The sequence below is a fragment of the Alicyclobacillus herbarius DSM 13609 genome (assembly GCF_000430585.1).
Classification (GTDB): Bacteria; Bacillota; Bacilli; order Alicyclobacillales; family Alicyclobacillaceae; genus Alicyclobacillus_G; species Alicyclobacillus_G herbarius.
Map to the genome: position 1 here is coordinate 115,344 of NZ_AUMH01000005.1, position 54,574 is coordinate 169,917.

The 54,574-nt window shown below is 55.5% G+C and carries 49 protein-coding genes and 2 pseudogenes (1 of these 51 running past the window's edge); 36 read left to right on the forward strand and 15 right to left on the reverse strand.

Features of this window, described 5'->3' with window-relative positions:
* The 16 genes and pseudogenes from H522_RS0104940 to H522_RS0105030 form a co-directional block, all read left to right on the forward strand.
* Positions 1-705 carry the 3' portion of an MFS transporter gene (locus H522_RS0104940; RefSeq protein WP_026961455.1) on the forward strand. 621 nt of this gene lie to the left of the window's left edge, so the window shows 705 of its 1,326 coding nt (coding positions 622-1,326); its start codon lies beyond the left edge, outside the window; the stop codon is at positions 703-705.
* Positions 706-707: 2 nt separating this feature from the next.
* The gene (locus H522_RS17705; RefSeq protein WP_081411884.1) at positions 708-2,939 is read left to right on the forward strand and encodes a dihydroxy-acid dehydratase domain-containing protein; all 2,232 of its coding nucleotides are present in this window, start codon (positions 708-710) and stop codon (positions 2,937-2,939) included.
* The gene (gene dgoD, locus H522_RS0104950; protein WP_026961456.1) at positions 2,872-4,020 is read left to right on the forward strand and encodes a galactonate dehydratase; all 1,149 of its coding nucleotides are present in this window, start codon (positions 2,872-2,874) and stop codon (positions 4,018-4,020) included. The genes H522_RS17705 and dgoD overlap by 68 nt, the downstream gene beginning before the upstream one ends.
* Before the next feature lie 19 nt (positions 4,021-4,039).
* On the forward strand, positions 4,040-4,906 hold the full coding sequence (locus H522_RS0104955; protein ID WP_162143478.1) for an MBL fold metallo-hydrolase: 867 nt from the start codon (positions 4,040-4,042) through the stop codon (positions 4,904-4,906).
* 44 nt (positions 4,907-4,950) lie between these two features.
* Positions 4,951-5,589, forward strand: a complete 639-nt coding sequence (locus H522_RS0104960; protein ID WP_026961458.1) for a bifunctional 4-hydroxy-2-oxoglutarate aldolase/2-dehydro-3-deoxy-phosphogluconate aldolase — start codon at positions 4,951-4,953, stop codon at positions 5,587-5,589.
* A 505-nt stretch (positions 5,590-6,094) separates the two neighbouring features.
* The gene (locus tag H522_RS20945; RefSeq protein WP_211230650.1) at positions 6,095-6,469 is read left to right on the forward strand and encodes a cyclase family protein; all 375 of its coding nucleotides are present in this window, start codon (positions 6,095-6,097) and stop codon (positions 6,467-6,469) included.
* An 84-nt stretch (positions 6,470-6,553) separates the two neighbouring features.
* The gene (locus H522_RS17710; protein WP_035452663.1) at positions 6,554-7,879 is read left to right on the forward strand and encodes an MFS transporter; all 1,326 of its coding nucleotides are present in this window, start codon (positions 6,554-6,556) and stop codon (positions 7,877-7,879) included.
* A gap of 30 nt (positions 7,880-7,909) precedes the next feature.
* Entirely contained in the window at positions 7,910-8,920 is a 1,011-nt protein-coding gene (gene allD / locus H522_RS0104980; RefSeq protein WP_026961460.1) for an ureidoglycolate dehydrogenase, read from the forward strand.
* Positions 8,921-9,195: 275 nt separating this feature from the next.
* Positions 9,196-10,560: pseudogene (locus tag H522_RS22045) on the forward strand (ABC transporter substrate-binding protein).
* A 149-nt stretch (positions 10,561-10,709) separates the two neighbouring features.
* On the forward strand, positions 10,710-11,666 hold the full coding sequence (locus tag H522_RS0105000) for a carbohydrate ABC transporter permease (RefSeq protein ID WP_081411886.1): 957 nt from the start codon (positions 10,710-10,712) through the stop codon (positions 11,664-11,666).
* Position 11,667: 1 nt separating this feature from the next.
* On the forward strand, positions 11,668-12,528 hold the full coding sequence (locus H522_RS0105005; RefSeq protein ID WP_026961464.1) for a carbohydrate ABC transporter permease: 861 nt from the start codon (positions 11,668-11,670) through the stop codon (positions 12,526-12,528).
* 304 nt (positions 12,529-12,832) lie between these two features.
* Complete coding sequence (locus H522_RS0105010) at positions 12,833-14,119, forward strand: alpha-L-fucosidase (protein WP_026961465.1); 1,287 nt, start codon at positions 12,833-12,835, stop codon at positions 14,117-14,119.
* Between the two features lie 211 nt (positions 14,120-14,330).
* Entirely contained in the window at positions 14,331-15,614 is a 1,284-nt protein-coding gene (locus H522_RS17715; protein WP_051343915.1) for an ABC transporter substrate-binding protein, read from the forward strand.
* 108 nt (positions 15,615-15,722) lie between these two features.
* On the forward strand, positions 15,723-16,652 hold the full coding sequence (locus tag H522_RS17720; protein WP_035452667.1) for a carbohydrate ABC transporter permease: 930 nt from the start codon (positions 15,723-15,725) through the stop codon (positions 16,650-16,652).
* Positions 16,639-17,487, forward strand: coding sequence for a carbohydrate ABC transporter permease (locus H522_RS0105025; protein ID WP_026961466.1), 849 nt, complete (start codon positions 16,639-16,641; stop codon positions 17,485-17,487). Before H522_RS17720 ends, H522_RS0105025 begins: the two co-directional genes overlap by 14 nt.
* 46 nt (positions 17,488-17,533) lie before the next feature.
* Complete coding sequence (locus H522_RS0105030; protein ID WP_026961467.1) at positions 17,534-19,525, forward strand: alpha-amylase family protein; 1,992 nt, start codon at positions 17,534-17,536, stop codon at positions 19,523-19,525.
* A 67-nt stretch (positions 19,526-19,592) separates the two neighbouring features.
* On the opposite strand, the gene H522_RS0105035 is transcribed toward H522_RS0105030, so the two are convergent.
* Complete coding sequence (locus tag H522_RS0105035) at positions 19,593-20,588, reverse strand: LacI family DNA-binding transcriptional regulator (RefSeq protein WP_035452670.1); 996 nt, start codon at positions 20,586-20,588, stop codon at positions 19,593-19,595.
* A 101-nt stretch (positions 20,589-20,689) separates the two neighbouring features.
* Here H522_RS0105035 and H522_RS0105040 point away from each other — a divergent pair, with 101 nt between their 5' ends.
* The 8 genes from H522_RS0105040 (at position 20,690) to H522_RS0105080 (ending at position 27,271) form a co-directional block, all read left to right on the forward strand.
* The gene (locus H522_RS0105040; protein ID WP_026961469.1) at positions 20,690-21,481 is read left to right on the forward strand and encodes an SDR family NAD(P)-dependent oxidoreductase; all 792 of its coding nucleotides are present in this window, start codon (positions 20,690-20,692) and stop codon (positions 21,479-21,481) included.
* Positions 21,478-22,320 (forward strand): amidohydrolase family protein, encoded by an 843-nt coding sequence (locus H522_RS0105045; RefSeq protein WP_026961470.1) that lies wholly within the window; start codon positions 21,478-21,480, stop codon positions 22,318-22,320. The genes H522_RS0105040 and H522_RS0105045 overlap by 4 nt, the downstream gene beginning before the upstream one ends.
* A 187-nt stretch (positions 22,321-22,507) precedes the next feature.
* Positions 22,508-22,894, forward strand: a complete 387-nt coding sequence (rbsD, locus tag H522_RS0105055) for a D-ribose pyranase (protein ID WP_026961472.1) — start codon at positions 22,508-22,510, stop codon at positions 22,892-22,894.
* Positions 22,895-22,927: 33 nt separating this feature from the next.
* Entirely contained in the window at positions 22,928-23,938 is a 1,011-nt protein-coding gene (locus H522_RS0105060; protein ID WP_026961473.1) for a zinc-binding alcohol dehydrogenase family protein, read from the forward strand.
* A gap of 57 nt (positions 23,939-23,995) precedes the next feature.
* Positions 23,996-24,778 (forward strand): SDR family NAD(P)-dependent oxidoreductase, encoded by a 783-nt coding sequence (locus tag H522_RS0105065; protein WP_035452674.1) that lies wholly within the window; start codon positions 23,996-23,998, stop codon positions 24,776-24,778.
* 45 nt (positions 24,779-24,823) lie between these two features.
* On the forward strand, positions 24,824-25,981 hold the full coding sequence (locus H522_RS0105070; RefSeq protein WP_026961475.1) for a UxaA family hydrolase: 1,158 nt from the start codon (positions 24,824-24,826) through the stop codon (positions 25,979-25,981).
* Positions 25,982-26,018: 37 nt separating this feature from the next.
* Positions 26,019-26,348, forward strand: coding sequence for a UxaA family hydrolase (locus H522_RS0105075; protein WP_035452677.1), 330 nt, complete (start codon positions 26,019-26,021; stop codon positions 26,346-26,348).
* A complete protein-coding gene (locus tag H522_RS0105080) occupies positions 26,336-27,271 on the forward strand; it encodes a UxaA family hydrolase (RefSeq protein WP_026961477.1) in 936 nt (311 codons plus the stop codon). Before H522_RS0105075 ends, H522_RS0105080 begins: the two co-directional genes overlap by 13 nt.
* Positions 27,272-27,705: 434 nt before the next feature.
* Here the strand turns inward: H522_RS0105080 and H522_RS0105085 are convergent, their stop codons facing one another.
* Positions 27,706-28,662: an aldo/keto reductase family protein gene (locus H522_RS0105085; protein WP_026961478.1), complete on the reverse strand. Its 957-nt coding sequence runs from the start codon at positions 28,660-28,662 to the stop codon at positions 27,706-27,708.
* Positions 28,663-29,079: 417 nt separating this feature from the next.
* On the opposite strand from H522_RS0105085, the gene H522_RS17725 reads away from it, so the two are divergent.
* Positions 29,080-30,294 carry an ArnT family glycosyltransferase gene (locus H522_RS17725; RefSeq protein ID WP_162143481.1) on the forward strand — a complete coding sequence of 405 codons (1,215 nt, stop codon included), beginning with the start codon at positions 29,080-29,082 and terminating at the stop codon, positions 30,292-30,294.
* A gap of 139 nt (positions 30,295-30,433) precedes the next feature.
* Here the strand turns inward: H522_RS17725 and H522_RS0105095 are convergent, their stop codons facing one another.
* Complete coding sequence (locus H522_RS0105095; RefSeq protein WP_026961479.1) at positions 30,434-31,354, reverse strand: ketopantoate reductase family protein; 921 nt, start codon at positions 31,352-31,354, stop codon at positions 30,434-30,436.
* A gap of 179 nt (positions 31,355-31,533) precedes the next feature.
* A complete protein-coding gene (locus tag H522_RS17730) occupies positions 31,534-31,932 on the reverse strand; it encodes a hypothetical protein (RefSeq protein ID WP_026961480.1) in 399 nt (132 codons plus the stop codon).
* Positions 31,933-32,280: 348 nt separating this feature from the next.
* On the opposite strand from H522_RS17730, the pseudogene H522_RS17735 reads away from it, so the two are divergent.
* The 4 genes and pseudogenes from H522_RS17735 to H522_RS22280 all read left to right on the forward strand — a co-directional run bounded on the left by H522_RS17735 (position 32,281) and on the right by H522_RS22280 (position 37,239).
* Positions 32,281-33,478 (forward strand): annotated as a pseudogene (locus tag H522_RS17735) (YhgE/Pip domain-containing protein).
* Between the two features lie 367 nt (positions 33,479-33,845).
* Positions 33,846-34,214, forward strand: coding sequence for a hypothetical protein (locus tag H522_RS0105115; protein WP_026961482.1), 369 nt, complete (start codon positions 33,846-33,848; stop codon positions 34,212-34,214).
* Positions 34,215-34,482: 268 nt separating this feature from the next.
* Positions 34,483-35,190: a TetR/AcrR family transcriptional regulator gene (locus H522_RS17740; protein WP_051343917.1), complete on the forward strand. Its 708-nt coding sequence runs from the start codon at positions 34,483-34,485 to the stop codon at positions 35,188-35,190.
* Positions 35,191-35,589: 399 nt separating this feature from the next.
* Positions 35,590-37,239, forward strand: coding sequence for a S53 family peptidase (locus H522_RS22280; RefSeq protein WP_051343918.1), 1,650 nt, complete (start codon positions 35,590-35,592; stop codon positions 37,237-37,239).
* A gap of 166 nt (positions 37,240-37,405) precedes the next feature.
* Here H522_RS22280 and H522_RS0105130 read toward each other — a convergent pair whose 3' ends face one another.
* The 8 genes from H522_RS0105130 to H522_RS0105170 all read right to left on the reverse strand — a co-directional run bounded on the left by H522_RS0105130 (position 37,406) and on the right by H522_RS0105170 (position 46,515).
* Positions 37,406-38,203, reverse strand: coding sequence for an ABC transporter permease (locus H522_RS0105130; protein ID WP_051343919.1), 798 nt, complete (start codon positions 38,201-38,203; stop codon positions 37,406-37,408).
* On the reverse strand, positions 38,187-38,906 hold the full coding sequence (locus tag H522_RS17750) for an ABC transporter permease (protein WP_155836206.1): 720 nt from the start codon (positions 38,904-38,906) through the stop codon (positions 38,187-38,189). Before H522_RS17750 ends, H522_RS0105130 begins: the two co-directional genes overlap by 17 nt.
* On the reverse strand, positions 38,809-39,546 hold the full coding sequence (locus H522_RS17755; RefSeq protein WP_051343921.1) for an ATP-binding cassette domain-containing protein: 738 nt from the start codon (positions 39,544-39,546) through the stop codon (positions 38,809-38,811). The genes H522_RS17750 and H522_RS17755 overlap by 98 nt, the downstream gene beginning before the upstream one ends.
* 195 nt (positions 39,547-39,741) lie before the next feature.
* The gene (locus H522_RS0105145) at positions 39,742-41,316 is read right to left on the reverse strand and encodes a SagB family peptide dehydrogenase (protein WP_026961484.1); all 1,575 of its coding nucleotides are present in this window, start codon (positions 41,314-41,316) and stop codon (positions 39,742-39,744) included.
* Positions 41,317-41,337: 21 nt separating this feature from the next.
* Entirely contained in the window at positions 41,338-43,269 is a 1,932-nt protein-coding gene (locus H522_RS0105150) for a TOMM precursor leader peptide-binding protein (protein ID WP_026961485.1), read from the reverse strand.
* Positions 43,224-45,218 (reverse strand): putative thiazole-containing bacteriocin maturation protein, encoded by a 1,995-nt coding sequence (locus H522_RS17760; RefSeq protein WP_051343922.1) that lies wholly within the window; start codon positions 45,216-45,218, stop codon positions 43,224-43,226. Before H522_RS17760 ends, H522_RS0105150 begins: the two co-directional genes overlap by 46 nt.
* A 480-nt stretch (positions 45,219-45,698) precedes the next feature.
* Positions 45,699-46,097 (reverse strand): DUF7376 domain-containing protein, encoded by a 399-nt coding sequence (locus tag H522_RS0105165; protein WP_026961487.1) that lies wholly within the window; start codon positions 46,095-46,097, stop codon positions 45,699-45,701.
* Between the two features lie 79 nt (positions 46,098-46,176).
* Positions 46,177-46,515, reverse strand: coding sequence for a L,D-transpeptidase (locus H522_RS0105170; protein WP_026961488.1), 339 nt, complete (start codon positions 46,513-46,515; stop codon positions 46,177-46,179).
* Here H522_RS0105170 and H522_RS22475 point away from each other — a divergent pair.
* Positions 46,496-46,666: a glycosyl hydrolase family 95 catalytic domain-containing protein gene (locus H522_RS22475; protein ID WP_425386999.1), complete on the forward strand. Its 171-nt coding sequence runs from the start codon at positions 46,496-46,498 to the stop codon at positions 46,664-46,666. The genes H522_RS0105170 and H522_RS22475 overlap by 20 nt on opposite strands.
* Positions 46,629-46,760 (forward strand): hypothetical protein, encoded by a 132-nt coding sequence (locus H522_RS22285; protein WP_281173073.1) that lies wholly within the window; start codon positions 46,629-46,631, stop codon positions 46,758-46,760. Before H522_RS22475 ends, H522_RS22285 begins: the two co-directional genes overlap by 38 nt.
* A gap of 69 nt (positions 46,761-46,829) precedes the next feature.
* Here the strand turns inward: H522_RS22285 and H522_RS0105175 are convergent, their stop codons facing one another.
* Entirely contained in the window at positions 46,830-47,858 is a 1,029-nt protein-coding gene (locus tag H522_RS0105175; RefSeq protein WP_026961489.1) for a Gfo/Idh/MocA family protein, read from the reverse strand.
* A gap of 178 nt (positions 47,859-48,036) precedes the next feature.
* Here H522_RS0105175 and H522_RS0105180 point away from each other — a divergent pair, with 178 nt between their 5' ends.
* Entirely contained in the window at positions 48,037-48,369 is a 333-nt protein-coding gene (locus tag H522_RS0105180; RefSeq protein WP_026961490.1) for a hypothetical protein, read from the forward strand.
* Positions 48,370-48,463: 94 nt separating this feature from the next.
* On the opposite strand, the gene rarD is transcribed toward H522_RS0105180, so the two are convergent.
* Together rarD and H522_RS0105190 are read right to left on the reverse strand one after the other, a co-directional pair.
* Positions 48,464-49,396 carry an EamA family transporter RarD gene (rarD, locus tag H522_RS0105185; RefSeq protein WP_026961491.1) on the reverse strand — a complete coding sequence of 311 codons (933 nt, stop codon included), beginning with the start codon at positions 49,394-49,396 and terminating at the stop codon, positions 48,464-48,466.
* A gap of 157 nt (positions 49,397-49,553) precedes the next feature.
* Positions 49,554-50,390 carry an AraC family transcriptional regulator gene (locus H522_RS0105190; RefSeq protein WP_051343923.1) on the reverse strand — a complete coding sequence of 279 codons (837 nt, stop codon included), beginning with the start codon at positions 50,388-50,390 and terminating at the stop codon, positions 49,554-49,556.
* 135 nt (positions 50,391-50,525) lie between these two features.
* On the opposite strand from H522_RS0105190, the gene H522_RS17765 reads away from it, so the two are divergent.
* From H522_RS17765 to H522_RS0105210, 4 genes are all read left to right on the forward strand, one after another.
* Positions 50,526-51,317 carry a sugar phosphate isomerase/epimerase family protein gene (locus tag H522_RS17765; RefSeq protein ID WP_051343924.1) on the forward strand — a complete coding sequence of 264 codons (792 nt, stop codon included), beginning with the start codon at positions 50,526-50,528 and terminating at the stop codon, positions 51,315-51,317.
* Positions 51,318-51,336: 19 nt separating this feature from the next.
* Positions 51,337-52,305 (forward strand): Gfo/Idh/MocA family protein, encoded by a 969-nt coding sequence (locus H522_RS0105200; protein WP_026961493.1) that lies wholly within the window; start codon positions 51,337-51,339, stop codon positions 52,303-52,305.
* Between the two features lie 136 nt (positions 52,306-52,441).
* On the forward strand, positions 52,442-53,377 hold the full coding sequence (locus H522_RS0105205) for a carbohydrate ABC transporter permease (RefSeq protein ID WP_051343928.1): 936 nt from the start codon (positions 52,442-52,444) through the stop codon (positions 53,375-53,377).
* Between the two features lie 11 nt (positions 53,378-53,388).
* Positions 53,389-54,234: a carbohydrate ABC transporter permease gene (locus H522_RS0105210; protein WP_051343925.1), complete on the forward strand. Its 846-nt coding sequence runs from the start codon at positions 53,389-53,391 to the stop codon at positions 54,232-54,234.
* The last annotated feature ends 340 nt before the right edge of the window (positions 54,235-54,574 follow it).

Below are 54,574 nucleotides of genomic sequence, written 5' to 3' on the forward strand. Positions count from 1 at the left end.
AGCCAGGAAGAACTGGATTACATCCGCGCAAAGGAGAACTTGAGTGAGGGACAGAGCCGACAGAAACTGGGATGGGCCGACCTGGCGGAGCTGTTTCGGCACCGTTCGCTCTGGGGGATTTACATCGGCCAGTTTGCGGTCACTACAACGCTCTGGTTTTTTCTCACCTGGTTCCCGACCTATTTGGTCAACGGCAAGCACATGACGATTCTGCACGTCGGCTTCTACTCGATGATTCCCTACATCGCCGCACTGCTCGGTGTGCTGTGCGGGGGCGCCGTGTCCGACTGGCTGCTGCGGCGCGGCGTATCGGTGGGCACGGCACGAAAATCCCCGATTGTCGTAGGGTTGCTGCTGGCTTCTGTGATTGTCGCGGCCAATTACACGACGTCCGTGCCGCTAGTCCTTGCCATCCTGTCGATCGCGTTTTTTGCCCAGGGTTTGTCTGCGATTTCCTGGACCATGGTCGGTGAACTGGCACCCGCGCGGCTGATGGGCCTGTGCGGCGGCGTGTTCAATTTCGCCGGCAACCTCTCCGGCATCGTCACCCCCATCATCATCGGGGTCATCGTCGGATCAACCAACAACTTTAACGGAGCGCTCCTGTTTGTCGGGGCGGTGGTGATCATCGGCGCGCTGTCCTATCTGTTCCTGGTAGGCAAGGTGGAGCGCGTGGTCATTCGGGACTCAATTCGGGAGGGATAAGCATGGAACGTTTGCGCATCAACAACCCAATCAACCCGTATCAATGGAACGTGCAGGGCAAGGCCAACGAACCGATTACGGTGGCGGGTCTCTTGGACAAGGCGAGGCTCATCTTGGGGCCGGAAGCGGCCGATACCCCAGTCACCTGGACGCTCGATGAGATCTACACGCGCCTCGAAGAGAATGCGCCGCGCATCGCCATCATCGGCGGGTCCTGGGATCACCCGGCCCACGTGATGGACCTCTGGACTGTTGCCCGATCCGCTCTCTCTTTGTGGGCTCACGGCGCGGTGCCGTTCTATGCGGCCATTCCGGTATTGTGCGATGGCACCGCTCAGAACACGATGGGGATGAGTTATTCCCTGCAGAGCCGGCAGGCGATTGCGAGTATGGTGATTAACCACCTGGAGGCGCAGTCGTACCACGGGGCGTTCGTGATTCAGAGCTGTGACAAACAGCCGTTTGGCGTGTTGTGCGGCCTGGCGCAGTTGGACGTAGTTCGCCGTCGGCGTGGTGAGGCGCCGGTCATGGCGACGTTTGCGCCGGTGCACGTGCTCAAGGGTGGCACCATCCCCGAGAAACTGCGCGCGGAATTGGAGGGCGTGGCGGCCCGCGCCGAGGCAATGGGGCTGCCGGACGTTGCTTACGATCTGCGCGACGCGATGGCGTACATCCTCCAGTGTTCCTCCAACACCGCGTTCCAAGGGGTGTTGACGCGCGCCGTCAAGGAAGGGGTTATCACCCACGCACAGCACAAGCTGTACGAACAGGTGCTGGCGGTGAACACCTGCGACAGTGCGGGCGGCATCTGCGCCTTCCACGGCACGGGCAACAGCTCCCGGGATGCGATGGCTGGTCTGGGTCTCGTCCACCCGACGGTGGAGCTGCTGACGGTGCCCCCCACGCGGGCGCAGATTGACGAGTGTGTCGGGGCGCTACTCGCGGTCATCAACCGGCCTGAGTTCAGCGTGTCCGAACTGGTGCGCGCCAACATCCGCAACGCCATACGCGTTCACAGTGCGGCGGGCGGATCAACCAATTTGATGATGCACATCGTCGCTGCCATGATTTACGCGGGCCAGCCCTACAGCCTGTATGACGTGGAGCGGGTCTGTCAGGAGTACCCCATCCCCGACTTGTTCGACTACAGCCTGACGGAAGGGCGGGATATCTACGCCCTCGCCTTGCAGTGTGGCGCCGGCTATTCACGGGGGATGGAGACGCTGATTTACGAACTGGTGCAAAATGGCGTGCCGATGGACCTCGACGCGCTCACCATCACCGGTACTACCTGGCGCCAGCGGTTGGAGGATAAAAAGGGCTTGGCCGCAGACAACGTCAAAGACAATCCCATCATCCTTTCCTCGCCGCGGCGCCCGTTCAGCGGGGTGGACATTCTGCGCAGCAACTTCTTTGAAAGCGCGGTGGTCAAAATCAGTGGCATGGCGACGGAACAGTTGGACGAGTTTGACGACAAGCTGGCGGTGGTGGTCTACTTCCAGGACGAGGATGAGGCCAACCAACACCTGCTCAATCCGGAATTGACCGAGCACTGGCGAAAGGAACGGGTGGTCGACGAGGACGTGTTGCGAGCCTTGTACCGGCTGAACGGCGGGCAGGGTGAGGCGCCAACGGACTATGACGATCTCTTCCGAAAAATGGTGGAGGAGCGCCTGCTCAAGGTGGCGGTGGTCATCGCCGGGCAGGGGCCGGAGGCGTACGGAATGCCAGAGATGTTTACACCGATGCAGCACATCAACGCCAATCGGGCGCTGCAGAAGTTATCGGTACTGCTGAGCGATGGCCGTTATTCGGGCGTGACGTACGGTGCGGCGATTGGGCACGTGACTCCGGAGGCGATTCGCGGCGGCGGGATTCTCTACCTGCGCACGGGCGACGTGGTGCAGTTGGGCTTTCGCCGGCGGCGGATTGACCTCCTGGACAGCCAGGCCCTGCGCGAAGGCCGCGTGCAGGTGGCAGCTGGCGATTGGCAAGCGGATCGCCAAACGCTGGTGGAGGAGCGCAAGGCGCGCATGCTCACTCGGCGTCGGCGAGTTTCGGCGGCCAACCGTTTGACCCACTGCACCGATGCGGCGCACGGGGTGGTGCCGCTGGAGGTGTGGGAAGAGGCGGTGGCGAATTCTTCCCAAGACGGGGGTGACGCAGATGAAAATCGCGCGCATCGAACTGTTTCCGGTGCCGCCCAGGTGGCTGTTTCTCAAGGTGACCAGTGAGGACGGCTTCGTTGGCTGGGGGGAGCCGATTGTCGAGGGGCGCGCGGAGACGGTGGCCGCGGCGGTGCGGGAGCTGGCCGACTACGTGATTGGCCAGGACGCCGACCGGATTGAAGACACCTGGCAGGTGCTGTATCGGGGCGGCTTTTACCGCGGGGGTCCCATTCTGATGAGTGCCATCGCCGGAATTGACCAGGCGTTGTGGGACCTAAAAGGCAAGCGGTACCAACTCCCGGTTTACGAGTTTTTGGGCGGTCGCGTCCGCGATAAGGTCCGCGTGTACGCCTGGATTGGCGGCGACAGACCGAGCGACGTGGGCGAACAGGCCTGGATGAAACGGGAGCAGGGCTTCACGGCCATCAAGATGAACGCCACGGAGGAACTGCACTACATCGATTCGCATGTCAAGGTAGACGCGGTGCTGGAGCGTGTACAGGCGGTGCGGGATGCGGTGGGGCGCGATTTTGGCATCGCGGTCGACTTTCACGGCCGCGTGCATAAGGCGATGGCCAAGGTTTTGGCCCGCGAGCTGTCCGCCTTTGACCTGATGTTCATTGAAGAACCGGTGTTGCCGGAGCATAACGAGGCACTGCGCGAAATCGCCCGACACACGACGACGCCGATAGCCACTGGCGAGCGGATGTTTTCCCGCTGGGACTTTAAGCGCCTTTTGCAAGACGGGTACGTCGACGTGATTCAGCCCGACCTGTCCCACGCGGGTGGCATCTCCGAGGTGCGAAAGATTGCCGCCATGGCGGAGGCGTATGATGTGGCCGTGGCGCCGCACTGTCCGCTCGGCCCGATTGCCCTCGCAGCCAGCCTGCAGGTGGACGCCGCGACGCCGAACGTGTTCATCCAAGAGCAGAGCCTGGGTATCCACTACAACCAGGGAAACGATTTGCTGGATTACCTGAGCGACGCGACGGTGTTCCGGTATGAAGACGGGTTTGTTTCATTGCCGAAAGGGCCCGGGTTAGGCATCGAAATTGACGAAGAGCGGGTGCGTCAGGCGGCGGCCGAGGGGCACCGGTGGAAGAACCCGGTGTGGCGAAACGAAGACGGCACCGTGGCTGAGTGGTGATGGGAAGGAAGGGATGAATGTGGCGTACGTATATAGGTTCGGATCGGCCCTGGCCTCGGACATCCGGGAGACGCGCGTTCCAGAGGGTGCGGTCGCCATCTGGAGCCTGGGCCAGGCGGGCGTCGTTCTCAAGGTGGCCGGTGAGACCGACGGGATGGGGGATGCCATCGTCGTCGATCCGTACCTGTCCCGGTCGATTGAGCAGAATTCACCGGACACCGAGTTTGTCCGCGAGTTTCCACCGCCCCTCCACCCAGAAGACCTAGCTGGGGTGGCGGCTGTGTTGGTCACGCATGAGCACGACGATCACCTGGATCTAGCTACCCTGCGGCCCCTGGCCGAGGCGTCACCGGAGACGAAAATCGGGGTTCCAGTGCCGCATGTAGGGCTTCTGACCACAGGTGGGATTGACTCAAACGCCGTGGTGCCGATGCGGGTTGAAACAGACGTCCAGCTGGGCTCGTTTCACGTGCGGCCGGTGGCGGCGGCGCACACGGAATATCGGACGGATGCAGAGGGCAACCACCACTACCTGGGCTACCTGGTGGAGGCGGGCGGTTTACGAGTCTTTCACAGCGGGGATACGCTAGTGACGGAGGCGCTGGTGGAGACCGTCCGGGCAGAGCGGCCGCACATTGTGCTGTTGCCCATCAATGGGCGCGATTACGAGCGGACGCGGCGCGGCATTGTCGGGAACATGAACGCCCGCGAGGCGCTCGACTTCGCGGACGCCGTCGGAGCGGATCTCATAATCCCGATTCACTTTGATATGTTTCCCAACAACCGTGACAACCCGGCGTACTTTGTCGACTACTGGTTCCAGCACCGCCGGCACGTGAAGTTTCACATGCTCGCGGTCGGCGAACGGTTTTTGTACTGGCCGTAAATGCGTGTCCGGACCACCTCTGTAAGCGAAGGAGGAGCGCAGAGATGGATGCACATATGCAGGACTGGCTCCAGGAGACGGGCGTCATCGCCATCGCCCGCGGCGTCGCCGAGGGAGATATTCTTCCCTTGGCCGACGCCCTGTACCAGGGCGGCGTGCGGCTGATGGAGGTCACCCTGAACACGCCGGGGGCGCTTGAAATGATACGCACGCTAAAGGGGGTGTATGGTGAAGAAATGGGCATCGGTGCGGGTACGGTGATGTCGGTAGAGGAGGCTCGCGCCGCAAAGCTCGCGGGCGCGCGGTACCTGGTTACACCACATGTCGACGTGGACCTGATTCGCTACGGCGTTGACCAGGGCCTGCCCGTGTTCGCCGGCGCCTTGACTCCGACCGAGATTGCCACCGCCCATCAGGCGGGCGCCAGCCTGATAAAGGTGTTTCCCAGTGCGTCCGTGGGTTCCGGATACTTCCGCGACTTGCGCGGACCGTTTCCCGACATCCCGCTGTTGGCCGTGGGCGGGGTGAACCTCGACAATGCCGCTGAGTTTCTCGCAGCGGGCGCGGTGGGCTGGGGGCTCGGCAGTTCCCTGGTCGACAAGCGTCGGTTGGCGACGCGGGATTTTGCGGCGATTCAGGCCATCGCGCGCAGGTTTGTGGAGGTGTATCAGGCATATGCTTAGCGACGTTGTCCGAAAAGGGGTCAGAACTTCCGCCCCTTTCCGGACACGCATTTGGAAAGAGAGGTGGTGATTTGATGTAATCGCATTCATCTTTCCCAGGTGGCGGAACGCAGATACGAGCCATGGGACGCCGCACCCCGCTGAGAGGAGGAAGCCTCACGTCAGATGTCCGGCTTGAAAGCGCTTTATAGAATCATCGGCATGCTTCGGTGGCTGGATTCTTCATTCAGCACTTTGGCTGGACATGGGGCTACATTATGCTTGCTTTCACGTGCGCCTTGACCTTCGTCCCGATGTTCTTTCTTAAGGAAACGGCCGGGAGACAAGTCGCGCAGCAGACTTCGTGAGTTGGAGGGGAGGGACGCGTAGTGGACCCGATAAACACGTTGTTGGGCTGCTTGAAGCATCAGTTTCAGATTGTGGACCTGACACACACGCTCCAAGAGGGCATTCCATGTTGGCCCACGCAAGCTCGTTTTGGGCGCACACTGTACGAGTCGTATGCGTGGGGGGATGTAGTATTCTCTTACTTCACTTTCGCTGGGACAAATGGTGGGATACGCAGCCGAGAGGTGCAGGGTTTACTCGGGAATGGCCAGGGTTGTCTCAGGACGCTGCCGCGTATGTCGTGGAAAAAGGCGTGAAGCTGGTAGGCTGCGACACGATGGCGATTGACGTCTATGGAAGTGAAGACAACCCTGCACACCACACACTGCTTGGGCATGGCGTTTTGATTGTGGAAAACCTGCATAACCTAGCTGTCCTCCCTCCGTTTTCGATTTTTTTGGCACTACCATTGCCTTTTAAAGACGGGTCTGGGTCGCCAGTCCGCGCCATCGCCTTGATGCCCGTACCCCCGGATGGGCTAGTTCGTTCCTAAGCCGCATAGCTTCGGGCTGCCAAGCCTTTACACCGTGAAGCATACGGTGCAACCGCCTTGCAAGTCAAACTGGGGAGGTCACATATGGGTTCGGTTCCTGTACGGAGTTCGGGGAAGACGAATGCACGTTGGGTGATTGCGTTTTTGATGTGGGCAGCGATTGCCATCAACTACATCGACCGAAGCAATCTATCGGCTGCGGCACCGGTCTTATCCCAGCAGTTGCATATCAATTCGGTCGATATGGGCATTGTGATGTCATCATTCTTTTGGACCTACGCCTTTTTTCAGATACCGTCCGGATGGTTTGCGGATAAGATTGGCCATCGCATCAGTTTGGCATTCGCCGTTGGCTGGTGGTCGGTCATGACCGCCCTGACCGCGGCAGCCAGGAGTTTCGGCGCTTTAGTCGGGATTCGGCTCCTTCTCGGTTTGGGGGAGGCGGGGGCCTATCCGAGCAACGCGGGCGTGACCGCGAAATGGTTTCCAGACAAGGAGCGAGCTCGTGTTTCGGGCATTTTTGATAGCGGATCCAAGGTGGGTACGGCAGTTGCGATGCCGCTCATCGTGCTCTTGATGTCTCACTTTGGTTGGCAGGTTCCATTCATCGTATCTGGACTATTGGGACTGGTGTGGGTAGCCGTCTGGGTCTGGTATTATCGCGATCCGGAAAAACACCGTTACGCGAATGCGGAAGAGATTCGATACATCCGTGAGGGCCAGGTCAAAAAGGAAGGGCTCTCGGCCCAGGTCCCGATGAAGTGGTATGAGTTGTTCCGGTATCGAAACATTTGGGCGATGTGCGTTGGCTTCTTTACACTCAATTATGCCATCTACTTTTTCATCACGTGGTTCCCGGACTACCTGGTTAATGAACGTGGAATGAAGATGATGACGATGGGGTTTGTCGCGATGATTCCTCCGTTGGCCGGGTTGGTCGCGGAGCTCGTCGCCGGCTGGACGATGGACTTTCTCTACACGAAGGGCTTATCGCTGACGGTCGTGCGAAAGGTTCACCTGGTCGGCGGCATGATTATTGCAACATCCATCGCGCTGGCTGGTCTCGTGAACTCTGCGGTGTGGGCGGTTGCTCTTTTGGCCATTTCGTACGCCGGATTGGAGTTTGCCGCTTGTGCGATTTGGTCGCTTCCAGGCGACGTCGCGCCGGCGAATATGACATCCACGGTCGGCGGCATCCAAAACTGTGCGTCCAACATTGCGGGCATTCTCGGACCGATTGTCACGGGGGCGATTGTGGCGGCGGCGCACTCCTTTGTCCCGGCCCTGTTGGTCTCGGGCGCGATGACCTTGATTGGTGCTCTTACATACCTGTTTGGCCTGGGCAAAGTTGAACCGATTCAACCTGTGATTTCGAATCCTACGCAGCCGTATGGTGTATCCGCTGACTAAGGTGAGTAGCGAGAGGGGATGGTGCTGGCCATGGTAGACGTCATCGTTCAGGAACCAGATTTGAAGGATATGGTGGTGCGCAAACTCACCTCTGCTGGATTGCCGCGGGAACACGCACTCGTTGTGGCGGATGTTCTGGTTCACGCGGATTTAAGAGGGGTTCATTCCCATGGTGTATTGCGTACAGAACACTACGTCAAGCGCATTCGGCAAGGCGGCGTCAATCCTGAGCCTGATTTTACGTTCCGTCCGACCGGGACTGTGGCGGGCGTTTTTGACGGCGATGATGGGATGGGGCACGTGGTCATGAAAGAGGCGATGAACTCCGCCATCGCGTTGGCGAAAGAATATGGCATCGGTGTGGTCGGTGTCGTGAACAGCAGCCACAGTGGGGCATTGTCGTACTTTGTCCAGCAGGCGGTAGGTGCGAACATGATTGGCCTGGCGATGACGCAAACCGACAAGGCGGTCGTACCGTTTGGCGGTGCCACCCCGTATTTCGGAACCAATCCAATCGCCTACGGGTTTCCAGCCGCGCGACACAGACCCGTTATTCTCGACATGGCGACAAGCAGTGTGGCGTTTGGCAAGGTCCTCCACGCGCGGGAAGTGGGGGCAGCCATCCCTCCAGATTGGGGAGTCGACGAGCTGGGCCGCCCGTGTACAGACCCGCACCGGGTTGTCGCTCTACTCCCCTTTGCAGGCCCAAAGGGTTACGGCTTAGCCATGGTCGTCGATATTCTGTGTGGGATTCTTACTGGTTCCGCGTTTGGTCCTCATATCCAGCCCATGTACCAGGACTACGACAAGATGCGCAAACTCGGTCACTTCGTCTGTGCGATGGACCCAGGACTATTTATGGAGCGATCCGATTTTCTCATGCGGATCGACCAAATGATTGACGAGCTGCACGAGGTCGCACCGGCTGCCGGGTTCGACCGCGTTCTCGTACCTGGGGAACCGGAGCAAATTCTCCATGATGAACGGATCAAACAGGGGATTCCTGTGCCGGAGTCTTTGTACCGGTATCTGTCGACTTGAATGGGACTCTCGATTCACCCATGGTCTATATAATATTGAAAATTATTTCATAAACAGATTTGATCACATTGAATAATAAGAGCTGTATCATACAATTGAAGGATTAGTCGTAATGTTGCTAAAGAAGGGGGGTATCTGGACATGGTGCACCATTCAGCCGCTCATTTTTCTTGAGAAATTTGAAACCGCTTATATTCAAGTTTTTGAGTGAATGGCACCCAACATACCAGAATTATAAGCGGGGCGATGAAATGAAAAATATCCAGAAGAGAGCCATGGCATCCGTCGGCACAATCGGCGTGCTTGCAAGCACAGTAACAGGATGTGGAAATGCTTCTTCCGCGAGCAAGATTACCACCATCACCTGGCTGGTCCGCAGTACTCCTGCTGAGCAACAATGGGAACACAAAGTGATCGCCTATTTCGAAAAACGCCATCCAAACATTCGCGTTCAATTGACCGTCATCCCTCAATCCGAGATCGATCAAAAAATGCAAACGATGTTCGCGGCTGGAGACCCTCCGGATGTCTTTGCCCCGAATTGGGCGAACGCCGGGTTTCGTACGTATCAGAGAGACCTATTGGACCTGACACCGTATATCAAGAAAACTCCTGGCATGTTGCAAGGTTGGAACCCGAAGTCGTTACAGCCATATACCGTAAATGGTCATATATATGCCATCTCATTGAATATTCTTGGTTCTTTCTTGTTCTATAACAAGGATCTCTTTAAACAGGCCGGAATCCCCAATCTCCCAACCAATTGGAATGATAAATCGTGGACCTGGGCGAAGATGGTCCAAGACGCCAAGAAGTTAACCAGGGGGAGTGCGGGGAACAAGCAGTATGGATTGATTGACTCGTTCGATGTGAATGGGGACGCCTGGCTGTGGGGAGGAGACCTGTTCACGAAAGAGTCCTATCAATCCGGTATCCCCCAGCCGACCCTAACGGATCCGGCGATAAAGAAGTCGATGCAGGCACACTATAACTTGGTCTTCAAGGACAAGGTCTCACCGACAGCCAGCCAATCGAGCGCGATGTCCGCCCTCTGACGGTTCTCCCTTGCGCGGCTGGAAAATGACGTCTCACCGACAGCCAGCCAATCGAGCGCGATGTCCGCTCTGGGTGATCCGTTCCTGACCGGGAAAGTGGCCATGATTATGAACGGCGGTTGGGGGCTTTGGACCTATCTACCAGCCCAATTCCACTGGAGTGCCGCGGCGCTGCCGTATACGGTGTCCGACCGTCGTGACGTGCTATACGTAGACTGCATGGGGATAGCCAAAGACAGTAAACACAAACAAGCCGCCTGGGAGCTGCTGAAGACGATCGTCGATCCAAAGACCGGCCTGAAGTGGTACATGGAGACGTCCAATGCGACTCCGCCGCAGCAACAATTATTACAGCAATGGTATCAACAGATGTCCAAAAGGACAGGCATCCCTGTAGCACAGTTGAAGCAGTTGCAAGAGGGAGCCGTCGCGCACGGAAGCGAGTCGGCGAATCACATGATTGTTCATTACAACGCCATCACCAACCTCCTCGCCCAGGCCGGGAATGCGGTGTATTCCGGTCAGTTGAGCATTCCGCAAGCCATCAAGCAGATTGGCAACGGTTTAAAGCCGTTTGAACAGTAAGCGGTTTCACATCAAGGATCGTAGCACTGTACGGTCATTTCTGTAATAGCAAATACAGCGTTCAGCCGGGAATACAAACAGCGAAGCGCCACTAAATGACACGATGACAAATGGTCTGCCGGTATTCAGCGCCGAGGGGAGGAAATCGTATGAGCATGAAGGCTGTAAATACTTCACTCACAAAACTACCGGTCTTGGAAAAGAGACAGCGGAGCATTGCGGAACGCAAGGAAGAGAGGATGTTCTGGCTATTCATTTCGCCGTGGGTCATCGGCTTTCTTGCGTTTTCGGGAGGTCCGATTGTCGCATCCCTGGCCCTCAGTTTTACGAAATACGATGTAACGTCCTCGCCCGTGTTTGTTGGCTTGAAAAACTTTATCGATATCTTTCAGGACCCCATCTTCTATAAGTCCCTTGAAGTGACCATTTTGTACACGGTTCTGTCGGTACCGTTTGACATTATCTTGGCTCTACTACTGGCCGTCCTGCTCAACCAGAAGGTGAAAGGACAATCCGTTTTCCGCACCATCTTCTACGCGCCGTCCATCATCGCTGGCGTGGCGATTTCTTTCCTGTGGTCCTGGCTGCTCAACCCGGTCTTCGGTGTGGTGAATTATCTCTTGTCTTTCATCGGGATCCACGGGATCCTGTGGTTTTCGGGAATTCACACTGTCGTCCCTTCATTCGTGTTGATGACCATGACTTCCATCGGCGGGACCATGATCATCTTCTTGGCAAGCTTGCAGAGTCTGCCCACAGACCTTTACGAAGCTGCGGCGCTTGATGGGGCGAGCAAGTTTAAGCAGTTTTTGCGCATCACTGTGCCGTTGATTTCGCCGGTCATCCTGTTCAATGTCATCATTGGTATCATCAATTCCTTCCAAGTATTTACACAGGCGTACGTGATTACGCAAGGCGGACCGAACTACAACTCGTATTTCTATGTGTACTACTTATTCGATACGGCGTTCAATCAGTTCCGTATGGGATACGCTTCGGCCCAGGCCTGGATTTTGTTCATCATCGTCGCCGCGCTGACGTTTTTGTCCTTGCATGTGTCGAAGAAGTATGTCTATTACGAGGACCCTGTCCAGGGAGGGAACTAGGATGCCGAAAACAGCTGCCAGATTTGCGCCCGGGAATTTAAGCTTATCGGGCAAGGTGCTCGTTTACATGCTTCTCATCATCGGCTCTTGCTTCTTCTTGTTCCCGGTGGCCTGGATGGTATCGACCGCTTTGAAAGATCAGGGAGCCGTCAGCCTCATGCCGCCACAGTGGATCCCGCACCCCTTCCGATGGAGGAACTTCGTCGATATCTTCACAGTCGAGCCGGTCGGACGATATCTTTTGAACACCGTGGTGTACTCGGTTCTGTGTGTAATCGGCTCCACATTTTCGTGCGCAGTGGTCGCGTTTGGCTTTGCCCGGCTGCGGGCGCGTGGGAAGAATATCATCTTCGCCTTGGTACTGGCGACAATGATGGTGCCGCCGCAGGTCACGATGATACCGCAGTATCTGGAATTCGTGGGACTGGGCTGGATAGATACGTATCTACCGCTGATTGTGCCTGCCTTTTTCGCGGCTAGTGCGTTTAATATCTTCCTGCTGCGGCAGTTTTACCTCGGAATCCCGCGTGATTTGGACGAGGCGGTGAAAGTGGACGGAGGTGGCTATTTCACCATCTTCTTTCGCATCATTTTACCGTTGTCAATACCGTCTATGGCTACGGTCGGGATCTTGGAGTTTATGTACCGCTGGAACGACCTGATGGGGCCGCTGATCTATTTGAACACAACCAACAAGTTTCCCATTGCCCTTGGGTTGGCGAATTTCTCTTCGGCGTTTGGATCCACCCCATGGAACCTGTTGATGGCCGCGTCGGTTGTATCTATCGTCCCCTTGTTGATATTGTTCTTCTTGGCACAGAAATACTTCATCAAGGGCATTGTGATCAACGCGTCGAAGTAGACGGTAAATCCGAATAACCTCAACAAGTAAATATCGAGTAAAATAAACGTATTGAGTAAGGTGCCTCGTGACAAACTTTAGGTCACAAGTCCGTCTTGGGGCTGTCCCAAACCCCATTCACAAGATAGGGAGGGGATAGCCCTCGTTGTTTTTGGTTGTTGTTTCGCATTCAGTGCGATTGGGTAACGCGGGAGAACAGGAGGTAAAGCCTCCTGTTTTTTTATCCACCAAATAGTCTATACAATCTTGCAAATCATCTCGGGAGCGGATATGATAACGTTAACAACACTTCGGGAGGGGTCATATGTACAATTGGCCGCCGAATTATGGGAATCCGGAATGGTTTGTTCAGGATCGATTTGGCTTGTTCATTCATTGGGGGCTTTACTCGCTAGCTGCTCGTCACGAATGGGTCATGAGCCGCGAAAAGATTTCACCTGAGGCGTACATGAAGTATTTCTATCACTTTAATCCGGACTTGTTTGACCCGAAGCTTTGGGCGAAGACGGCCAAGGAAGCGGGAATGAAGTACATGGTGGTTACAACCAAACACCATGAAGGGTTTGCTCTTTGGGACTCGAAAGTAACCGATTACAAGGTAACAAATACGCCGTATGGGCAAGATGTCATTCGAGTGCTTGTGGACGCGTTTCGCGAGCAAGGATTGAAAATTGGATTCTATCATTCGCTGATCGACTGGCACCACCCTGACTTTCCGGTGGATGGTTTTCACCCCCTGCGTGAAGATGAGAGCCGAAGTGATCAATCGACGAATCGTCGTATCGAGCATTATGCGCAGTTTCTCAAGGCACAAGTGAAAGAGTTGCTGTCCAATTACGGCAAGATTGATTACATGTGGTTTGACTTTTCCTATCCAGACCGAAACTGGGGCTGGTCAAAAGGAAAGGGAAGAGAGGATTGGCAGTCCGAAGAGCTTGAGAAAATGGTGCTTGAGCTTCAACCCGATATCATCTTGAATGACAGGCTTGACCTTCATCGAGGGGTTGTGACCCCCGAACAAGTTCAACCTCAGGGGACGGTGGTTCGGGACGGTCAGCCAGTGATTTGGGAGGCTTGTCAAACCCTTAACGGGAGCTGGGGGTATGACCGGGACAATCTAGACTGGAAATCTCCCGAATTGGTCGTAAAGATGCTTGTCGACACCGTTTCCAAAGGCGGTAATTTGTTATTGAATGTGGGGCCGAATGGACGCGGTGAATTCGACGAGACGTCGGTAGAAATACTTCGTTCGATTGGGAAGTGGATGCGTCTGCACGGACGTTCCATCTATGGCTGTGGCAAAAGCGACTTCGAGCCACCGAGTGACTGCCGATATACACAAGCGGGAAAACGACTATACTTACACATCTTCTCGTGGCCGTATCGGCACATTTACCTGAAAGGGCTGGCCGGCAAGGTCACATATGCACAATTTCTTCATGACGCCTCCGAGGTGAAAATTCTCGATATGGATGCGAGCAGTCCTCATTCGCACACGTCTCCTGAGTACGTACCGGATTCTCTTGCCTTGGAAATCCCGGTTCGGAAACCTAACGTTCTCGTGCCGGTAGTTGAGTTGTTTCTAAGGTAATGGTTGATAGTGGACAGTGCTGATCGTGTTGACTCATCAGTTACAAACGCTGCATCGTAAAACAAATGAAACAGAGTCGTATCGGTACTCCATGTTAACGGTAACTTCCTCAGGTTTGTGAACCGAGTCTTTAAAGCGTTTTGGTTTTATCATTGATTACCACCACTTATTGGGACTTTGAGAAAACATGGTTCATTTAGGGGGGTATTTTATGTCGAACGCAAAGTGGTGCACCACTGGGGTTGCAATTGCATCCATGTTGACACTGTTAGCGGGGTGCGGAGGAAATGCTTCCACATCTCAAAATGCGTCGGGCACGGGCACAAAAACTTCGACGAACAACAAGTCGGTAACCCTGACTTGGTTTATGTGGAGCGGCAGTGAAGCGGAAACAAAAAAGTGGCAGCAATTGGCGGCTGACGTGACAAAAAAGTACCCAAATATCCATGTGAAACTCCAAACTGCCAGTTGGGCAGATTATTGGACAAAACTACAGACAGAGATGGCCAGTGATACGTTGCCAGACATCATTTCATTACAAAGCCTTCGGACACCAGGATTTGGATCCGCTTTTCTGCCGCTGGATGATTATATAAAGAAAGATCCTTCGATTCAAATCGACGACTTTAATCAATCTATCCTGAAAGCGCTCCAGTATCAAGGAAAACAAGTAGCCCTGCCGTATGATTTTGGGCCCGAAATGATTTTCTATAACAAAACGTTATTTAAAAAGCATCATGTTCCGTTTCCATCGACTAACTGGACATGGAGCGAATTTCAAAAGGACGTCAAGGAACTCAGTAGTGACGGCGACTATGGATTTGTGAATAACGGGGTTCCAGACAGTTGGCTGCCGTTTGTGCTTTCCAACGGGGGCGACTACCTAACTTCCGATGGAAAATACGACTTTACCAATTCAAAATTAGAGGATACGGTTCAGACACTAGCCGACTTTACAAAGAATCACCAAGCACCGCAAATGGTCTCCACCAATGATTCGAACTGGACCGTCGAGCAGTGGGAATCTGGAAAGGTTGCCATGGTTGTCGACGGTCCATGGGACATTATTAACTATACCCAAACGGTGAAATTTCCGTTCGGTGTAGCTCCGATTCCGTCCGGTAGCAACGGTAGTACATCTGTCACGGCTGGCTCCGGGTTTGGGATCTCGAAGGACTGTAAAGACCCAGAGGCTGCATTTAAGGCCATCTCCGTAATCACGAGTACAGACTCACTCAAGATTTTGGGTCAAGCCGGCAGAGCTTATCCGGCACGTGAATCTGCGCGCGATTCCTACTATCATGGACCGACCACTCAGTTCAAATCCGCTTTAAGCTACGCCGTAGATCACTCTCAATGGTATCGCATTACGGATACATGGAATCAGGCGAACGATATTATCAGCAAAGCCATGATTCCAATCTTCAATGGTCAAACCCCAGTAAAGGAGGGGATGCAACAAATCCAAGATCAGCTGACGAATCTTCAGCAATAAGGCAGGATTGATGGCTCTCTTCCAGAAAAACGCGGTTGTACACGTAACCGCGTTTTTCTGGGGGTTATTCCGAACTCTCTAAATAGATAGAGTCTCGGGGGTGGTTACGTGGTAGACAATGCCGTTAGTCTGTCGGTTCACACCAACACGCGAGTACGGAAACGCCGTTCAGCGGCTAGAGTTGCGTTTTGGTTTCTGTTGCCGAATTTGATTGGTTTCATATGCTTTACTCTGCTGCCGATTGTCATGGCGCTCGGTTTGAGTTTGTTTAAATGGTCGTTGACAAGTCCACCTGAGTTTGTCGGCTTGAGCAACTACGTCACGTTGTTTGCGCATGACGTTCTGTTCGGACAGGTGCTCTTCCATACTGTCTATTACGTGGTCGTATATGTTTCCTTGAACCTCGTTGTCTCTCTATCTTTTGCGGTCTGGCTAAACCGAAAGATCAAAGGCATACAGGTGTTTCGGGCTGTATTGTTCTTGCCCGTACTTGTTCCGCCGGTTGCGATCTCGATGGTATGGCAGTGGCTTTACAATCCAGAATACGGGCTCATCGACTCGGTCCTGAAATCTCTTGGGTTGTCGGGACCGAATTGGTTAGGTAATGAACACTGGGCAATGCCAGCCCTTGTCCTTATGTCGGTCTGGGAACAGTTTGGATACAACATGCTAATCTTTTTGGCTGGTCTACAATCGGTCTCTAGGGATTTATTGGAAGCTGCCGCGATTGACGGGGCTGGCCGTTGGAGGAGGTTTTGGAGAATTCAACTTCCGATGATATCTCCGTCCGTCTTTTTTGGGATGGTCATGACGTTGATAACGTCATTTCAGACCTTTGACCAGGTTTTTGTCTTAACCAATGGGGGCCCAGGAGACGCCACCGATGTTTTGGGGCTATACATCTACAATAACGCGTTTAATTACTTCAAGATTGGGTATGGCTCAGCCATAGCTGTTGTCATGTTCTTCATCATCATGATTGTGACCATGATTCAGCTCCGTTTGCAAAAAAGGTGGGTTCATTATGAGGCGAGTTAGCAGTCGGATGTTGCATTCCACCGTGTTGAACACCATCAATTATGTCTTTTTAACAGCGGCTTGCGTGGTCATTGCGATACCTTTTCTCTGGATGTTTGCTACCTCCCTCAAACCCGACTCGGAAGTTTTTAGCATCCCCTTGAAATGGATTGGGTCCCATTTGCAGTGGACCAATTACACGCGGGCGGTTCAATTCTTCCCATTCGGTCGCTTTGTGTTTAACGATCTTTTGGTATCGGTTCTCGGGACCTTGCTAACACTCATTACCTCGAGTTTATCGGCATACGCTTTCTCGCGATTAAACTTTAAGAGTCGCGACCAAATATTTGCGGCTTATCTTCTGACATTGATGGTTCCTCAGCAGGTCATCGTGGTACCTATGTTCCTCCTGATGAAGTATATCGGTTGGGTCAATACCTATTGGGCGTTAATCTTGCCCTGGGCATTTACAGCATTCGGGACGTTTCTAATGCGTCAGTTCTACATGACGATTCCTTTCGAACTGGATGAGGCGGCCAGAATCGACGGCTGCTCTCACTTTCGGATCTATTGGCGGATTATTCTACCATTAGCCAAGCCAGGATTCGCGGCTTTGGCCGTATTTACGTTTATCAGTTATTGGAACAACCTGTTGTGGCCCTTAATTGTTACAAACGACAAGTCGAAATTCACACTCCCCCTGGGACTGCAGGCTTTTCACGGCCAATACGGGACACAGTGGAACCTGTTAATGGCTGGCGCTGCCTTGGCCGTGGTACCAAGTTTGATTGTTTATTTAGTCGCCCAGCGATACATCGTAGAGGGCATCTCGTTTAGTGGACTCGGAGGGCGATAGGAACACGTAACCCATTCCTATACAAGCATTTGGAGGCGGATAACGAATGATGAATGCAAAAACTCGTTTACCATTCCGGCAAATCCACTTAGACTTTCATACCAGTCCGGATATACCCGGTGTTGCGAAAGATTTCGATCCGGAAGCCTTTGCCGAGACACTGAGAAGAGCACATGTCAATTCGATAACATGTTTTGCCCGATGCCATCATGGCATGTTGTATTACGATTCCAAACGTTTTCCGGAACGCGTACATCCTCATTTGCAGAACCGAAATCTCCTTGGTGAACAAATCGAAATTGGTCATAAATACGGGATTCGAGTTCCGGTATATATCACCGTGCAGTGGGATCATTACACAGCAACCGAACACCCTGAGTGGTTGGCGATAGATGGCGAAGGGCGTATTCAAGGAACACCTCCATTTGAGGCTGGGTTTTACCGACACCTATGCGTGAATACACCATATCGGGATTTTCTGAAGGCCCAAACGGAAGAAGTTCTACAGATGTTTGATGTGGATGGGATATTCTTTGACATTGTAAAGGTTGAAGAGTGTGCGTGTAAATACTGTCGAGAAGGGATGCTCAAGGCTGGGTTGGATCCGGATAAAAAGGCGGATCGACTGCGATATGCTCAGCAGATGATAGACGATTTTAAGCGGGATATGACCGCGTTCGTACGCAGTTTGAACTCGGAGTGCGACATTTTCTACAACCAGGGTCATGTAGGACCGGCGGAGCGCAAGACAGCGGAGGCATACACTCATTTTGAACTGGAATCACTCCCAAGTGGCCACTGGGGATATCTTCATTTCCCCATTGTCATGAGGTATGCGCGAACGCTTGGACTGGACTGTGTAACTCATACAGGAAAATTCCATACTGCGTGGGGAGACTTTCACTCGTTTAAGAATAAGGAAGCTCTGGAGTTTGAGTGTTACAGCATGTTGGCGTTGAATTCCAAGTGTCTTGTCGGGGATCAACTCGAGCCCAATGGAAGATTATCAAATCCTGTGTACGAATTGATTGGAGCGGTTTACTCCGAGGTGGAGAAAAAGGAACCGTGGTGTGAGGATGCTGTAGCTCTCACGGATATTGGCGTTTTCACGCCCGAGGAGTTTATCGGTGCAAGCTCACAGTATATGCCACCGGATATAATCGGGGTAACTCGCATACTTCAAGAGAGTGGTCATCAGTTCGACATACTAGACAGTCATTCAGACCTGTCCAACTATAAAGTATTGGTTCTGCCAGATCGGATCACGGTGAATGAATCATTTGCACGTAAACTCAGGGAGTTCTTGTCCAACGGTGGGTCCATCATCGCCTCTTACGAATCTGGACTTAATCCGGAAAAATCCCACTTCATGCCTGAATTTGGTTTGGAACTTGTAGGTCCTGCTCCCTACAGTCCCGACTTTCTAATTCCGAGCGAAATCATTGGGAAAAACCTTCCGAAGACTGAACACGTCATGTATTTACGCGGCTTGGAGGTGAAACCTGTACGTGCCGAAGTTTTGGCGGAGGTTGCGGTTCCTTATTTTAACCGTACCTGGCAGCACTTTTGTTCACATCTTCATACCCCGTCGAGTGGAAGAATTGGGTATCCGGGCGTGTTGCGGTCGGGGCGCGTCATTTACTTTGCGCATCCTATCTTTAGACAGTACGATAAAAATGCGCCCAGGTGGGTGAAACAGGTGTTCCTTGATGCCTTAAATCTCGTCTTACCCGAGCCCCTGGTTCGCCATAATGGTCCGAGTACCATGATGATTACCTTAAATCAACAAACCGACAAGAATCGAGACATCCTACACCTGTTGCATTACATTCCAGAACGCCGGTCTAAAGATATTGATGTTATCAACGATGTAATCCCGCTGTATGATGTGGCCGTCTCAATTCGTGACCGTGGAACTGTCCAAAGTGTCACTTGTGTTCCCGAAGGAGTCAACCTACCGTTTCGCCAAGAGAATGGCCGTGTGCTTTTTACCGTGCCTCGTGTCGAGGGTCATCAAATGATATGTCTACAGTATTGAAAGAAAATTGAAGGAAAACGTATGTAAGAGTATTGATAAATGAAGACGGGACAGTTGGCCCAGGCGTTCACCGGGGACGCCCGGATGAACGCCTTATGGCGATTTCCGGCTTGAGGACCATTTTGCGAGGGTCGATGGCGTGTCCTTTGAGCCTATCCATCAAAGACTGCATGGCCAAAGATCCGATGTTGTACGAGGGCTGCTTGGCTGTGGTAAAGAACTCTTCCGGAAAGGAAATGATGTCGTCGAAGCAGACCATCGCAAAGTCGTCCGGAACACGCACTCCGCGTCGAGCCAGTCCTTTGTAGATTTCCATGGCCATAAAGTTGGACACGGCAAACACGGCCGTAGGTGGATGTGACAAATCCCACCAGGTGTCAACCAGATACTGTTGCGACACACTCTTGTATGTACATTCGGTCAGGTATTCTTTCGAAAATGTCAATCCATAGTCACGCAACGCATCCTGATACCCTTTGAGACGATCGCGGCCGGTAGAAGTCCGTAGATTCGTTACAATGGCAATGTATTTGTGCCCTAATTCAATCAGGTGTCGGACGAGTTGATAGCTTCCATAATAGCTGTCTCCGCAAATCACGTCGGCAGCGATTCCTGGAACCTCTCGGTCGACACACACAAAAGGGATTTGGAACTCTTCGATGGTTTGCAGGTTGGTTTTGGAGGCGTCGCCGGACGGGGCGATGATGATGCCGTCGACGCGCATGGAAATGCACATTTCGACGTATTCGCGTTCCTTTACAGGATCTTCATCGCTGTTGCAGAGGATAACGTGGTAGCCAAGCTCGCGTGCGGTGTCCTCTGTCCCGCGTGCAACCAGGGTGAAGAACGGATTAGTGATGTCGGGTACGATGAGGGCGACAGTTTTTGTCTCTTGCACGACCAGACTGCGTGCGAGCCGGTTCGGGACGTAATGAAGTTCTTTCATCGCTTTAAGAACACGTTGACGCGTTTCTTCGCGGACATATCCAGATCCGTTGATGACCCGCGAGACCGTCATCGGCGATACCTTGGCACGCTTTGCGACATCTTGGATGTTGGGCACCGATATTCCCCCTAATTCAGACGCTAGCGTCAATATCTTATCAGTTTTCAGTTGTCTAGTATATCGTAAAGATGATATCGTTAACACATGGGGGTGTACTCATGAGGCGACTGGCGAACAAGGTTGCCGTCATCACCGGGGCTGGCAGCGGAATTGGGCAGGCAGCCGCCGTCCAGTTTGCGAAAGAAGGAGCCAAGGTCATGGTCGTCGACCTCCGGGCCGATGCGGCTAAAGAAACGGTAGCAAAAATAAAGGAGAGTGGCGGAGTCGCACACTCGGTCGTGTGCGATGTTTCCCGGGCAAAGGATGTAAAGCGGGTGATTGATGAGACCCTCGCTGCGTTTGGGCGGATCGATATCTTGTTCAATAATGCGGGAATTGTACTGCCGAAGTTTATTGAGGAAATCGAGGAAGATGAGTGGGATCACCTATTTGCCGTCAATGTGAAAGGATACTTCTTATTCATTAAGTACGCACTTCCTTATATTCGCGCGACAAAGGGAAGTATCATCAACATGGGTTCCATGACTGGATTGGCCGGACAAAAGCGGAATCCAGCCTACAGTGCGACGAAAGGCGCCGTTGCGGCACTGACGCGAAGCCTTGCCATTGATCTGGCGCCGGAGGGGATCCGCGTTAACTCCATCTGTCCGGCGGGGGTGTTGACCCCGCTCTTGGAAAAGTGGTTTGCAGAGCAGGACAATCCGGAAGAGTTCCGGCGTGGTCAGGACTTGTCGCATATGCTCGGCCGCACGGCACGACCGGAGGAAATCGCCAGTGTAGCGGTGTTCCTGGCCAGTGAAGAAGCGTCGTTCATTACCGGACAGTCGATCCCGGTCGAAGGTGGAGCTACTATCGGCTATGGTGTGGGGCCAAAGGCGGAATGGCAATGAGGATTGATGCGCATCAACACTTTTGGCGTCTTGATCGGGGTGACTATGGGTGGCTTAAGCCGAGCATGAAAACACTCTATCGCGACTTTTTGCCCGACGACTTATTGCCTCTCTTGAAGAGGTGTGGAATCGACGGGACGGTCGTCGTGCAGGCGGCGCCAACCGTGGCGGAAACCGAGTTTTTGCTGCAACTTGCCGAGTTGACTCCGTTTATCGTGGGCGTGGTCGGCTGGTTGGACCTGGGTTCCGAAAGATTCCTCCAGGACTTTCAACGACTACGTCGGAATCGAATGTTCGTCGGGATTCGGCCGATGCTGCAAGACTTACCGGAGGATGACTGGATTTTACAAGAAACCGTTGTGAGGAACATCTGCGTGCTTGCAGATGAAGGGTTCCCGCTCGACCTTTTGATTTTTCCTAGACACCTACCATACATTCTGGAACTCTTGCGGCAGGTGCCCCACTTGCGCGCGGTGGTGGATCACTTAGCGAAGCCGCACATCAAAGACCAGATCTATGAACCATGGTGCTCACAGATGTCAGAAATCGCAAATTATCCGAATGTATACTGTAAAGTGTCCGGTATGGTCACAGAGGCAGATCCAGATTCCTGGACGCCAGCCGACCTGAAACCCTATGTGGAGTGCGTTGTGAAGGCTTTTGGCGCCAAGCGTCTCCTGTTTGGCAGTGACTGGCCAGTCTGTACGACGGTCGCCAGCTATGAAAAGGTTTACGAGACAACGTTGAGCTTGCTCACGTCTGTCTTATCACCTGAACAGGTAGATTGGGTATTCGGTGAGAATGCGGGTGCATTTTATCGATTGGAGACGGTGCGATGACAACGTGGGAATATTTCATTATAACGGACGAAAGTCGCCTGCCAGAACTCGGACGCGATGGGTGGGAGCTAATTAGTGTGAGAACGACCCAGGATGGCGTGAAGTTATACCTCAAACGCCCTCGTCCATCACTGCGGGACCAGATCACCCTGGAACAGCGGGATCGGATGGTAAAGGGGGAGGTGCGGTGAAACGCGGCGGAATCTTAAACCCGAATCTATTATCTCTACTCGCGCACATGGGACACACCGACTATCTGACCATCGCCGACAGGGGGTTCCCGATACCAAGTCAACAACCGCGGGTTGACCTTAGTCTTGTCGACGACATTCCGACTGTGCCGGATGTCCTGAAAGCGATTCACCAGGAGTTTGTCATTGACCGCATCATTATCACGGAGGAGATGCAGACTTTCAGCCCGGAGCGGGTGCAGCTGCTTCGTCACATGTTTCCTGGGCTGCGGATGGATACCGTAACTCACCTGGAACTGAAAAGCCTTTGCGCGGAAGGCAAGGGTGCCGTCCGAACCGGAGACACCTGTCCTTATGCGAATCTTATCGTAGTGTCCGGATGATTGCTATAAATCCGTCAAAGGATGTGACCCGTTATGAAGCGTGTTGTCTGTCGCGAACCGGGCGTATTGCAAATCGAAGCGGCCGCCGTACCGGAACCGAATCCGGGCGAGGCCCTGGTGCGCATCCGCCGGGTGGGGGTGTGCGGGACGGATATTCACGCGTACCGTGGGCGCCAGCCGTTTGTGAGCTACCCGCGGGTGTTTGGCCACGAGTTGGCTGGCGAAGTGGTATCGGTCCATGGAGACGGGGAGTGGCGGCCTGGGGAGGCGGTCACCATCCTCCCGTACCTGTCTTGTGGGAAGTGTGTGGCCTGCCGTACGGGGAAGCCGAACTGCTGTACAGAGCTGCAGACGTTTGGCGTGCACGTGGACGGCGGGATGCAGGAGTATATCACGATGCCGGTGCAGTACCTGGTCAAGGGCGGATCGCTCAGCCTGGATGAACTGGCTGTCGTGGAGTGCCTGGCCATCGGCGCGCATGCGGTGTGGCGGGCGAAGGTGCGTCCGGGTGAGCACGTGTTGGTCGTGGGGGCAGGCCCCATTGGGCTCGGCGTGATGAGGTTTGCCAAATTGGCGGGCGCAACGGTCATTGGGATGGACACGAACGAGGCCCGTTTGGCATTCAGTCAACGCTGGGCAGGGGTAGACCAGATTGTCCAGCCGGGGCGGGCGGCGAGGACCCAGCTGCTTGAGTGGACAGGGGGAGACAACCCCGCCGTCGTGTTCGATGCGACGGGCAACGTGCAATCCATGGCGTCGGCGCTGAGTTACCTTGCCCACGGCGGCCGGCTGGTCTATGTGGGGCTGGTTCAAGACAACGTTCCCTTACCCGATCCGGAGTTTCACAAACGCGAGGCGATGCTTCTTGCGTCCCGCAATTCGACGCGGGAGGACTTTCGGCGGGTTATGGAGGCTATCGCTGGCGGCCAGGTTGAGGTGTCAACCTTTATCACCCACCGGGCCGGACTGAATGAAGTCGTGGACCGATTTGATGCCTGGACCCGGCCCGAGACGGGGGTCATCAAGGCGATGGTGGAAGTATGAGCCGCAGCGGCGGGGCTCGTGCCGCAACTTACATACCGATGAGAAAGGGTGACTGAAATGCCAGGTGATCGATTGCTGAATAAGGTTTGCCTGATTACTGGGGCGGGCAAGGGAATCGGTGCCGCGTCGGCGCGGAAGTTTGCCGAAGAAGGGGCCATCGTCGAGATTGGGGATGTGGACGAGCAAAGTGGGCGCGAGACTGCAGCGGCGATTGTCGCGCAGGGTGGGCGTGCCGAGTTTACCCAGGTAGACGTAACCGATGAGGATTCGGTGCAGAGCTGGGTGGACAGCGTGCTCACTCGCCACGGGCGGATTGACGTACTGTTCAACAACGCCGGCATCAGCGCCGTAGGGGAGCTGCACAATGTCTCGCGGGAGCTGTGGGATAGGGTGCTGGCGGTCAACGTAACCGGACCGTATCTCGTCGCAAAGGCCGTCGTGCCGGTAATGATGCGGCAGAAGTCTGGATCAATCATCAATATGTCGTCGTGCATTGCCGAGATTGGTCTCGCGCAGCGGGCCGCCTATGCGGCCACGAAAGGGGCCATGTTGGCGATGACGAAGTCGATGCAGGTCGACTACGCCCCTTACGGGATTCGCGTAAACGCCTTGCTACCGGGCACCATCTATACCCCGTTTGTTGAAGACTATCTCAAGCGCTCCTATGACGATCCGGCCGTAGCCATTGAAGGATTAAAGCGCCGACAGCTGGGTGGAGAGTTGGGAACGCCGGAGGACGTGGCGTACGCGGCACTGTATCTCGCATCGGACGAGTCGAAGTACGTGCTTGGCAGCGGGCTGGTGGTGGACGGCGGAGTGACCGGTGGAAAATCGGTCTGAATCGGCGGGGAAATCTCGTGTACTGAAGCGGAAGGGTGACATCTATTGCAGATTCTTGGCTACCTGCGCCCCGACGGACGCGTCGGGGTGCGCAATCACGTGTTGGTCCTGCCGGTGTCCTATGAAGTAAATGCGATTGCGGAACAAATCACGCGGACGGTGCCGGAGGCGGTGACGTTTCGCAATCAGCACGGGGTGAACCAAGCGGGAGCGGACCTCGCCCAGACCTTGCGTGTGTACGAAGGGTTTGCCACCCATCCCAACGTCTACGCCGTTCTGATTCTCGCTTGGGGACACGAGCCGTACGACCTACACAAACTCAAGGCGGCGGCCCGGGCGGCCGGAAAGCCGGCCGAATTACTCGTGCTCACCGAGATGGGGGGCGTGCGGCGCGCCCTGCGCGAGGGAATCCAGTGGGTGAGCACACAGGTAGAAGCGCGTGCGGGGGTTCAACGCGTCGAAGTCCCCCTTGCCTCCATCATCTTAGGTACCGAATGCGGGGGATCTGACGCTTGTTCTGGCATTTCCGGTAACCCAGCCCTCGGTGTGGTCAGCGATTTGCTCGTCGAGCAGGGCGGGACGTCCATTTTGGCGGAGACCACGGAGCTCATCGGCGCGGAGCACCTGTTGGCCGAAAGAGCGGCGACCCCAGAGATTGGCCGGCAGATTTTGCACATCGTCCAGCGCTTAGAGGAGAACGCGATGAAGATGGGGGTCGACATCCGTGGGGCGCAGCCGTCGCCTGGCAACATGGATGGCGGTATCACCACCATCGAGGAGAAGAGCCTCGGCTGCATTTATAAAGGCGGATCGACCCCAGTTCGGCAGGTGGTCGAGTATGCCGAACGACCGACGGAGCGAGGGCTGGTCATCATGGACACGCCTGGACACGACATTGAGCAGATGACCGGCATGGTGGCGGGCGGGGCGCAGGTGGTCATCTTCACCACCGGACGCGGGACCCCGACCGGATCGCCCATTGCGCCTTGCATCAAGGTGGCGACCAACTCGTTCACCTACCACAACATGCGGGACAACATCGACTTCAACGCCGGGGTCATCATCGACGGGGAGGCGACTGTGGCGGAAACGGGCAGACGCTTGTTCGCGTTGATGCTTGAGGTGTTGAACGGGCGCGAGACGCAGGCGGAGAAGCTGGGCCACCGGGAGTTTGGGATCTATCGGGTGGGACAGAGCCTTTAAGAGGTCGCCCGCCAAGGTAAAAGAAAGGGAGAGTCGGATGGAGGCAAAACGGTGGATAATCCAAAATCCCAAGGATGACGTGGCCACGGCGGTGGCTCCGTTGTCCGCCGGGGAGACGATGGTGGATACGGAGCTGGGGGTAGAGGTCACCCTCGTGCAGGACATTCCGTTTGGACACAAATTTGCGCTGCATGACATCGCTCAGGGCGCGAAGGTGCATAAGTACGGCCAGGTGATTGGCCGCGCGACACAGGCGATAGCGGCGGGGGAACACGTGCACGTACATAACCTGGAGAGTTTGCGCGGCCGTGGGGATTTGCAACGGCAGGGAGACGGTAGTATGGAGGCGAAGTCATGCAGTCGGTAAGAGTGTTTCAACGGGACGACGGCAGTGTTGCGGTGCGCAATCATTTGTTTCTCTTGCCGGCGGTGGTCTGCGCGAACCAAGTGGCGATGGATGTGGCCCGCCGCAATCCCAGTTGCAAGTATATTGAACACCAGCACGGGTGCGCACAGATTGGCAAAGACCTGGTGCAAACGCAGCGTGTCTTTGCCAACTTGGCGGTTAGTCCGAACGTGTTTGCCAGTTTGTTTGTCGGGCTCGGGTGCGAAGGGATTCGCACCGGGGATCTGTTCGAGATGGTCCGCTCCCGCACACGCCGTCCGGTGGAGCTGGTAATGATTCAAGGCAGCGGCGGGACCCTGGCGGCCCAGGCCAAGGTGGAGGCGTGGGTGCGAGGGCACGAGGCGGCCATGGACTCGTTGACCCGGTCGGATGGGAGCTGGGATCAACTTACGGTGGGTCTCTTGTTCGACGATCCGTCGGGGTCCTCGTCGCCACCGGCGGTGAGCGAGTTTTTGCAGCGCATGCTGGCCTTGGGAGTACGGGTGGTCGTGCCTGAAGGTGGGCCGGTGATGAGCGAGCTCGGCGATGCGCCGACGCGCATTGCGCATGGGGAGCAGGCCACAGCGAAAGTCAGCGTGATGACGGGCGGATCGAACCTATTGGAGACGGCGACCGGTCTGACGGCGGCCGGCGCCCACTTTATCGTTCACTTTGCGAACCAGCCGCACGCGTTTGGCAATCCGCTCGTGCCGCTGATTCGATTTGCGGTTGCGGAAACGGTATATGCGACGTTTCAGGATGACTTTGACGGACGGATTGTGGATACAGGCGATGTGGAGCAAGCCCTGGTGCGGGTGCGGGAGATTGTCGAAGGCAGGCTCGCGGCAGCCGAGGAGCTGGGGCTCGACGACTTTGCCCTGTACCGGATTGGGCCGACGGTCTAAGAGAGGATGTCCAAAAAGGGTCAAATAGTGTTGGGTAAGCTGCGCTAGAAGTCCGAGTTGGTCAAAGCAGGCCACTGTGGAATCATCGCTTTGTGCTCGAGTGCGGGCCAATGCCCGGCAAGCCTCTTGATACCCCTGCTGGTAATCAGCGACGCGACGTTTGGGGTTATCGATTTACGGCCAGTTGGTGGGGATGCTCGACATAGACCTACAGCCGGTAATGGTTGGTCTGCCTTCCTTGGAGGTTCGGGCGAAGCAAGTGAGACTTATCGCCGACGCGTATGGGGCTGTATCTAGGACTGGTGCAGGCTATGTACCGGCCTGTCAGTCGATACGGCGCGTCAGCCGGTCCAACGTGTACCCGTACGGGCTGTGACTCCGTACGGGCCATACGGCTGTCCGCGCCGAAGTACACCGAAGTACAGAGAGACGCGTTATTCTTCCAGAATGGCGTCAATCTTCTCCAGGGTGGCTTCGTCCAACTTCAATCCGGACGCCTTCACGTTTTCGGCCACTTGCTCCGGTCGGGAAGCACCAATCAGGGCCGAGCTGACGCTTGGGAGTCGCAGCACCCAAGCGAGGGCCAATTGGGCCAAGGAGTAGCCGGCTTCATTGGCAACCTCAATCAGTTTTTCAACCTTGTCCAGATAGGCGTCGGTCAGGTACTTCTGGATGGAGCGGTTGACCTTTTCAGTGGTCGCGCGCGAGTCACTGGGCAGAGCCGATCCTTTCCGATACTTGCCGGTCAGCACGCCCTGGGCGAGCGGTGACCAGACAACCTGTCCGATGCCCGCGGTGTCGCAAACCGGGATCACGGCCGTTTCAATTTTCCGGTTGAACATGCTGTACTCTGGCTGGCTAACGACAAACTTGTGCAGATTCAGCTCCTTTTGCAACTGAATCGCTTCGGCAATCCGTTCAACAGGCCACTCGCTAAATCCGATGTACAGGACTTTGCCTTGCCGCACTAAATCGTCCAGCGCCCGCAGCGTTTCTTCGAGGTCTGTCTCTGGGTCAAACCGGTGGCAATAAAAGATGTCGACGTAGTCGGTGTTCAGTGCCCTCAGGCTCTGCTCAACCTGCGAGAAGATGTGTTTGCGGCTGAGCCCTCGGTCGTTGACACCCTCGCCGACTGGCCAGAACGCCTTGGTGGTCAGGACGTAGCTGTCGCGGCGGTAGGGCCTAAGCGCCTGGGCCAATACTTCTTCGGCAGCGTGTGGGGTGGCCCCGTACATGTTCGCGCAGTCAAAATGGTTGATGCCTTGCTCGTACGCCTCTTTGACACAGGCGATGGCTTTTTCCTGTTCCGTGACGGTTCCATACGTGAGCCAGCTGCCAAGCGCAATCTCCGAGACTTTAACCCCACTCTTCCCGAGGCGGCGATATTCCATGTTTGATCCTCCTGTCTGGTCAGCATTGTTTGACGAATCAACCAACAAAGATTATACCGTTCACGCGCCGCAAAGTGAAAGAAATCCGCGAAAACCCACGAGTAATCGGAGGCGGCTTGGATACCCAGAGGCACCTGCCGGTAGGGAAATGGCACGGCTTGAACCGGACGATGGTTCATGGTATATGGATTACATAAAATGGAACGCGACGAAATCATGGAGCGAGATTCATAGAGCGGTGTTCATACGACGGAGATTACGAAAGGACGGGACGTGGTGGCTTTTGCCTCGGTTTTAAGGAATGCAACCGCTTTGGAGGATGTATGTGGCTCTAGGAGAAGACTTGATGTCTCGCGGCAGATGATACTCTGGTTAATAGGTATTAACCTCGTGCTCCGAGGGGCTTGGCTCATCTATATGCATCCACCGCAAACGTCCGACTTTCTCTACTACTATCGGCATGCGGTGGAGCTGTATCGGGGCCAGGGATTTATCAATCACGGGCATGTGTCCGCGTTTTGGCCCATCGGCTACCCATTCTTCTTGTCGCTGGTCTTTCACCTGACCGGGCCCCACGTATGGGTTGGGTTGATTCTGCAAGCCTTTCTCTCTACTGCTACAGTTGTACTGATTTATCTGCTCGTGCTGGCGGTGGGCGGAGGGCAAACTGCTGCCGTAGCGGGGGCGCTGGGTTACACCATACTGCCCACCCAGATTGCCTGGAACAGCGTGCTGGGCACCGAGGAACTATGCATGTTTCTGATTGTCCTGTCCTTGTTCCTGTATGTACGGTATGCGGAAACCTCCCGCTGGCTTACCGGGTTGGCCGGACTCATGATGGGACTGGCCTGCGACGTCCGGGAAATCACCGTCTTGTTCCCGGTAGTGTTATTCGTTGTTGAATCCGTCCGCTGCCGCGGTCGGTGGCTGGAGGCCGGCCGCCGTGTATTCATCTTCACCGTCTGCATGTACGCCGGTATCGCCCCGGTAACCATCCGTAACGCCCTGGTGATGCACCACTTCATCCTTGTCTCGCTCAATGGCGGGCAGAACTTGTGGCAGGGTCTACACAGCAACGGCAGCTACTATTGGTCGAACGATCCGTCCGTCAATCCGATTCTTCGCGGTGGCAGCAACGAGTACCTGCGCGACAAGATTGGCAAGGAGGTGTTCATTCAATATGCGCTGCACCACCCGTGGCGGATGGTCGTCAATGGTCTAAAAAAGATGGGCGACTTGTACCGCTATGACCAAAGCGTCTACTACTTTTTTCATGCCGTCGGGATGCCGGGATGGAGCGGCCCTTTGTATCCGTTGGCGGCCCGAGTGAGCACTTGGTTTTACCGCGTGTGGATGTTGGTGGCCCTGTTTGGCGCCTGCAGCCTGCTGCGCTGGAGGCATCTCATAGCTTCTGACCGCATACTGATTCCCATTGCGTATATCGTCTACAACACTGGGTTGATGTCGGTGTTTCCAGCTTGGGACAGGTTCCGGATGCCGATGATGCCCGAGTGGGCGGTGTTGTTTGGTCTCGGCACGGCGGTCCTGCTGTCCGCACGTCGTAATCGCAATCGGCGCGAGGTCCAGCCGAAGACCGGGCCGGAGGCCGACCAGAAGCTAGACACACGGTAGAGGAGCGGACCAGACCCCAATGCCGTCGAGGTGGCACCATCAGAAAGATGAACTTGCTCGCCTGTGGCTATTTTAGGATAGGCCAAGGCCCAAAGAGAGGCCCGTGCCGCTGGCTGGTCGGACGGTCGGGCGGATTGGGTCAGGTCGGCATGCTTTCCAAGGTATGAATCATGCGCAGCAGCACCTCGTTGACGGGCGTCGGTATGCCGTACCTGCGCCCGAGTTGACAAACGGTCCCGGCCAGGTAGTCGACTTCCGTTTTGCGTCCGGCCTCAACGTCTTGCAGCATTGAGGTCTTGCCCTCCGGCGACAACGCCATAAGCACCGGATGGAATCGCTCGATGTCCTGTTCAGTCAGGTGAACTCCCACCGCTTCCGATAGCGTGATCACTTCGCGCATCGCGGCTTCCATCACCTGGCGTGCCTCACGCTGCGTTTGAAATACGCCATAGGGCGCGCGGAGCACGGCAGAGGTCTGATTGATGCCGACGTTAATCATGAATTTCCACCACATCGTTCGGCGCATGTCTTCCGGGACTTCATACGGGATCTGGGCCCGATCGAATAAGTCGCACACGGCCTGGACCTGAGGCGATACAACTTGGTTGTTCGCCTCGCCGAAGCAGACACGCCCAAACGTGCTGTAGGTCACCGCCGTGCCCTGTCGCAGCGCATCAATCTCTACGCACATTCCGTACAACACCTTGTCCATCCCAAACACAGAGCCCAGCATTTCCTCGCTGGAAATCCCGTTCATGAGCGAAAGGATGATGGTGTCTGGGCCCACATGATGCTTGAGGCTTTGTATTGCGTCCGCCAGGCCGTCGTACTTCACGGCCACAAGCACAAGGTCGGCCGGCGGAACCGGTTCATCCGGCGTCACATAGTGGAAGTCGAAACGCTCGCCGTTGACGAATACCCCTTCCCGCCTGTACCGCTGAATTCGCGCTTCGTCTGCGATGATGCACAGACACTCTGGATCCATCCTATGCAGTTTCGCGGCATAGGCAGCGCCGATGGCGCCAAGGCCAATCAGTGCAACCTGCTGAATACGGCGCATATGTAGAGACCTCCTGTCCCATTCGACATGGATCGAGAGACCTGATATCCATGATGGTATCACGAAACCAGAAGGTGCAGGAGAAAAAAACCGGGGGAAGGACTCGAAATCTCACTTCCCCCGCGTGTCAACTCACGAAAAAATCTAACCGAACCAGTATCGGATCACTCAGTTAAAAATCATACTATCTGACCCTCTTTCCTAGGCAGTTGCGGGAAGGGTTCAGGTGGCGTAGCTGTAATGGCTCCATCGGGTCCAAGACGCAGGAGCGTTTCCAGCTGATGATGGATTTGCAGAGGATTCAGCTGGCATGCCCAAGCCGCCCAGGCGTGTTGGACGTCCGTAGACAGTATGTCCCGTTCTAAGAAGCGCTGGAGTGGCGTACGGGCCTCGTCAAACCATTTGCGAACCTTGCTTCCTTCTCGCCGTTTCCGGATGATTTTGCGTATGGGCAGACAAGCGTTGGCGTAGACATCAAGCCATCCGTAGACCGTATTGAGCCAGTCTACAAGTTGGGGTGTATCGTAACGAGCGTAGCCCACAATCTCACGTACGAGGGCACGGTTTTTCTGCTCCACATGGACATTGTCGTTCTTTTTGTAGGGGCGGCTGCGGGTAAACTGCAGGCCGCGCTGCTTGGTGAACTGGAGTTAGGAAGCTCCGGAGCGAAGTCCCGGTGGATACCTACCATTGGGACGAGGATCGCCCTGGCGCATTGGAAATCGACCTGGTGGAACACAAGACGATCCCTTCGGTTAGATTTCGAGATGAGTGATCTCAATCCCTTTCGGTTAGATTTTAACCGAGTGATCGCGTTCGATTGACAGAGATGCATTACACTGTTTATGATGAGAGTGAGCACTCACTCAAGACCGTGGTGAGGGACGAACGCATACATATGACTTGACCATGGGGGTTTCAGTAAAATGTTAAGAAACCGACTCTTGTTTCTGACGCCGGTCATTGCTTTTGTCGTTGTATTCATTTTTTCGCTGGCATTATTTCCGTCCGTCCAGCCTCAACCGAAAAATTTACCTATCGCGATTGTGAATTTGGATCGAGGCGTAGAGATTCCTCAGCAGCCCAAAATGAACATGGGCCAAACAATGGTTGAGATGATGAAGAAATCGTCAGAGACTACACAAGGCAAAACCCCTGCGGTGAAGTGGGTGGAAGTAAAAAGTATCGAAGAAGTCCGAAAGGACTTGGATGATCAGAAGTATTATGGAGCACTCGTTATTCCGCAAGATTTCAGTGCCAAGCTACTGTCTTTGCGGACGGCAAATCCTGCTTCGCCTGAAGTACAAATCTATATCAATCAGGGCATGAATGCGGCGGCATCCACCATTGCGGGACAAATCTTAAATGGTGTAGTTGACCGCATGAACGGCAATATCCACACCCAGCTATTGCAGTGGTTTGCATCACGAGGTGCTACCGTGACCGTGAAACAAGCCTCGCATTTGGCGACACCCATTACGAAACAAGTGACCAATGTACACCCGATTGGAAAAAACAGTGCGAATGGAAACGCTCCTGTTTCCTTGTTCCAGCCATTATGGATTTCCACGTTGGCCAGTGCTGTCATCAGCTGTCATCAGCTTTAGGGCTGTGAGGAAAATATCGTTTCGCACGCGGAAACAAGACCTTGTGGCAAAACTCGGATATATTTCAGTGGGCGCGATGGCATCGCTGGTCATTGGGTTCGGACTCACCTGGTTGGCAGATGGAGTGGTTGGATTGAATATTCCTGATTTCACAGATACAGCGTTATTCTTGACCATTACATCCTTGGCCTTCTACTTGATGATTTCAGCTGTCCTCTTTTTGATTGGGTTTGCGGGTATTATTATATTTGTCCTCTTGCTCTTCTTTGGTGCACCATTATTGCCGCTGGCACCTGAGATGATGTCACCATTCTACAGAGACTGGATCTACTCGTGGCTGCCAATGCGGTTTATGGTAGAAGGTCTTCGACAAATCTTCTACTTTGGGAAAGGTCTGTCTTGGGATATCGTTTCTGTCCTTTTTTGGATTGGGCTCGTAAGTATGTTCATCATTTTTGCCACTGCTTTGAAACATAAAACAGGAAAGGGACATATCACCGAGGCAGACGTTTTCTAAACAACTCCGGAGTACACATCTTGGTTTATTCCGATTGTCATTGGCCACATGCCGGTTTGCAGAGCGTGCTGGAGCCATAGCCGTCTCAATTTGATGAAGCCGGCCCCAACTGTACTCGGAGGATGGTGCTTGCTACACGGCGTAAGCGTGACGGCTCGCATCCACCGTTTGGTGCACGGAAAAACGAGACCTTCTGTTGCCTCGCCCGGCCCCATCCCCGCCTGCTCGCTTTCCTGGAGTCGGCGAGGGATGACGGCTTTTTTGCGATGAGCTTGCAAAGCTGCCGGAAGCGGAGGTGTTTCGCGAGGTGCTCCAAACCTTTATGTCGCGGTACGGGAGAGCGGTATACGGGGAAATTTGATGTGGCATGTTTGCTGATGTGGCGTGTTTGCTGATGTGGCGTGTTTGCGCTGGCGCCAGACGCCGTCCGCGGTGGCGGCTTCTACGTCGTCTGCTGCACTGGTATCACATTGTTGCTGGACTGTGTGAACATCTTAAATACATCATGATCCGTCACTTTGGTGTGTATCGGGGCGCGCTGTTGGAGAAGGGGGAAGTGCTCGTCGGGCCGGGCGTGATGGTGGACGCCGCGACTGTCTTCTGGTTTTCGTTGGATGACTTGGCGGATGACTTGGCGCGTCTCCTAGACGGTGAGGGCCGCGGATGCGCGCTCTCGCGGCGTAGTGCAAGACCGCTTACGAGCACGATGCCCAGGGCACACCGCCGTGCGTCATGACAAGTGAGGACGAGATCCTGCACACCCATCGTCAACGTTCGGATCTGCCGCCCCACGCATTGCCCAGAACACGAGCTTCCGCTGGTGTGGCAGAGAGGCGTGCGCGCCTCGTCCGCCAGCCCGAGGAGGCACACCTGGAATCCGGCGACGGGTTGGTGACCCGCTTCACGGACCCGGCCTGGAACACGTTGTGCGTCGACGGAACACGAGATTTATTTAGACATCTTATCAGAGCCGGACGGAGTCGATCACGGTGGGGGTGGAGCGAATGTCTGAGTCCATTGAACAGTGGCTCGAAGAGCTGGTGCGGCTGCAGGACAACGACCGGGTGACGGAACGGCAATTGAAGGTTCTGCGTGCAGCGGTCGAGGTATTTGCCGAGAAGGGATTCACAGCGGCGTCCACGAGCGAGATAGCGGAACGGGCCGGGGTGGCCGAAGGGACCATTTTTCGTCACTACCGCACCAAGAAGGATTTGCTGTTGTCCATCGTCGGCCCGGTCATGGACGAGTTCGTCGCACCCTTTCTGTTGCGGGATCTGGACCCCCTGCTGTCCGCCTCGTACGAGCGGTATGAGGACTTTCTTCGAGCGGTGTTGAGCAACCGTCTCGCGTTTGCCGCCAAGTACGCGCCGGTGTTGCGCATCCTGCTGCAGGAGATTCCGTTTCACCCGGAACTGCAGGCCCGTCTGAAGGCAATTGTGAGCACGCGGGTCGCGGAGCGAATCCGGTGCGTCATCGAGTATTTCCAGGCACGCGGGGAAATTGCGCCGCTGCCGCCGGTCACTGTGATACGACTGACAGCCTCCGCGATACTGGGGCACGTCATCGCGCTGCACTTGCTGTTCCCGGAGGCGGCCTGGGACGATGCGCGGGAAGTCGAGGCCACTATTGGCTTTATCACTGCGGGTCTGCGGCCGCACGCCGGCTGCCAAGCCCCGAATCCAGATGGGTCAAAGTGCTCGCGTTCGCGCTGACCGCATCCGACCCGCAAGTAAAGCGGTTGGGCTCATGACCGCCAATAGATGGCCAATATCGGACATGTGCAAAGCGGTCGTCGGTTCGAATCTGACAGGTGGCTCCAGAAAAACCGTGTAACGGCGCGGAAAATGAGCGAGGCTCCGAAGCGATCGGAGCCACCGTCACTTTTAAATTTCCACGAAATCCTGGACAACGCCCAGACAATTTGATTTCCGTGTTAAATGGGAAAGAACCAAAGTACAGGGTGGTACAAGGGACTTTTCATAACGCAACAACTACGCTGTCCGACCACTCTACAATTCTTTTTGATATGGAAGAGGATTCCTTTTGCGCGCGCGTCTCGGCGCGTAAACTGGTGAAAAAGGGGGCAACACACAAAGGAGGTTCGGAAGAGCGTGGAGATTCGGAGAGTCGTGTACGCCACAGGTACGGTCGTTCCGAACAATGGACAAGGCTATTTCCCAGCAGACATCAAGCGACTCTACAACTTTCCGGACAACTTGACGGGCCAGGGTCAGACAATTGGCATTCTGGAGTTTTCCAACGGATACAACCTGCGTGATGCCCAACAATTTTGGCAGATGCACGGGATCACCGCGCCGCAGGTGACGTTCGTCTCGGTGGATGGGACGCCCAATGACGGGGGCACCAGCTCGGATGATGAGGAGGCCACATTGGACCTTCAGTGGGCTGGTGCGCTGGCGCCTGGGGCGCGCATTGTTGTGTACGAGGCGAACGCGGGCAGCACGTATGACGAGTTTGCCCAGGCGGTGACACGGACCCTGGAGTACATCCTCAAGGATACCCAATACCAGCCGTCGGTACTGTCCATCTCGTACGGGGACGGAGAGGTCTCCTTCAACGCGGACGATCTCCGGCAGTGGGCCGATTTAGTGGCCCAGCTGGATGCGAAGGGGATTACGGTCTGTATTGCTTCTGGCGATCAGGGAGCGTACGGGCTGCACGATACCAGCGGTCCGAAAACCCGCCACGCGGACGCGCCGGCCAGTGTACCCGCGGCAATTGCGGTCGGTGGTACGTCCCTCCAGCCGGACGGCCAGGAAACAGCCTGGACGTACAACAGCCCGGAGAACGGTGGGGCGACCGGCGGTGGGTTCAGCAGCGTCTTTGCCAAGCCCGATTATCAGTCCGGGATCTCCGGAAACGGTCGAGGTTTGCCGGATATCGCCTGCAATGCCGATCCGGTCACGGGATACCAAATCATCTTTCAGGGGCAAGCGGCTGTAGTGGGCGGTACGTCCGTCTCCTGTCCCGTGTTTGCGGCGCTGGTGGCTCTGGCCAACCAAGCTCGCGAGCAACAAGGCTTGCCGCCTCTATCCGGTCTCGCCAAGGTCCTGTATTCGGGGGCGGCTGGTCTGGGGTACCGGGACATCACGGTCGGGAATAACACCTTCAACGGGGTGACCGGGTACAAGGCCGGTCCAGGCTGGGATGCGTGTACAGGGTTCGGATCGTTTGATGCCAGTCAATTGATTTCGTACCTGTCCACACTGCCAGCTGCCACGCAACCGTCCCCGACGCCCACTCCCGATCCGCAGCCGACACCGGCCCCGCAGCCACAGCCGTCACCAGCTCCTAAACCACAACCAGAGCCCAATCCTGCACCGACCCCGCGTCCAGAACCGCAGCCGGTGCGCAGCCATCGCCACTACCCATCGCCGCGGCGCACCTGGGAGTTCATCGTCCGTGTGAAGGCGGTGATTCAGCGGGTGGAGGCGGATGTCCACCATGATGGCGCCTCTCATCACCATTTGTTAATCGATAACATTCGCGTGTTGAAGGTCTGGAACGGAACGCAGTGGGAGGTGGCCGACAAGGCGTTTGTCGCCATTCGCTACGGGGATGAGCTGGGGCTCCCAGGACCCATCCCAAATCTGGCCGCGGGGCAGACGATTGAGTTACAGGGTCGTTACATCTCACAAAACGATGTGTATCCGAGTATCGGCAATCCGGGCGAAGCGGTCATCGACGAGACTCATCACCCGTTTGGGTTTGTCGTGTACGAAGGTCAAATGTATCGGTAAGCAGAAACACAAGGTTGGACTTGGAATCCGGCAAGCCTTTCGGGTCTGCGTGAAACTCATAGTGTCGTGGTACGACCTCCTGATGGGAGAGGGCTCAACCTCAACTCCATCAGGAGTTTTTTACGTGAATCAAATCCAGGTAGTCATTCTCTATGGAGTTCCGGCTCTAGCTGCGTACGGTGAGGCGATTGCCGGATGTATACACGCGCAGCCCGAGTTGAAAGACCTTGTATGCCAGCCCCACCTCAAGGACACCGACGGCCAGGGAAATCCACATCAGCCATGGGTGTACCGCGTCGATCACCGCTAGGGGCAGGGAACTGACGAGCCCGGCTGGAACAATGCCAAAGATGAGGACGCGGATGACCACACCGTGAAAGATGCCGGATGGATAGTGGGAAAAGGTGAGAAACACTTCAGCCAGTTGTGCCCCCAAGCCTTCACGGCCGCCGATGAAGAATACCAGCGACTGGGTCAGGACGACAAATCCGATGAGCAAAAGGGTGCAGGCAGATACACTTACCAGCGTCTGGCCCAGCGCCGGCAGGGTGTGAGGCGTGGCCAAAAGCAGCATCCCCAACCCGAAACCCACATCCCCCCAACCGACCACGTTCTGACGAGAGATGAGGGCATGGTAAAGGGGCGGCCTGGGTTGGCTGAGATAGATGTCCAGTTCCCCTTCGGAGATGATACGGCCCAGGTTCAGCGCGTTTCCGAACACGATGTCCATGATGCCGAAACTGAAGGCGGACAGGCCCCAGAGGTAGAGAATATCGGTTCGGTGCCAGCCTTGAACGACCGAAAAGCGGGCAAAGTAGAGCAGCCAAAACATTACCCAAATTCCGTCGTTGAACGCCATGCTGGCCACCTGCAGCCAAAAACTCGAGCGGAACGCATAGCTGCCCTTGAGGTTGAACCAAAAATAGGCCAGCGTCAGTCGAAAGGTCTTAGCCACCTTGGACATAGAGCCGTCTCACCCCCTGCCGATAGAGAAGCCCGCAGAGCACAAAGCAAAGCAACATCCAACCGACGGCCAAGCCCACGCCTTGACCGAGGTTATACCCAGGCGCGTGGACCAAGGTGCGGGCGGGAAGGTAGGCCACCACTTGGAACGGCAGCCAGGCACAAAAGTGCGCCAGCCAGGTCGGGAACAGAGGCAGCGGGATCATCATGCCCCCTAAAATCATCACCAGGCGCGAGAGAATTAGGTCGAGACCGCGTCCATCCTCCATCCAGAAGAGAAGTAAGCCCAGGGTCATGTTGAGGGCAAATTGGGTCGAGACCGCGACGGCCGTCACGCCAAGCCCGCACCCGAGAGAACCCCAGGTCACTGGCGGGGGGCCAAAGAAAAAGGTGGTGACGATGCCGGCGAGGATGAAGTTGACGAAGATACGTATACTCGCCTCTCCCAGGTAGTGGGCAAAGTTGTATCCGATGTACCCAATGGGCTTGGTCAAGCGGTACGCAATATCCCCGTGCTTGATTTCTTCCGCCAAGCGCTGCATGATGTGCGGGCAGCCCATGACAATCGATTCTGTGAAGGCTAGGTACCAGACCATTTGGTTCACGCTATACCCTGCGATGGTCGGGCGCCCACCGGCTGCGTAGGTCGTGGACCATAGTTCCGAGAACACGTACATGATGACGACGAGGAAAATGCTCCGCACCAGTTGTTCCCCGACATACGCCCACTGGTTGCAGACGGCAATGCGATATACGGCCGCGTACTTCCACCACCAGCTTTATCCGGGCGGGCTCCAACGTTTGTACCTCCACCCCCTCGCAGGCAAGGTCGAAGTCGGGCTCTTGCAACTGTAGGTGCACCTCTTTATAGTGCAGGAAACGGTTGACCAGCTGCGTGGTCGGACCGTCAAACAGCAACCGTCCCTGGTTGATGACCAAGACGCGGCGGCAGAGGGACTCCACGTCGGTGGCGTCGTGCGATGTGAGAAACACGGTCACGTCTTCCTGCTGGTTCAGGTCCCGTATGAGCTCGCGAATCGTCTGTTTCACCACCACATCCAGGCCAATCGTCGGCTCGTCGAGAAACAGGATGCGCGGGCGGTGCAGGAAGGAGACGGCAATCTCGCAACGCATACGTTCGCCCAGGGAGAGCCGTCGCACCGGGGTATCCATCAGGGCGCTCAACTGGAACCGTTCAACCAGTTCATCACGTCGCCGGCGGTATTCCGTCTTAGGGAGGTCGTAGATGCTAGCCATCAAGTCGAAGGTGTCGCGCGGTGGGAGGTGGTACCACAGTTGCGACTTTTGCCCGAACACGGTGCCAATCCGATAGGACAGTTGCACGCGCTCCTGCCTCTAGTGATCGTCAATTCGGCAGGGGGAACGCGCCGCCAGGGAAGGCGCAGCCTGCGTCGCCGTGCCTGTGGAAACACCTTACACAGCTGTTGCACCTCAATAATGTTCTGCACCTTCAACTTCCCCTCGCGTTTTGAGCGAGTATACGAAGGGGAAAGTTTGCTGTCAATCCTTTTCACAGACCTACCCGCGCAAGTCTGCCTGCAGCCTCATAGGAGGTCGATGCGCCCCCACGGGGATCTGTATTAGGCAGGTCTTGCCCTCTGCCGGCAACGCGTACAAGGTGTCAACCGTCGGCGCGTCAAAACCGAGCAACGGGTGGCCGTTCATGCCCAGTGCAGATGCCGCGAGCAGCAGGCACTGGGTGAGAATGCCCGCCTCCATCTGCTGGATGCGGTACCCACGAACACCAAGCACGTCTCGCTGAATCCCCCTCTGACCGACGACGTGGACACAGACTGGCACCTGAAACAGGTTCACCGTGTACATGGACAATGCCTCGTGCAGGGACATGCGGGGATCTCCCGACTGAATCCGCTGCAGTCCGTGGCATCCACTCAGGTACCGATACACTCCATCTGGAATGTTCACCACGTTGTGCAGGCACACGTACAGGGAAACATTGCAGCCCTTCTCAGCGGGTGACCGAACGTCGCTGTCGTGACGGAATAAAGCCGCCGTCTCATACAACAGTTCTGCTAGTTGAAGACTCGAGACTTTCTTCTGAATAAAATCCAGTGCCGGAGAATACCGCTTGCGACTCACCTCCGCGAGGTCAAATTCCATCGGCTCAACCTGAGGCAGGGCGACATCTATCGATGGTTCAGCGGGCCTTGTAAGGGGCGGTGGGTCTAGAAAGTCATTCGTTGATTCCAGAAACGATGCCTCGTTGCAGCGGGTCAAGAGAGGATAGCTGCCCAGCCGTCGGGTCTTCAAGGTGTATTCATGGCATGTGCGGGGTAGCTCTTCCCGCAACGCACTCGCAGTAACGGCAGGCGCATGCCGCTCCGGGTGGAACCACTCAAGGGGAGGCTTTGTCGACAGTGGAACGACGGCATACACGCTCTCCTCAGACTCAGAAAATCCCAGCAAGTGATTCAATGCGCGGTCCAGAAACTGGTAACAGACCACCGCATTTAGACTAAGCCGTTTCGCCACCGCAAGTAGCTGTCCCAGAACCGCCCCCGCATCCAGTCCTTGTAAACGGTAAGAAAAGTTACAGTATTTAAAAAAGTTCTTCCAAAACACAGTAGAGACAAATGCGACTCCACAGCAGTCCGCCAAGTCGCAGCGGTGGCCAAGTGCTTGCTCCAGAAACGGATCGAAATGTCCCTCGCGCAACAGGACCAACTGGTGATGGGCAGCGTTATAGTGATAGACGCCAAGAGGCAGTTCGTCCAGTTTCAGGTAGACGTACAGCTCACTCGGATATAAGCCACCGCCCGACGGGACAAATCGCCTCAATTGGAGGGAGGTGTCGACCTCCATGGTGCCCCCTTCCCCCGGATAGGCCGACTGGCTGACCATGCTCACTCCGTACACGTACCACAGCAACCCGCCGAGGGTCTGCAAATCTAGCGGATGTGGGGAAGTGGGGCCAGTCAGGACGAGCGGGACGGTCGTTGGCAGCGGAAAGACTGGCTGTCCTCGATACAACTTGAAGGTCAACGGCGCGTCTTCCCAGTCCACCTCCCATTCCGGTGGACGCGCCTTGTCCGTGTCGTAGTGCAGTTGGTAAAAAAGTGTGTTGAGGTCCATGACGTGCTGCCTCCTATTCCTTTATGGAAATGGGTGCGGGTACGGGTTCAATTGCTCCCAAGTTAACGGTTCGCTCGTGTAGCCGAGCTGAGCAGGAACGGTCAGCACGCGGTTCAACCCGTGCAGTCGAGTTAGATGGTAGCCGAAGGTCATTGGCAGCATCCCGGGAATGATCACCTTCACGCAGTACAGACCGTTTCGCTTTAACTCTGGAGCGGTCTGGTCAACGACCACGACGTCCAAACCTTGACAATTCAGGGTATCCAGGACGATGCGTAAGTCATCGGTTAGGTCGGCGTGCTGGGGCCACAGTGGAAATGCGTCCTCCAGTGTGCACTGCTCTTGGCTGGAGAGCAGAAACCGCAGCCGCTGCTCCGACTCTGGCAAACTGTACAGCAGGGAGTGGTCCTCCATCTGGCGAACGAGCGCCGAATCACGGTACATCCGCAGGGCCGCGGCCCGGTCCATTGGCTGCGCTCGCAAATTTGCGATGGTACCTACCACCTCGTGGATGGCACTCTTAATGGCGCGTACTGGCTCCAGGTGACTGCCTCCCGCGCAGATGAGATGAGGTCCTTGTTTGCTCCGGTTCTTCGCCACCGCAAAGATGCTTGGAATTCCATGCTCCATGGTCGCGTTATACAAATACAGATGGTATCCAAGCTGGTGGCGTAGAGTGAGCAGCATCAGGTCGAGCTCGGGATCCGTTGCGGAACTGAGGTTCAGGCGCGGCAGAGGCAAGCGGGCGTACCAGGTCAACAGAAACGAGTCCCGCTCCAACACTTCCAGGATTCCGTGCAGGATGGCTTCTTCTAGCGATCCGCCCACGGCGCACCCGTTCGATGTTTCGTAGACAAAGCCGCCCTCAGACGTCACACTGTAATACGCAATCGTCCGAGGCACGAGTACAGGTTGCTGGCGCTGAAACGAGTACCCCCACACCCAGTCCATCGTCATGTCCGGGTGGTACGGTTGAAATGGGAAGTCAGGCTGTCTGTATGCCGCCGGATGGTGCAGGCCAACCCGAGCGGGGTCCAGCGCCTGGTCGGCCAAGTTGCGGTAGCTGTCGTGGACCACCGTGCGCTTGGCCCGCGGCTCTATACCACAGTAGCGCTCCAGAGCTTCGAGAATGGCAGTTAGCTCGCTTTCCGCAAAGGAGAAACTGCGGCCAGCCGTCGCTTCGTCTCCAGCCGGCAAGGGCAGGTTCACGCTGGCCGTCGCCAACGGGGTCGCCAGATCGTGCATCTTCCCGTTCAGTAGCCCGGACCGGTAGTCGAGGTAGTCCCTCTGCAAGCATGGCCCGAGTGCTTCCAGAGACACCGTCCGATATACGTCGGGCCGCGATTTCTTCCTCGGCTGCAGCTTGATTTTGGCCGCGTCGGGTGTATCGTCCGGCATTTGGCCACACACTGGACAAAGAGGGTTCGGGAGTACCACATGCAGTGAAGTAGCTAGGGTCTTCAGGTGTACCCGGTACACGCGTCCGTCCGTTTGGCAAGCTATACCCGCCAAACGGCGGCGAGCTTCGGAGGCCACCAGCTGAGCGATATGCGACAAACCGGTGTTCGTCGCCCACACGTCGCGTGGCAGGCCTCCACGCTCGGCCAGAACCGTCCGCAATTGCCACATCTCGGGTCGATCCGCTCCCGCCATCCATTGCCTGTAGTCGGCGCACTCGGAGCACCCCTGGACCCCGGGTTGTACAAGCGGCCCGACAATCCCCATACCGAGCCAGACAAACGCGCCTAGCCAGGGAATACGGGCCGCCCGGCACGCCGCTTCCGCCCGTTGGTGCACCGCCGGATGCCAGCCATCGTGCAACACCAGCACCAGGCCGACGTTGGCCGGCAGCAGATGTGCCAAGTCGGTTTGGCGCACGACGTTTAGATCCGCCAATTCCCGCGCCGTCAGTTGCGCGAGTTTCCCTTCCCCAATAACCAGAACGGTGTCCACTGACGCCCCTCCTCCCGCAGGACGACCCCGACGACGCCGGCCAATGGGGACTGAAACGCCGGTTCAACAGCGAGCTCCAACACGCGCACGGCGGTCCCGGCTCGCTTCAGGGTCTTTAGCGCAGAGCGGACGAGGTCTGACCAGTCGAGGGTTGAGCCGTCCGGTATCGCCTGGCGAACGGGATTGCCTTCTGCGCAGCACAAAGCGTCTGTTTCCACGACAAATGCATTCTGCGGTACGGTTCTCCCGTTTTGGGCACGTGACAGTGCCTGCTGCAGTACACGCCGCAGCGCCAATCCAGGATGTATCGATGGGGCCCCGTACCACATTCCCGCCGACCGGACCCAGAGCCCTGGAAAGCCGTGTATTTCGGGTCCCCATCCGAACGCTGGCAAACCGTTCAGCGCCGTCAAGGCTTCCAGATAAAAGCGAACGGGATGGTCTGCCACTTCCGTCAACTGCAGCTGCCGCAGCGGTTCCGGTTCCGTCGTCCCAGTCATTGTCCTGGCCAAAGTGTTCGTCAGGCACTTGTGTAGACCGCGGTAAACCGCTTCCGCCCACGTGGCCCCCGTTCCGACGCCCATGTACGCATCGGGTCGAATGTCAAGTTCCGATTCGCTAAAATTGAACCCTTCCAGAGTCCGGCCTGCGTACACTTCAACACCGTAGAGTCCCGCCTCCCTGCGCGCCTCCTCGTGCGTGAGCCCGTTGCAGATCTCTTCCTGCAGCAGTTGGGCGGGCCCAGGGGACAACGGATCGACCGGTTGAACTTTACATTGGGCGAGCGGAAGTTGGGAGAGTGCCCCTTCCGCCCATTCGTGAAGGATGCCGGTGAAGGGTGAGGTCAGTTCCTGAAAGCGGACCATGAGCGGGTCGTTGTCCGTAAGATCGGCATGATCGTGTTTCAGGCGGTGATCCACGTCCGAAACTTCCGTCACGTGGACCTCCCCCGAAACCAGGGGATGCGGCCGAATGGGGTGCCATGTTCCTTCCAACGTTTCCTGATTGAGCAGGTAGATTTGCGTCTCCTTGGCGGAATCCGCCACTCCAGCAACGTACTTCAGCCACTCAAAGACCATGACGTTGGCGAGAAGAGCTCGCGTCGTGGGGGATATCCTGGAGTGTTCGACGTTTGCATCCAAGCAGGTTGCGTGCAGCCGTCGCCACACGGACGCCCAGCGGAGGGATGTGGTGGGTGCCAGTAGTGGCCCGGCGATACCAATGCCTCGATGGAACAGGGCGGGCAGGAACACTTTCTCCTGTTCTCGACAGTACTGCTCCACACGCTGCAAGTCTGCCAGATCGACTGTCTCGGACACGTAGAACACCGCGTCGTATCCCGAGATTGCGGCGAGCCAGGAATGGGTTCCCGCGGGCTCGAGAAGGGCCATGGTGAGGTCCGGATCGTCCCGCTGTGCGTGTTCCACCAATTCCCTAAGGCGATCACGGTTCGTTTGTGCGGGATGAGTCACCATCACACCGACCTTTGCAACGCCGGACGTCAACAGGGCGGATACGAGGGCATTGAGAAACGAACCGTACCCCACGGCAACGACGGGCCGCTCACGATACCGTTCGAAATGGTATCCGCCAGACCCAACCGTGTTGTCGAGAAACTCGATTTGACTCGCATAGCAGCGCTGTAGTGCGGCGGACAGTCCGTGTGGTAAATCCCCTTGCAAATCCCTGACGAATCCGTTCTGATATAAGACATCGGCGATTTCATAAATCCGTCGAACATATGGCTCGGGCAGTCCGTCGGTTAATTCAGCTAATGTATGTTCTCCCGTGAATACTGGAACCAGTTTTTCGATCCACTCGTCAATGCCGCGACCTTCCATGCGGAGCCACCCCGTGTTACTCCGGAAGTACACCGCTCCATCTGAATTCGGCAGGTAAAACGTGTCCGCTTTGACCTTTAGCCGCGACAATGGCCCAACGCTCGCCATGGCCATCCTCCTTCCCATATCCGAACCATTCGTTCCGGTATTCCCATGATATGTAGGGCGGTTTGTCCGGTCACAAAAAAAAAAGCCCCTTGCAGCGAAACTTCCGCATAGGGCTCCAACGATACGTATTCCTCCAGTGTCCAAAGTAACTGGAATGGATATGACGTTCTTTTACCAACAGCGGCCACAACCGAAGCAACGAAAACAGCGGAAACAGGCGAAGCACCTAAAACAGTTGAAACACCGGAAGCAGCGGAAACAACCCCATTGGGCGAGGGATACGTCTTTCCCGTCCTGTTCTTCCGACGGTGTCAGATCACTGGCCTTGAACTCGTCAAGCTTCAGTTTCTTGACATCCTTTTTAAAATCATCCACTGACTTTCCTCCTTCCCTCGTCATGTTGTAGATGTATGTACGAGCGAGTGACGAGGAAAGGGCAACTACCTCAATATAAATGACCCAATCATGAAGGTATGAAAACTATTTCTCAAAACGCACGACCCAGGAGACAGAGGATCTGGTCACTTTTCGTTGCAACACATCCTCTGGAACTTCACCGAGCTTGGCTAGTGCCTCCAGCTTATCCTTATCCACCACCTCGACCAGACACTTTTTGCGGACAGCTGGCGGTAACAGGTTCGCCAACTCCGCCGTGTCGTACGTGGTATAGCGCGACGTCATGACGGGCCGCTCTTGCGGCACCAGTTGAATCCACCCACCTCCATTGGAGTGCGCCATCTGCTCCAAATCATTCTCTTTCATGTACACCTCAATGACCTTGCGCAGGGCATCCATTTTCTTTTCCAGCTGTTTTGCTTCAGCGTACAGTTCCAGGTAGTGATCCACAGCGACCTGCACATCTGCGCGAACGTTTCCCATGTACATCCCCCTTCATAGGTAACCTGTAGATCCTATGAGAGGAGTTGTTCTACCAACACATTTTTGTTTGCGAAAGATATTACGGGCGAATCGTCACGCGCGTGCCCACGGGGACCAGCCGTGCTAACTTCAGCACATCTTCATTATGCATGCGGATACACCCTTTGGATACCCGCTTGCCAATGGACGCCGGGTTGTTTGTGCCGTGAATCCCATACCCGGGTTTGGACAGACCAAGCCAATAAGCACCGTAAGGTCCCCCCGGATTGGGTACCTTGTTGATGATGTGAAATTCACCGGCCGGCGTGACCGACACCATTCTCCCAATCCCTACCGCAAATCCCCGCGTTACTTTACTGTCTTCCAGCAGATACAGATGTCTATCCGATAGATCCACGATGATCCGGCGCTTTGGCATCCCCCTCACGCTCCTCGCTCTAGCGTATGTGAGGGAGCCGCGGAGTGCGCACGGAGCAAACCTCCAGTCGACACTGCCCAACCCGTTCAATACCCACCCGGCGTTTCAGATTGATGGGAACTTTAGCGGCACGGCCGGGATTCGCCCTTAACGTCGGGATTTCGATTCGTCACGAGTACGTGCAGCCGGGGGTGGTTTTTTCGGTCTACGCGGGGCAAACCTACCTGTTGGCGGTGGCTCCGTAGTTCAGGCGCAGGCGGTTTATGCGTAGCGCCCGCGTCCGCACCCGCACCCGATCCGCTCGCTTCACCGGATTACAACAAACCGGCGCACGGTACCTTTTTACCACTCTTGGCGCTTTCGAGGGCCGCAAACACCATGGCGATGCTCTTGAAGTTGTCGTGGCAGTCCGTTTCGGCGGCACGCCCCTCCTGCAGCGCGGCGAACATTTCGTCGAGGCACCCGGCGTGGCCTTCACGCCCCGGCCAGGTGAACTCCGCCTCGACGTGCTCAGTGGCGCGCAGGAAGGCGGCGGGTGTAGACGGACGGATCACGTCGGCATATGGGGCTGTATGACCGTCCCAGATGGCGGTGCCACGGCTGCCCGTGATGCGCCAACTGGCTTCCCATGAGGTCGGTGCCCCCTCGGCACACCAGGACCCCCGGTAGCAAAATACGCTACCGTCCGACATTTCGAAAATGCAGATAGCGGCGGCGTTGCCTTTATACCAAGAACCGGGCGGGTTGAACTCGTGGCAATAGACGGACACCGCATCTGCGCCGGTCAGAAAACGGGCCTGGTCGAAGGTGTGAATCGCCATGTCGACGATGAGAGGACTGTCCATATCATCGCGGAAGCCGCCAAAGTGGGGCCCGAGGAAGAAGTCGGCGCAGACCATGCCGACCTGGCCAATCGTGCCATTGGCGATTAGCTCGCGCAGGGCGCGGATGTTGCGATTGTAGCGGCGATTCTGCATGACCGCGTAGGTCCGCCCGCAGGCCCGGGCGGTTTGTATCACCATCTCTGCTTCTGGCAGGGAGGTGGCCAGCGGTTTTTCGCCCATCACGTGGCATCCCAGACGCAGGGCGGTCGTTACCACCTGTGCGTGCGTCTCCGGGATGGTCACGTCAAAGACGAGATTGGCCTCAGTACGGGTGATGGCTTCCTCCACATCGGTGAACGTTGGGCACTGAAGGTGGAATTGGTTTGCTTTAGCCTCGGCCACTTCCCGGCGAATATCACACAGTGCGGCGATTTCCACGTCACGGCGTTCCATCGCATATTCAATCCAGCGGTTGGCCATGCCCCCGCAGCCGACAACGACGACTCGAAACGGTTTCACGAAGTTGTCCTCCTCGCCTTGTTCTAGGGATTCACCCGGGTTTTCGCAGTTCTTTCTCTGCTCTAGTCAGTCTATCACGAGTTTTTGTAGGATGGATGAGCTACATGCATGGAGGTCTCGTCGTACTAAGAAGGATCCATGGGGTACAATGAGACAAGACGCGTGGGGAGGGTGTTCGATGAGAAATTGGTTCACACCGTCGGCGTGGGTGGTACCGATTGCGCTGGTCGTAGGCTTGATTTTAACACGGCTGATTGGCCCGAAAGCCACGCACCCCGGCTTCATCCTGGGCATGGTCGCGTTGGTCACCGGGTTAATCTTGGTGCATGAACTGCGCGATTTTACCAAGGGGCCAGGGGTTGCAGTGGTGTTGGCTGTCCTCGTTTTGCTTGAGGTGGCCGCCCTCGTCGTGGTCATCGTGAATAACGATCCGCTCGAAATTTGGTTTGCCTCGGCCTACGCGATGTTCTCCTTGGTTCTCCTGGTGGTGCGGTGGTTCCGGCCTAGATAGGCGCGGTGTAAAGGGGTGAGCATGCCAGGCGTACCTTGCTGCAACGTACAATGTTAAGGGGACGCCTGGGTTCTCTCTCGTTTCGTGATGGGTGTTAATGATGAACGATGACGCCGTGGACCAGCTTGTGCTCAACCCAAGCGAACGGTCGCGTCTTCGCTACGGTGAACAGGGCCAAGGAGACCCAAATGAGGATGAACGCCATCAGGTCCTGTTGGTTGAACGGTTCATGATATAAAAATGTGCCAAGGATCAGCATGATGGTCGGAGAAATGTATTGAAAGAAGCCAATAAGAGACAGCGGAATGCGGTTGGCTCCATGGGCAAACAGAAGCAAGGGCACCGCGGTGACAATTCCGGACAACAGCAGCCAAATCCATTGTACATTCGCCGTTGGCAGGGCATGACCGCCGCGGGTGTAAAAACAGGCGAGAAAGATGCCTGCCACAGGTGTCATCACAGAGGTTTCAATCGTCAACCCGGTCATGGCGCCCAGGTGCACTGTCTTCTTAAACAGGCCATACAGGCCAAAGGATAGCGCAAGAATTAAGGAAATCCAAGGGAAGGTTCCCGTGTGTACGGTCAGTAACAGAACCCCCATAAACGCCACAATGACCGAAACGATTTGCCACATCGATAATTTTTCTTTCAAGAACACAACGCCTAGCAAGACACTGACGAGTGGATTGATATAGTAGCCCAAACTGGCTTCCACCACGTGTCCGTGGTTAACAGCCCAGATAAAGGTATACCAGTTGATGGTGATGAGGATTGACGCGCTCACCATCAGCAAGGCCTTTTTCGGGGCGGCAAGTAGGCTTTTGATGTCTGTCGTTAAGTCCCGCACGTGCCGAGTCACGACGAGCAGGAGAAGCATGAATGCAAACGACCAGATAATCCGATGCGCGAGAACTTCATCCGCCGCAGCTCCGTTCAACAGCTTCCAGTAAATCGGCAGGATGCCCCACAGCAAGTAGGCGCCAATGGCCGACAACGCGCCGGTCATCTGCTCGTTTTTGTGCCCCATGGTCACGACGTTCCCCCTTGATCTTGGATTCGTTTCCAGAAGCACGCACTCCTAGAAGTACGGATTGCCAAAAGTACAGACTCATTGTAGAGAGCTGCACCGTCCGGTTCAAGGGGAGGGGGGCAGGGGGCTCGCGGTTCACGAGCCTCTAGGTTCGTCAGCCCAGATACTTCCTTCGGTACTGCTCGGGCGTCAGGCCTTCAAAGCGACGGAACGTCGAGATAAAGTGACTGGCGTCATAAAACCCAACCCGCCGGGCTATCCCTTGCACGGAAATCTCCCCATTTTCAAACAGGAGCTCCTTGGCCTTGGCAATTCGAAACTGCAGCACGTATTGGTACGCGCTCACGCCAAACACGCGTTTAAACAAGGTGTTGACGCGCTGGGGACTGATGCCTAGCTTGCCAGCCATCCATGCCAGCCCCACATTCGGATTGGCGTATTCCGTCTCCAACGCGGTCAGTACAGGTATCAGCTTTTCGTGCCACTTGGCGAACGGGGATTGCCCGTTTACCCGGCCGTATTTGCGCAAGTGAATGAGAAACGTGTACACCTCGATACTGCCATTGAGCCCTGTGTAATCGTATCCGGACTCGGAATACGTATCAAAGTGCTCATGAATCCGGGCCAACGGGGTATCGGCATCCCAGGATAAAGCCATACCGGTGGGGATCCCGATGGTGGAGACAATCCCATGCGCAAGGACCCCGTTAAACGTCAGGAACCAGGTGGTCCAGTTGGGGCTGACGGCATGGTAGCGGTGCGGGGTGTTGGGGCTAAGCAAAATCCCTCTGTTTGCAGGTAGTTTTATAGCCTTTCCATAGACGACAAATTCTCCAATGCCACGCACGGTGTGCAGCCAGTGATAGGCGAAAAATCCGTGCTCACGGACAATCTCCTCTTGATGCGGTCGAACACCGACGGAATCAATGTGCAAGGGTAGCCGTTGTTCCCACTCAGTCGTCACCAGATGGTTTCGCTCGCCAGTTCGCAATCGCGTTCTCCCCTTTCATTTTTTCCTATCTGCCATAGATTATTTTATATTCTAATTGAATGCGTTTTCAGATAGAATACCAGTAACCCAAAGGCAGAACCTCTCATGGCGGCTGCCGACGAGGAGGAGGATTTGATGCGCTTTGCCGTTCAGGAAAATCTCGTTCCTGGTAATTCATTTCGAGAAAAGATCGAGAACTTGCAATCGTTTGGGTATGAAGGGGTAGAGCTGCGGGGGGATGGCCTGGCTGCACGAATCGGCGAGGTTCGCCGCGTTCTCAAGGATACCGGTGTTACGGCCACGTGCATTTGCGGTGGATATAAGTTTGGCTTGTTGTTCCCCGACAAAGACGAACGTGCCCAGGTCCGTCAGGAGATTCGTTCCCTTTTGTCCTTGGCCGGGGAGGTGGGAGCCGAGGGCGTGATCATCGTGCCTATTTTTGGAGCGCCGAGGCTGCCTGACCTCAGTCCGTGGCGGACGGTTGAGACTGTGGAGGAAGAACTGTTGGTCGAGCAGCTTGCAGAACTGGCCGAATACGCCGGAACCCAAGGCACGAAGTTGATTCTGGAACCGCTCAATCGCTACGAGACCCATTTCCTGCGCCGCGTTCACCAAGCCGTTGCAATTTGCGCGCGCGTGGGATCGCCGCACATCACGGTGTTGGCGGATCTTTTCCACATGAACATCGAGGAGGTCTCCATTCCGGACGCCCTGCGGGAGGCGCGGGAGTGGCTGGGATATGTTCACCTGGCCGACTCCAACCGTCTGTTGCCCGGTATGGGACACACAGATTTCTCGGCCGCTTTTGCGGCATTGAAAGAAATTGGCTATCAGGGGTGGATGTCGTTGGAGTGCGGTGTTCCTGAAGGTGTCGGTGAAGCCTTGGCACGTAGTCTGCGTTTTATGCAATCTCAACTGCCAAACTGACCGGGAGGGATGATACAGAATGACCTTACGCATCGGTTTCATCGGTGTCGGCGGCATTGCCGAGGTCCATATACGCAACATCGCAGGCCTTGAAGAGGCCAAGGTGGCGGCCATGTATGACGTGAACCCGCAGCGCTTGGACGAGATGGCCCGCCGCTACGACTGTTTCGCCTACTCGGACCTCGAACAGATGTTGGCGCAGGAAGAATTGGACGCTGTGTACATCTGCGTGCCGCCGTTCGCTCACGGAGACATCGAATTCACCGTTTTAGCCCACGGTATTCCGATGTTTATTGAAAAACCGATCTCGATTGGGGAAGAGCCGGCGCGACAGATCCTACAGACGATTGAGGAGCGCCAGGCTCTCGTTGCCGTTGGTTACCATTGGCGGTACGCGCAAGCCGCAAGATTGGCGAAGCAGGCGCTTGCCGAACACACGCCGGGCATGATGCAGGGGTACTGGTTTGGCGGCATGCCGATGGTCCCCTGGTGGCGGAAAATGGACACCTCCGGTGGACAAATGGTGGAACAGACCACGCACATTGTCGACCTCGCCCGCTACCTGGTCGGGAATGTCACGGAGGTCTACGCCGTCTATGCGCAGCGTGGCATGCAGGACATTGTCGACGGGGTCACCGTTCCGGACGTAGGCAGCATGACTCTGCGTTTTGAAAACGGCGCGATTGGCACCATATCGAACACCTGTCTGTTGAACCAAGGCTACACCGTTGGTCTCGACATTTTGACCCGCGATGTCATCTACGAGGTGCGCAGCGACGGCTTGACCGAACGCACGGCTCACCAAACCACATTCCGACGCAATCCGGAAAACGCGTATCTGATTGAGGATAAAGCGTTTCTTGCTGCGATTCAGAGCGGTGATGTGAGCAAGATTCTTTCCCCATATGCGGACGCCTTCCTGACCCAGCGGGTAACCGCCGCCGCGAACCAGTCGGCAGAGACTGGGCGACCTGTTCGCCTGGACTGAGTCTTAGGGGAATTCGTCTGTAGGGCCGTGGTTTCAGCGGCCTTGCATGACGGTTCCCCTTTCCACAACGCAATGCACCGAATGATTCATTACACCCCGTTTGCAAACAGGAACGAGGGAGGGAAAACCTATGGCAATGGCTCAGGCGAACGTGAAGCCACCGTCCACGCAAGTTTCATCTCGTGCAATTGTATGGAAGCAAATCAAACGCCACCGAACCATCTACCTGTTTATCTCACCGTTCTACATCTTGTTTGCCGTGTTTGGGCTGTTTCCGATTGTCTTTTCAATTTTCTTGGCTTTTCATTCTTGGGACGGTTTGGGTCCCATGCAGTACGTGGGAATCAAGAATTTTGAACTGGTGCTCACGGACTCTCAATTCTGGCAGGCAGTCCTGAATACCTTGATTATCTGGGTTGAGTCCACAATACCGATGCTGTTCTTTGCGCTTGTGATTGCGTTCCTTCTGAACTCGGCGTTTGTGAAACTGCGAGGCGTGTGGAGATTCAGCTTTTTCCTTCCGAACATCACGTCGATTGTTGCCGAAGCTGTATTATTTGGGGCGTACTTTCAAACAAAATTCGGTTTGCTTAACTATCTGCTCGAAAAACTTGGCTTTGGCGCCGTCGACTGGCTGAATTCGAATTTCTGGCTGCAAATCGCAATTGCGATTATGATTATCTGGCGCTGGACCGGATATAACTCCATCATCTACCTTGCCGGACTTCAATCTATTTCTGAGGATCTTTATGATGCTGCGCGCATTGATGGTGCCTCTGTGACACAAACCTTTTTCCGCATCACAATTCCCCTTATGCGCCCAATCATATTATTCACCGTCATTATGTCCACTATCGGAGGCATGCAGGTCTTCACAGAACCACAAGTGCTGACCAACGGCACTGGTGGACCAGGCCATGGCGGAGTGACCATGGTTCTCTATCTTTACAACCAAGCCTTCGGAAATCATCTTTTCGGTTATGGATCTGCAATTGGATGGTTCCTGTTCCTCATTATCCTCCTTCTCTCATTACTGAACTCCCTGCTTGTCAACCGTATTTCAAAATCCTGAGGAGGGTTACTATGCGGAGGGGAATTGATAGCAAGGGGATATCTATCACGAAAATCGCACTGTATCTATGCCTTATCGTGTGGTTTATATTTTCCGTGTTCCCGTTTTACTGGTTGTTTGCGATGTCGACCCGGAACACTTCGAGCATCTTTTCGTATCCCCCGAAGTTAACCTTCGGAGGCTTGTTTGCGACCAACCTGCATCACCTGCTGGCAGCGGTGTCGTTTTTCCACAGCATGTGGAACAGTCTGTATGTGAGCGGATTGAGCACTTTGCTCACCTTGTTCTTCACATCGTTAGCCGGATTCTCGTTCGCCAAGTTTGATTTTCCGGGGAAAAAGCCCCTCTTTCTGATTCTGCTTGGGACCATGATGATTCCAGGCCAATTGAGCCTCGTTCCGATGTTCAGCATCATGAAGACCTTGCACTGGGTGGATAACTTGAAGGCGCTCATCGTTCCCGGTCTGGCCAGTGCCTTCGGGATATTTTGGATAAAACAGTTTGCTGAATCCGCCATCCATGACGACCTGCTCAATGCGGCGAGAATTGATGGCTGCGGTAACTTTCGCCTTTACTACAACGTTGCCCTGCCCGTTCTTCGCCCGACCTTGGTGGCGTTAGGGATCTTCTTGTTCATGGGAGCCTGGAACGATTACCTCTGGCCTTTGGTAGTGCTCAACAGTCCGCAAAAATTCACCGTTCAGGTGATGTTGTCCTCCCTGAACGGGATTTACTTTAAAGACTACGGAATGATTATGGCCGGAACGCTGTTGGCGACGCTGCCTCTGTTGATTTTGTTTGCCATCTTTAGTCGAAAGATTATGGGTTCAGTGGCGGTCGGCGCAATAAAGAGCTGATGCTTACCACCGTTTGGTACCGTGTAACCGCTCACGCTATTTGACGGCGAGTGAGCGTTTTTTTTTGTCATTTTCAATGTCGGAGGATTCTTCGGATGATTGTCGTATCACGATCCGTATCGTAACGACAATCATTACGGAGGTGAAAAAAGGAAGAGAGACCCTGCAGGTTGGCCGCCTCTGAGTCTCTCTTCCGGTGCCCGGTTGTTACCGGGTGCAACAATGGCTATGCCCTCATATTACAGCGCTCCCTTTGCTGACGTCCAGTCCTATATGCAATTTTGTGAGGCTCCTGACCTGGATGCGATTCGCCCGCCGGAGTGCCAGCACTGTGGGCATA

Excerpts from the sequence above, each read along its gene's own strand:
- H522_RS17705 (WP_081411884.1), top strand. The coding sequence starts at position 708 with ATGGAACGTTTGCGCATCAACAACCCAATCAACCCGTATCAATGGAAC.
- dgoD (WP_026961456.1), top strand. The coding sequence starts at position 2,872 with ATGAAAATCGCGCGCATCGAACTGTTTCCGGTGCCGCCCAGGTGGCTG.
- H522_RS0104960 (WP_026961458.1), top strand. The coding sequence starts at position 4,951 with ATGGATGCACATATGCAGGACTGGCTCCAGGAGACGGGCGTCATCGCC.
- H522_RS17710 (WP_035452663.1), top strand. The coding sequence starts at position 6,554 with ATGGGTTCGGTTCCTGTACGGAGTTCGGGGAAGACGAATGCACGTTGG.
- allD (WP_026961460.1), top strand. The coding sequence starts at position 7,910 with ATGGTAGACGTCATCGTTCAGGAACCAGATTTGAAGGATATGGTGGTG.
- H522_RS0105000 (WP_081411886.1), top strand. The coding sequence starts at position 10,710 with ATGAGCATGAAGGCTGTAAATACTTCACTCACAAAACTACCGGTCTTG.
- H522_RS0105005 (WP_026961464.1), top strand. The coding sequence starts at position 11,668 with ATGCCGAAAACAGCTGCCAGATTTGCGCCCGGGAATTTAAGCTTATCG.
- H522_RS0105010 (WP_026961465.1), top strand. The coding sequence starts at position 12,833 with ATGTACAATTGGCCGCCGAATTATGGGAATCCGGAATGGTTTGTTCAG.
- H522_RS17715 (WP_051343915.1), top strand. The coding sequence starts at position 14,331 with ATGTCGAACGCAAAGTGGTGCACCACTGGGGTTGCAATTGCATCCATG.
- H522_RS0105025 (WP_026961466.1), top strand. The coding sequence starts at position 16,639 with ATGAGGCGAGTTAGCAGTCGGATGTTGCATTCCACCGTGTTGAACACC.
- H522_RS0105030 (WP_026961467.1), top strand. The coding sequence starts at position 17,534 with ATGATGAATGCAAAAACTCGTTTACCATTCCGGCAAATCCACTTAGAC.
- H522_RS0105040 (WP_026961469.1), top strand. The coding sequence starts at position 20,690 with ATGAGGCGACTGGCGAACAAGGTTGCCGTCATCACCGGGGCTGGCAGC.
- H522_RS0105045 (WP_026961470.1), top strand. The coding sequence starts at position 21,478 with ATGAGGATTGATGCGCATCAACACTTTTGGCGTCTTGATCGGGGTGAC.
- H522_RS0105060 (WP_026961473.1), top strand. The coding sequence starts at position 22,928 with ATGAAGCGTGTTGTCTGTCGCGAACCGGGCGTATTGCAAATCGAAGCG.
- H522_RS0105065 (WP_035452674.1), top strand. The coding sequence starts at position 23,996 with ATGCCAGGTGATCGATTGCTGAATAAGGTTTGCCTGATTACTGGGGCG.
- H522_RS0105075 (WP_035452677.1), top strand. The coding sequence starts at position 26,019 with ATGGAGGCAAAACGGTGGATAATCCAAAATCCCAAGGATGACGTGGCC.
- H522_RS0105080 (WP_026961477.1), top strand. The coding sequence starts at position 26,336 with ATGCAGTCGGTAAGAGTGTTTCAACGGGACGACGGCAGTGTTGCGGTG.
- H522_RS0105085 (WP_026961478.1), bottom strand. The coding sequence starts at position 28,662 with ATGGAATATCGCCGCCTCGGGAAGAGTGGGGTTAAAGTCTCGGAGATT.
- H522_RS17725 (WP_162143481.1), top strand. The coding sequence starts at position 29,080 with ATGCATCCACCGCAAACGTCCGACTTTCTCTACTACTATCGGCATGCG.
- H522_RS0105095 (WP_026961479.1), bottom strand. The coding sequence starts at position 31,354 with ATGCGCCGTATTCAGCAGGTTGCACTGATTGGCCTTGGCGCCATCGGC.
- H522_RS0105115 (WP_026961482.1), top strand. The coding sequence starts at position 33,846 with ATGTTTGCTGATGTGGCGTGTTTGCTGATGTGGCGTGTTTGCGCTGGC.
- H522_RS17740 (WP_051343917.1), top strand. The coding sequence starts at position 34,483 with ATGTCTGAGTCCATTGAACAGTGGCTCGAAGAGCTGGTGCGGCTGCAG.
- H522_RS0105130 (WP_051343919.1), bottom strand. The coding sequence starts at position 38,203 with ATGTCCAAGGTGGCTAAGACCTTTCGACTGACGCTGGCCTATTTTTGG.
- H522_RS0105145 (WP_026961484.1), bottom strand. The coding sequence starts at position 41,316 with ATGGACCTCAACACACTTTTTTACCAACTGCACTACGACACGGACAAG.
- H522_RS17760 (WP_051343922.1), bottom strand. The coding sequence starts at position 45,218 with ATGGCGAGCGTTGGGCCATTGTCGCGGCTAAAGGTCAAAGCGGACACG.
- H522_RS0105165 (WP_026961487.1), bottom strand. The coding sequence starts at position 46,097 with ATGGGAAACGTTCGCGCAGATGTGCAGGTCGCTGTGGATCACTACCTG.
- H522_RS22475 (WP_425386999.1), top strand. The coding sequence starts at position 46,496 with ATGATCCGGCGCTTTGGCATCCCCCTCACGCTCCTCGCTCTAGCGTAT.
- H522_RS0105170 (WP_026961488.1), bottom strand. The coding sequence starts at position 46,515 with ATGCCAAAGCGCCGGATCATCGTGGATCTATCGGATAGACATCTGTAT.
- H522_RS22285 (WP_281173073.1), top strand. The coding sequence starts at position 46,629 with ATGGGAACTTTAGCGGCACGGCCGGGATTCGCCCTTAACGTCGGGATT.
- H522_RS0105180 (WP_026961490.1), top strand. The coding sequence starts at position 48,037 with ATGAGAAATTGGTTCACACCGTCGGCGTGGGTGGTACCGATTGCGCTG.
- rarD (WP_026961491.1), bottom strand. The coding sequence starts at position 49,396 with ATGGGGCACAAAAACGAGCAGATGACCGGCGCGTTGTCGGCCATTGGC.
- H522_RS17765 (WP_051343924.1), top strand. The coding sequence starts at position 50,526 with ATGCGCTTTGCCGTTCAGGAAAATCTCGTTCCTGGTAATTCATTTCGA.
- H522_RS0105200 (WP_026961493.1), top strand. The coding sequence starts at position 51,337 with ATGACCTTACGCATCGGTTTCATCGGTGTCGGCGGCATTGCCGAGGTC.
- H522_RS0105205 (WP_051343928.1), top strand. The coding sequence starts at position 52,442 with ATGGCTCAGGCGAACGTGAAGCCACCGTCCACGCAAGTTTCATCTCGT.
- H522_RS0105210 (WP_051343925.1), top strand. The coding sequence starts at position 53,389 with ATGCGGAGGGGAATTGATAGCAAGGGGATATCTATCACGAAAATCGCA.